Origin of the sequence: Rhodococcus sp. IEGM 1305, assembly GCF_030058635.1 — a bacterium.
Taxonomy (GTDB): domain Bacteria; phylum Actinomycetota; class Actinomycetes; order Mycobacteriales; family Mycobacteriaceae; genus Rhodococcus_F; species Rhodococcus_F opacus_D.
The window spans coordinates 1-57,671 of the sequence record NZ_JASHKX010000024.1 but is presented as its reverse complement, the minus strand read 5'-3'; the positions used below and the strand labels follow the sequence as shown (position 1 = coordinate 57,671).

Annotated in this window: 50 protein-coding genes and 4 tRNA genes (1 of these 54 running past the window's edge); 27 read left to right on the top strand and 27 right to left on the bottom strand. The window is 67.6% G+C overall.

The genetic code is table 11. The annotated features are described in order from the left end of the window. Together rph and rdgB are read left to right on the top strand one after the other, a co-directional pair. Window positions 1–70, top strand: partial view of a ribonuclease PH gene (gene rph, locus QM693_RS26320; protein ID WP_007296580.1) — the 3' portion only. It extends 719 nt beyond the left edge of the window; only the last 70 of its 789 coding nucleotides appear in the window; its start codon lies off the left edge, out of view; its stop codon occupies window positions 68–70. A 4-nt stretch (window positions 71–74) separates the two neighbouring features. Next, window positions 75–692 carry an RdgB/HAM1 family non-canonical purine NTP pyrophosphatase gene (gene rdgB / locus QM693_RS26315; protein ID WP_283353795.1) on the top strand — a complete coding sequence of 206 codons (618 nt, stop codon included), beginning with the start codon at window positions 75–77 and terminating at the stop codon, window positions 690–692. 136 nt (window positions 693–828) lie between these two features. Here rdgB and QM693_RS26310 read toward each other — a convergent pair whose 3' ends face one another. From QM693_RS26310 to QM693_RS26290, 5 genes are all read right to left on the bottom strand, one after another. Further along, window positions 829–1,194, bottom strand: a complete 366-nt coding sequence (locus QM693_RS26310) for a DUF3817 domain-containing protein (protein ID WP_037236425.1) — start codon at window positions 1,192–1,194, stop codon at window positions 829–831. Next, window positions 1,191–1,589 carry a transcriptional regulator gene (locus tag QM693_RS26305; protein ID WP_283353794.1) on the bottom strand — a complete coding sequence of 133 codons (399 nt, stop codon included), beginning with the start codon at window positions 1,587–1,589 and terminating at the stop codon, window positions 1,191–1,193. Before QM693_RS26305 ends, QM693_RS26310 begins: the two co-directional genes overlap by 4 nt. Window positions 1,590–1,729: 140 nt before the next feature. Continuing rightward, window positions 1,730–1,811: transfer RNA gene (locus tag QM693_RS26300), tRNA-Leu, on the bottom strand. A gap of 45 nt (window positions 1,812–1,856) precedes the next feature. After that, window positions 1,857–2,342: an HNH endonuclease signature motif containing protein gene (locus QM693_RS26295; RefSeq protein ID WP_283353793.1), complete on the bottom strand. Its 486-nt coding sequence runs from the start codon at window positions 2,340–2,342 to the stop codon at window positions 1,857–1,859. Beyond that, window positions 2,339–2,998 (bottom strand): DUF8548 family protein, encoded by a 660-nt coding sequence (locus QM693_RS26290; RefSeq protein ID WP_283353792.1) that lies wholly within the window; start codon window positions 2,996–2,998, stop codon window positions 2,339–2,341. The genes QM693_RS26295 and QM693_RS26290 overlap by 4 nt, the downstream gene beginning before the upstream one ends. A gap of 454 nt (window positions 2,999–3,452) precedes the next feature. Here QM693_RS26290 and QM693_RS26285 point away from each other — a divergent pair, with 454 nt between their 5' ends. Together QM693_RS26285 and acpS are read left to right on the top strand one after the other, a co-directional pair. Next, window positions 3,453–12,776, top strand: coding sequence for a type I polyketide synthase (locus QM693_RS26285; RefSeq protein ID WP_283353791.1), 9,324 nt, complete (start codon window positions 3,453–3,455; stop codon window positions 12,774–12,776). A gap of 9 nt (window positions 12,777–12,785) precedes the next feature. After that, window positions 12,786–13,178, top strand: coding sequence for a holo-ACP synthase AcpS (acpS, locus tag QM693_RS26280; protein ID WP_037236411.1), 393 nt, complete (start codon window positions 12,786–12,788; stop codon window positions 13,176–13,178). Between the two features lie 69 nt (window positions 13,179–13,247). Here the strand turns inward: acpS and QM693_RS26275 are convergent, their stop codons facing one another. Together QM693_RS26275 and bcp are read right to left on the bottom strand one after the other, a co-directional pair. Continuing rightward, on the bottom strand, window positions 13,248–13,937 hold the full coding sequence (locus QM693_RS26275; RefSeq protein ID WP_011594442.1) for a TetR family transcriptional regulator: 690 nt from the start codon (window positions 13,935–13,937) through the stop codon (window positions 13,248–13,250). Between the two features lie 200 nt (window positions 13,938–14,137). After that, the gene (bcp, locus tag QM693_RS26270) at window positions 14,138–14,611 is read right to left on the bottom strand and encodes a thioredoxin-dependent thiol peroxidase (RefSeq protein WP_007296587.1); all 474 of its coding nucleotides are present in this window, start codon (window positions 14,609–14,611) and stop codon (window positions 14,138–14,140) included. Window positions 14,612–14,772: 161 nt separating this feature from the next. On the opposite strand from bcp, the gene QM693_RS26265 reads away from it, so the two are divergent. Beyond that, on the top strand, window positions 14,773–14,994 hold the full coding sequence (locus QM693_RS26265) for a DUF3618 domain-containing protein (RefSeq protein WP_005248277.1): 222 nt from the start codon (window positions 14,773–14,775) through the stop codon (window positions 14,992–14,994). Window positions 14,995–15,149: 155 nt separating this feature from the next. On the opposite strand, the gene QM693_RS26260 is transcribed toward QM693_RS26265, so the two are convergent. Continuing rightward, window positions 15,150–15,222, bottom strand: a tRNA-Lys gene (locus QM693_RS26260). A 289-nt stretch (window positions 15,223–15,511) separates the two neighbouring features. On the opposite strand from QM693_RS26260, the gene QM693_RS26255 reads away from it, so the two are divergent. Beyond that, complete coding sequence (locus QM693_RS26255; RefSeq protein WP_283333553.1) at window positions 15,512–16,750, top strand: L,D-transpeptidase; 1,239 nt, start codon at window positions 15,512–15,514, stop codon at window positions 16,748–16,750. Between the two features lie 62 nt (window positions 16,751–16,812). On the opposite strand, the gene QM693_RS26250 is transcribed toward QM693_RS26255, so the two are convergent. Together QM693_RS26250 and orn are read right to left on the bottom strand one after the other, a co-directional pair. Continuing rightward, window positions 16,813–16,888, bottom strand: a tRNA-His gene (locus QM693_RS26250). 85 nt (window positions 16,889–16,973) lie between these two features. Continuing rightward, window positions 16,974–17,573, bottom strand: a complete 600-nt coding sequence (gene orn / locus QM693_RS26245; RefSeq protein ID WP_005570251.1) for an oligoribonuclease — start codon at window positions 17,571–17,573, stop codon at window positions 16,974–16,976. Between the two features lie 85 nt (window positions 17,574–17,658). On the opposite strand from orn, the gene QM693_RS26240 reads away from it, so the two are divergent. Further along, window positions 17,659–19,395: a helicase HerA-like domain-containing protein gene (locus QM693_RS26240; RefSeq protein WP_283333554.1), complete on the top strand. Its 1,737-nt coding sequence runs from the start codon at window positions 17,659–17,661 to the stop codon at window positions 19,393–19,395. 63 nt (window positions 19,396–19,458) lie between these two features. On the opposite strand, the gene cmrA is transcribed toward QM693_RS26240, so the two are convergent. Genes cmrA through QM693_RS26225 form a run of 3 tightly spaced genes read right to left on the bottom strand, consistent with a single transcriptional unit; the run spans window position 19,459 to window position 22,852 of the window. Further along, window positions 19,459–20,262: a mycolate reductase gene (gene cmrA / locus QM693_RS26235; protein WP_283353790.1), complete on the bottom strand. Its 804-nt coding sequence runs from the start codon at window positions 20,260–20,262 to the stop codon at window positions 19,459–19,461. Window positions 20,263–20,280: 18 nt separating this feature from the next. Continuing rightward, entirely contained in the window at window positions 20,281–22,305 is a 2,025-nt protein-coding gene (locus QM693_RS26230; protein WP_283353789.1) for an NADPH-dependent 2,4-dienoyl-CoA reductase, read from the bottom strand. Window positions 22,306–22,318: 13 nt separating this feature from the next. Next, on the bottom strand, window positions 22,319–22,852 hold the full coding sequence (locus tag QM693_RS26225; RefSeq protein WP_280784716.1) for a PadR family transcriptional regulator: 534 nt from the start codon (window positions 22,850–22,852) through the stop codon (window positions 22,319–22,321). Window positions 22,853–22,978: 126 nt separating this feature from the next. Here QM693_RS26225 and QM693_RS26220 point away from each other — a divergent pair, with 126 nt between their 5' ends. Continuing rightward, the gene (locus tag QM693_RS26220; RefSeq protein WP_283353788.1) at window positions 22,979–24,304 is read left to right on the top strand and encodes an MFS transporter; all 1,326 of its coding nucleotides are present in this window, start codon (window positions 22,979–22,981) and stop codon (window positions 24,302–24,304) included. On the opposite strand, the gene QM693_RS26215 is transcribed toward QM693_RS26220, so the two are convergent. The 3 genes from QM693_RS26215 to QM693_RS26205 form a co-directional block, all read right to left on the bottom strand. Continuing rightward, entirely contained in the window at window positions 24,301–24,879 is a 579-nt protein-coding gene (locus tag QM693_RS26215; RefSeq protein WP_280782320.1) for a DUF4203 domain-containing protein, read from the bottom strand. The two genes, QM693_RS26220 and QM693_RS26215, sit on opposite strands and share 4 nt — an antisense overlap. 82 nt (window positions 24,880–24,961) lie before the next feature. Continuing rightward, window positions 24,962–25,813: an alpha/beta fold hydrolase gene (locus tag QM693_RS26210; RefSeq protein WP_280782321.1), complete on the bottom strand. Its 852-nt coding sequence runs from the start codon at window positions 25,811–25,813 to the stop codon at window positions 24,962–24,964. Window positions 25,814–25,839: 26 nt separating this feature from the next. Further along, entirely contained in the window at window positions 25,840–26,547 is a 708-nt protein-coding gene (locus QM693_RS26205; protein ID WP_280782322.1) for a TetR family transcriptional regulator, read from the bottom strand. A 118-nt stretch (window positions 26,548–26,665) separates the two neighbouring features. Between QM693_RS26205 and QM693_RS26200 the strand changes: the two genes are divergently transcribed. From QM693_RS26200 to QM693_RS26185, 4 genes are all read left to right on the top strand, one after another. Then, complete coding sequence (locus QM693_RS26200) at window positions 26,666–27,775, top strand: ferredoxin reductase (RefSeq protein ID WP_283333560.1); 1,110 nt, start codon at window positions 26,666–26,668, stop codon at window positions 27,773–27,775. Between the two features lie 33 nt (window positions 27,776–27,808). Next, on the top strand, window positions 27,809–28,981 hold the full coding sequence (locus QM693_RS26195; protein WP_009474107.1) for a fatty acid desaturase family protein: 1,173 nt from the start codon (window positions 27,809–27,811) through the stop codon (window positions 28,979–28,981). Between the two features lie 12 nt (window positions 28,982–28,993). Beyond that, entirely contained in the window at window positions 28,994–29,203 is a 210-nt protein-coding gene (locus tag QM693_RS26190) for a hypothetical protein (RefSeq protein ID WP_009474106.1), read from the top strand. A 138-nt stretch (window positions 29,204–29,341) separates the two neighbouring features. After that, window positions 29,342–29,554 (top strand): hypothetical protein, encoded by a 213-nt coding sequence (locus QM693_RS26185; RefSeq protein WP_283353787.1) that lies wholly within the window; start codon window positions 29,342–29,344, stop codon window positions 29,552–29,554. 58 nt (window positions 29,555–29,612) lie between these two features. Here QM693_RS26185 and gdhA read toward each other — a convergent pair whose 3' ends face one another. Together gdhA and QM693_RS26175 are read right to left on the bottom strand one after the other, a co-directional pair. Beyond that, window positions 29,613–30,956: an NADP-specific glutamate dehydrogenase gene (gene gdhA, locus QM693_RS26180; protein ID WP_283333562.1), complete on the bottom strand. Its 1,344-nt coding sequence runs from the start codon at window positions 30,954–30,956 to the stop codon at window positions 29,613–29,615. A 100-nt stretch (window positions 30,957–31,056) separates the two neighbouring features. After that, complete coding sequence (locus tag QM693_RS26175) at window positions 31,057–31,560, bottom strand: winged helix-turn-helix transcriptional regulator (protein WP_283353786.1); 504 nt, start codon at window positions 31,558–31,560, stop codon at window positions 31,057–31,059. 87 nt (window positions 31,561–31,647) lie between these two features. Here QM693_RS26175 and QM693_RS26170 point away from each other — a divergent pair, with 87 nt between their 5' ends. From QM693_RS26170 to QM693_RS26160, 3 genes are all read left to right on the top strand, one after another. Next, window positions 31,648–32,364: an SDR family oxidoreductase gene (locus QM693_RS26170; RefSeq protein ID WP_283333564.1), complete on the top strand. Its 717-nt coding sequence runs from the start codon at window positions 31,648–31,650 to the stop codon at window positions 32,362–32,364. Then, window positions 32,364–32,924 (top strand): PaaI family thioesterase, encoded by a 561-nt coding sequence (locus QM693_RS26165; RefSeq protein WP_283333565.1) that lies wholly within the window; start codon window positions 32,364–32,366, stop codon window positions 32,922–32,924. Before QM693_RS26170 ends, QM693_RS26165 begins: the two co-directional genes overlap by 1 nt. A 296-nt stretch (window positions 32,925–33,220) precedes the next feature. Next, on the top strand, window positions 33,221–34,045 hold the full coding sequence (locus QM693_RS26160; RefSeq protein ID WP_283333566.1) for an alpha/beta fold hydrolase: 825 nt from the start codon (window positions 33,221–33,223) through the stop codon (window positions 34,043–34,045). 70 nt (window positions 34,046–34,115) lie between these two features. On the opposite strand, the gene QM693_RS26155 is transcribed toward QM693_RS26160, so the two are convergent. Beyond that, window positions 34,116–34,188, bottom strand: a tRNA-Arg gene (locus tag QM693_RS26155). 57 nt (window positions 34,189–34,245) lie between these two features. Then, the gene (locus QM693_RS26150) at window positions 34,246–34,623 is read right to left on the bottom strand and encodes a DUF4345 family protein (RefSeq protein WP_283333567.1); all 378 of its coding nucleotides are present in this window, start codon (window positions 34,621–34,623) and stop codon (window positions 34,246–34,248) included. A gap of 104 nt (window positions 34,624–34,727) precedes the next feature. On the opposite strand from QM693_RS26150, the gene QM693_RS26145 reads away from it, so the two are divergent. The 7 genes from QM693_RS26145 to QM693_RS26115 all read left to right on the top strand — a co-directional run bounded on the left by QM693_RS26145 (window position 34,728) and on the right by QM693_RS26115 (window position 45,709). Continuing rightward, entirely contained in the window at window positions 34,728–36,758 is a 2,031-nt protein-coding gene (locus QM693_RS26145) for a bifunctional copper resistance protein CopD/cytochrome c oxidase assembly protein (protein ID WP_280782330.1), read from the top strand. A gap of 169 nt (window positions 36,759–36,927) precedes the next feature. Then, on the top strand, window positions 36,928–37,356 hold the full coding sequence (locus tag QM693_RS26140; RefSeq protein WP_280782331.1) for a single-stranded DNA-binding protein: 429 nt from the start codon (window positions 36,928–36,930) through the stop codon (window positions 37,354–37,356). A 133-nt stretch (window positions 37,357–37,489) separates the two neighbouring features. Then, window positions 37,490–39,169 carry an energy-dependent translational throttle protein EttA gene (gene ettA / locus QM693_RS26135; protein WP_005248242.1) on the top strand — a complete coding sequence of 560 codons (1,680 nt, stop codon included), beginning with the start codon at window positions 37,490–37,492 and terminating at the stop codon, window positions 39,167–39,169. Window positions 39,170–39,172: 3 nt separating this feature from the next. Next, window positions 39,173–39,598, top strand: a complete 426-nt coding sequence (locus tag QM693_RS26130; RefSeq protein WP_280782332.1) for an acyl-CoA thioesterase — start codon at window positions 39,173–39,175, stop codon at window positions 39,596–39,598. Between the two features lie 108 nt (window positions 39,599–39,706). Further along, window positions 39,707–44,608, top strand: a complete 4,902-nt coding sequence (locus QM693_RS26125) for an NAD-glutamate dehydrogenase (protein ID WP_283353785.1) — start codon at window positions 39,707–39,709, stop codon at window positions 44,606–44,608. Next, window positions 44,605–45,030 carry an acyl-CoA thioesterase gene (locus QM693_RS26120; RefSeq protein ID WP_283333570.1) on the top strand — a complete coding sequence of 142 codons (426 nt, stop codon included), beginning with the start codon at window positions 44,605–44,607 and terminating at the stop codon, window positions 45,028–45,030. Before QM693_RS26125 ends, QM693_RS26120 begins: the two co-directional genes overlap by 4 nt. Next, window positions 45,023–45,709 (top strand): DUF8010 domain-containing protein, encoded by a 687-nt coding sequence (locus QM693_RS26115; RefSeq protein ID WP_283353784.1) that lies wholly within the window; start codon window positions 45,023–45,025, stop codon window positions 45,707–45,709. Before QM693_RS26120 ends, QM693_RS26115 begins: the two co-directional genes overlap by 8 nt. A 7-nt stretch (window positions 45,710–45,716) precedes the next feature. Here QM693_RS26115 and QM693_RS26110 read toward each other — a convergent pair whose 3' ends face one another. The 3 genes from QM693_RS26110 to QM693_RS26100 form a co-directional block, all read right to left on the bottom strand. After that, window positions 45,717–46,628, bottom strand: coding sequence for a DMT family transporter (locus QM693_RS26110; protein ID WP_283333572.1), 912 nt, complete (start codon window positions 46,626–46,628; stop codon window positions 45,717–45,719). After that, complete coding sequence (locus tag QM693_RS26105; protein ID WP_283333573.1) at window positions 46,616–48,211, bottom strand: glycoside hydrolase family 13 protein; 1,596 nt, start codon at window positions 48,209–48,211, stop codon at window positions 46,616–46,618. The genes QM693_RS26110 and QM693_RS26105 overlap by 13 nt, the downstream gene beginning before the upstream one ends. A gap of 67 nt (window positions 48,212–48,278) precedes the next feature. Then, complete coding sequence (locus QM693_RS26100; protein WP_029537133.1) at window positions 48,279–48,674, bottom strand: globin; 396 nt, start codon at window positions 48,672–48,674, stop codon at window positions 48,279–48,281. Between the two features lie 140 nt (window positions 48,675–48,814). On the opposite strand from QM693_RS26100, the gene QM693_RS26095 reads away from it, so the two are divergent. From QM693_RS26095 to QM693_RS26085, 3 genes are all read left to right on the top strand, one after another. After that, window positions 48,815–49,486, top strand: a complete 672-nt coding sequence (locus QM693_RS26095) for an HNH endonuclease (protein WP_198602110.1) — start codon at window positions 48,815–48,817, stop codon at window positions 49,484–49,486. A 75-nt stretch (window positions 49,487–49,561) separates the two neighbouring features. Further along, entirely contained in the window at window positions 49,562–49,822 is a 261-nt protein-coding gene (gene ctaJ / locus QM693_RS26090) for an aa3-type cytochrome oxidase subunit CtaJ (RefSeq protein ID WP_005248217.1), read from the top strand. Then, entirely contained in the window at window positions 49,809–50,288 is a 480-nt protein-coding gene (locus QM693_RS26085; RefSeq protein WP_005264322.1) for a DUF5130 family protein, read from the top strand. The genes ctaJ and QM693_RS26085 overlap by 14 nt, the downstream gene beginning before the upstream one ends. Before the next feature lie 72 nt (window positions 50,289–50,360). Here QM693_RS26085 and QM693_RS26080 read toward each other — a convergent pair whose 3' ends face one another. Next, window positions 50,361–50,516 (bottom strand): hypothetical protein, encoded by a 156-nt coding sequence (locus QM693_RS26080; RefSeq protein WP_283353783.1) that lies wholly within the window; start codon window positions 50,514–50,516, stop codon window positions 50,361–50,363. Window positions 50,517–50,634: 118 nt separating this feature from the next. On the opposite strand from QM693_RS26080, the gene dinB reads away from it, so the two are divergent. Further along, window positions 50,635–51,861, top strand: coding sequence for a DNA polymerase IV (gene dinB, locus QM693_RS26075; RefSeq protein WP_283353782.1), 1,227 nt, complete (start codon window positions 50,635–50,637; stop codon window positions 51,859–51,861). A gap of 21 nt (window positions 51,862–51,882) precedes the next feature. Here dinB and pepN read toward each other — a convergent pair whose 3' ends face one another. Both pepN and QM693_RS26065 read right to left on the bottom strand, forming a co-directional pair. Next, window positions 51,883–54,486 (bottom strand): aminopeptidase N, encoded by a 2,604-nt coding sequence (gene pepN, locus QM693_RS26070; RefSeq protein ID WP_283353781.1) that lies wholly within the window; start codon window positions 54,484–54,486, stop codon window positions 51,883–51,885. A gap of 72 nt (window positions 54,487–54,558) precedes the next feature. Beyond that, a complete protein-coding gene (locus QM693_RS26065; RefSeq protein WP_283353780.1) occupies window positions 54,559–55,794 on the bottom strand; it encodes an NAD(P)/FAD-dependent oxidoreductase in 1,236 nt (411 codons plus the stop codon). A 127-nt stretch (window positions 55,795–55,921) separates the two neighbouring features. On the opposite strand from QM693_RS26065, the gene QM693_RS26060 reads away from it, so the two are divergent. After that, the gene (locus QM693_RS26060) at window positions 55,922–56,551 is read left to right on the top strand and encodes a DsbA family protein (RefSeq protein WP_283333577.1); all 630 of its coding nucleotides are present in this window, start codon (window positions 55,922–55,924) and stop codon (window positions 56,549–56,551) included. Window positions 56,552–56,575: 24 nt separating this feature from the next. On the opposite strand, the gene QM693_RS26055 is transcribed toward QM693_RS26060, so the two are convergent. Continuing rightward, entirely contained in the window at window positions 56,576–57,550 is a 975-nt protein-coding gene (locus tag QM693_RS26055; RefSeq protein ID WP_105417194.1) for a M48 family metallopeptidase, read from the bottom strand. Between the last annotated feature and the right edge of the window lie 121 nt (window positions 57,551–57,671).

Here is a 57,671-nt window from a genome sequence, read left to right as displayed (position 1 = left end):
ACTGCCCTACCCCGGTGCGCTTCCGGAGCCGAAGGTCCCGGAGACGTCGAAGAAGAAGTTCGGGGGCTAGATCGGTGCGGGAAACCACACGGGTGCTGGTGGCCAGCCGCAACGCGAAGAAACTCCGGGAACTGCATCGGGTGCTCGCGGCGGCCGGTGTCGACGGGATCGAACTGGTCGGGCTCGATGCCGTACCCGAGTACCCCGAGGCCCCCGAAACGGGTGCGACGTTCGAGGAGAACGCCCTGGCGAAAGCGCGCGACGGTGCCGCCGCAACCGGTATGCCCTGTGTGGCAGACGATTCCGGAATCGAGGTGGATGCGCTGAACGGCATGCCCGGAGTCCTGTCCGCCCGGTGGGCGGGCGCGCACGGAAACGATCCCGCGAACACCGCCCTGGTCCTGGCTCAGCTCGGTGACGTGCCCGACGACCGCAGGGGAGCGGCGTTCGTCTCGGCGTGCGCGCTCGTGGTGCCCGGCGGCGAGGAATCGGTGGTCCGCGGCGAATGGCGGGGAAGCATCGCCCGTGAGCCCGTCGGCGACGGCGGATTCGGTTACGACCCGGTCTTCGTGCCGGATGGAGATACCCGCTCGGCCGCCCAGCTGTCACCCGAGGAGAAGGACGCGTCCTCGCACCGAGGGCGGGCGCTCGTTCAGCTCGTCCCCGACCTGGCGGCGCTCACCGGGCACTGACAGTCGCTACGTTTCACGGGAGGAGGTTCACATGTCGCCGATGATGGTGCCTCAGACACCGCTCGGCTGGCTGACCTACGTGATCGCGATGATCACCGGGCAGCCGGTCATCATGTGAGAGAGCCGACCGGTTCGGTCAGAGACCGAAGTCGCGGCGGACCTGCTTGGTCCGCTGGTGCTCCACGTAGAACGACAGGAACGGAATGGTGCCCGCGAGTAGCGTTCCGACCGTCCGGCCCGCGGGCCAGCGCACCTTGACCGCCAGGTCGAGCGTCACCAGCAGGTAGACGAAGTACACCCAGCCGTGGACCACGGCGATCCAGCTGGGCAGGTTGTCGACTTTGAAGATGTACTTGGCCACCATCTCTGCGGTGAGGACCAGCAGCCACACACCGGTGGCGTAGGCGAGGACGCGGTAGCGCAGGAGCGCGGGGGCGATCTTCTTCTGCTTCGCGGTGTCTGCGACCGAACCGGCAGTCGTTTCGTCTTGGCCCGTGCTCACGTGGTGCTCCTATCGGTCTCGCGAGCAGACAGCTCGGCGAGGTACTGGTTGTACTGCGAAATCTGCCGGCTCTCGAGGTCGTCCGGGTCGTCCTCGGCCACCGAGGGGCGAGGGGGCAAGACGTCGGCCGGGATCTCCCGCAGTTCGGTGGGAGCATCCGGGACGTCGGCGGGGTCGGCCGGTTCGGCGTCCTCGAGCTGCACGAATCGCCGATAGGCGTAGACGAGGAACGCCGCAAACAGGGGCCACTGGAATGCGTAGCCGAGATTTTGGCCGGTCCCGCCCACCGCTTCGAAACGTGTCCACTGCCACCAGCCGAGTGCGAGGCATCCGACAGCCCCGACGACCACCAACAGGATCAGCGCGGGGCGGCGTTGCTTACGGTTACCGGACACGTAACGACGGTACCTGAATCGCTGAATGCGCTGCTAGGAGAGGTTGCCGCTATGGTGGCGGTCACAGCCGCCGGAGGCGCCCGACGAGCCGTCGATCTAAGCGAAACAGGGCCGCCGAATCGGCAGGGAAACCCGAGAAGTGCGCGAGGGGGGACTTGAACCCCCACGTCCGTTGGACACCACATCCTAAGTGTGGCGCGTCTGCCATTCCGCCACTCGCGCGCGAGGACAGACTACGCCACACCTCGACAGGAGCCCATCCTCGGATCAGCCTGTGTGCTCACCACCCTGTGTCCAGCGATTTCGGCCGGCCCACGTCGGTGTCTGACTGTGACAATTGGGGCAGAGGAACCGGATCTGATGCAAACGTGAGTCGAGGGGATCACCGTCAATGTGGTCGACGTGCAGAGTCAAGGGGCTTCCGCACCAGTCGTCGCCGAGGCCGCAGAGAACACATTTGTATTCGACCCCGGCCTCGATCAGGGCCCGGCGCAACAGATGTGGTTTCACTCGTGCGCTACCTGGTGGTCGTTCCACGAGAATCTCCTCCCACGACATGCGATTGCGAGCCGGCTTGCCCTTGGTGTGTGCGCTCCCGGTGAAGTGCGTCGTATCGATTCCGAACCTCTTGATCTGTCGACTCAGGTGAGCCTGTGTCCCACCCGCGGGTTTCAGGCCGAGGTAGCGCATGACGCCGGCCACGCTCGTCGATTCCGCGACCGCCTGCTCGAGCGCTTCTCGCGTGTACTTCATCTCGCACTTGCCACCCGCCGCTGCGCGCGCTGGTGCCGCCAGACGGCGTGGGTGAAGGTGGCGGGCGTGATCTCGAGCCGCACTGCTGCGGAGGCGACGAGGTGTTCGGCGTCTGCCGTCGATGGGGGTGCTTCGAGATCGAGCGCCTCGCCGAGGAACTCGCACACCAGGCGGTGAGATTCGGCGGTGCGGATGCCGAGTTGCATGGCGAGGCACTCCCAGGTGGCGGCACCGAACCCGGGTACCCCGACGATCGCGTTCCGCTGGGCCTCGTCGTCGCGGAGATCCGCCGAGGTGGTGCAGCCCAGCTCGGTGAGCGAGCGTGCCGCCGAGGCGACGGCCTCGGCCTTGGTGGTGTAGTTCCCCGGTACTCGCTGCCGGTTGTTCAGGACGGCCAGGAGGCCTTCGGGTTCGTCGGCGTGTGCGGCGAGCGCCGTGAGGTCGTCGAGAGGTGCGGCCCGGTGATCGCGCCAGCGGGTGATGACGGCGCGGACCCCCGTGGTGGGCGTGCCGTACGTGGCGCGGGCGGAGAACGCGGCATCGAGCAGACCGGCTTCGATCTCGTGCGGCCAGCCCTCCGTCCAGTGCGGCCACGACTCTCGTGGCAGCTTCGCGTCGACATGATCGAGTAGGGCGCGGACGTGGGCTGTGCTCATTTCTTCCCCCCGGAGAATGGCTGTCGGCTGTTCCTGGATTCGAACATTAGTGCGAGGGTCCGACAGGTTCGGTTTCGCTGGTCGCGGACCCGGGTTCGGGGGCGCGGACCTGCATGAACCTGGGACTTCGTCAAGGTGGTAACAGATTGATAACGATTAATATGAGGCTTTCCTCAGGTTCTTGGACGTCCTCGCACCGCCCTCGTCCAGCACGGACGCGATCTACTCACCGGTCACTTCACGGGAGGGCTGTGAGAGACATCACGCGATATTTCTCCGATGCACGCCTGTGACACCCCGGCGGCATTTGAACGTGAGGAAATCCTCATGATTCTGTGTCAACCTTGAACAGCCCGGAAGAGCTGATCAGAGCCGATACAGCTGGCACACGATGCCGAGGGCGGCAGACACTATCCCCACCTCCCCCTAGAGGGGACCAGGAGAGGACATACGCGTGACGATTGACGACACGACACCCGCAGGAAACGGAAAAAACTCGAAGGGTTCGCGGCGCATCGGCGTAGACCGGGACGACACTCGGTCGTCGAGCAAGGGCACCCTCGTGGATCGTCTGCTCGGAGGTGAGCCGTACGCGCTCGCCTTCGGTGGTCAGGGCGCGCCCTGGCTGAGCTCGCTGGAGGAACTGAGCCGCGACAACGGACTCGAGCCGGCACTCACCACCATCGTCAACGACGCGGCCGACCACCTGGCCCCCGTGGCGCAGGAACTCCTCGTCGTGCGCCCGGTCGGATTCGACCCCATCGCATGGATCCTCGAGCAGGAACTCGCCGACGAAGAGGACGGCGCCCAGGCGGCCGGACCCTCCGCGGCAGCGCTCACCTCGGCGGCGGTGTCTCTCCCCGGCGTCTTCCTCACCCAGATCGCAGCGCTGCGTGCGCTGGCAGCTCAGGGCCTCGATCCCGCGGTTACGGCTCCCGTGTCGGTGATCGGCCACTCCCAGGGACTCCTCGCCGCGGAGGCCGTTGCCTCCTCGGGTCAGAAGGACGGCGAACTCCTCGCCCTCGCTCAGCTCATCGGTGCGGCTGCCGGCCTCGTCGGCCGTCGTCGCGGAGTGATCGCCGCCGCCGACTCCACCCCGATGCTCGCTGTCTCCAACGTCGACCCGGAACGACTCCGTCAGATCGTCGAGGAGCTCGCCGAAGGCCTCGAGCCCGAGCGCGCAGCCGTCCTCGGCATCCGTAACGCCCGTCGCCGCGTCGTACTGTCCGGCCCGCCCGCCCAGCTGGCACGCGTCCAGCAGCGGTGCGAGCAGATCGAGGCCGACGAAGCCCGTGAGCGCGACGCCAAGAAGCGTGGCGGCTCCATCTTCGCGCCCGTCTTCGAGCCCCTCGCGGTCGAGATCGGCTTCCACCACCCCGCACTCGCGGAGACGATCGACATCGTCGGCCAGTGGGCCGTGCGCTGCGGTCTCGACGAGGAGAAGGCCCGCGCTCTCACGAGCGCCTGCCTCGTCGATCCCGTCGACTGGGTCGCCGCCGTCGACAGCACCCTCGAAGCCGGTGCCGCGTGGATCCTCGACCTCGGACCCGGTGACCTCCTCACCCGCATGACGTCGGCCAGTGTCCGCGGCCAGGGCGTCGGCATCGTTGCCGCCGCGACCCGTGGCGGTCACCGCAACCTCCTCACCCCCGGCGCAACCCCCGAGGTTCCCGCCGCGTGGACCGAGTTCCTCCCGAAGCCGGTGTCGCTGCCGGGCGGCCGCATCGGCGTCGAGACCGCGTTCACGAAGCTGACCGGTCGTTCGCCGATCCTGCTCGCCGGCATGACCCCGACCACGGTCGACCCGAAGATCGTCGCCGCAGCAGCCAACGCAGGCCACTGGGCCGAGCTCGCCGGCGGTGGCCAGGTCACCGAGCAGATCTTCGCCGACAACGTCGAGAAGCTCACCGGGCTGCTCGAGCCGGGCCGCGCCGTGCAGTTCAACTCGATGTTCCTCGACCCCTACCTGTGGAAGCTCCACGTCGGTGGCAAGCGCCTCGTGCCGAAGGCCCGTGCCGCGGGTGCCCCGTTCGACGGTGTCGTCGTCACCGCCGGTATCCCCGAGCTCGAGGACGCCGTCTCGATCATCGGAGACCTCACCGACGCCGGCTTCAGCTACGTCGCGTTCAAGCCGGGCACGGTCGCGCAGATCCGCTCGGTCATCCGCATCGCCAACGAGGTTCCCTCGTTCCCCGTCATCGCCCATATCGAGGGCGGCCGCGCCGGTGGCCACCACTCGTGGGAAGACCTGGACGACCTCCTCCTCGACACCTACGCCGAGCTGCGCACCCGGCCGAACCTGGTCCTGTGCGTCGGTGGCGGCATCGGCACGCCCGAGCGGGCTGCCGACTACCTGACCGGCCGCTGGTCCGTTGCACACGGCTTCCCGGCCATGCCGCTGGACGGCATCCTGGTCGGCACCGCCGCCATGGCCACCCTCGAGGCCACCACCTCTGCCGAGGTGAAGCAGCTCCTCGTCGACACCCCCGGTACTCCGGACTGGGTCGGAGCAGGCACCGCCGAGGGCGGCATGGCCTCCGGCCGCAGCCAGCTCGGCGCCGACATCCACGAGATCGACAACGCAGCGTCCCGCACCGGCCGTCTGCTCGACGAGGTCGCCGGTGACGCCGACGCCGTCGCCGAGCGTCGCGACGAGATCATCGAGGCACTGAACATCACGGCGAAGCCGTACTTCGGCGACGTCGCGACCATGACGTACGAGCAGTGGCTGCGCCGCTACCTCGAGCTGGCCGTCGGCATCGACGCGGCGAAGGCATTCGACTGCAGCACCGACCTCCAGGACGCCATCACCGAGGCCACCGAGAGCCCGTGGCTCGACATCACCTGGCGTGCGCGCTTCGGTGAGATGCTGCAGCGCACCGAGTCGCGTCTGCACCCGGTCGACCGTGGCCCCATCCCCACCCTGTTCGCCGACGACGCGATTCTCGAGCGTCCCGAGGCGGCCGTCTGCGCCCTGCAGGCGCAGTACCCCGACTACGCCACCACGGTTCTGCACCCCGCGGACGTCTCCTTCTTCGTCTCGCTGTGCAAGACCCCCGGCAAGCCGGTCAACTTCGTGCCCGTCGTCGACGGTGACGTCCGCCGCTGGTGGCGTTCCGACTCGCTGTGGCAGGCACACGATCCTCGCTACACGGCCGACCAGGTTTGCGTCATCCCCGGCACCGTCGCCGTCGCCGGCATCACGCGCGTCGACGAGCCTGTCGGCGAGCTGCTGGACCGCTTCGAGAAGGCCACGTACGACGAGCTGGTCACCGCCGGTGTCGCGCCGCTGTCGCTGCCCGCACGCCGTCACGCGGACATTGCCCGCGGCCTCCTCGACACCGTGCTGTCGGCTCCCGACATCCAGTGGGCCTCGCGCCTGACGCTGAACCCGGTTCGCCGGCTCGGTGACCTCGACAAGTGGTCGATCGAGTCCGACACCCTCGCGGTGCACGAGACCACCGGTGCCGAGCTGTCCGTCATCGACGACCAGCAGGTGCTCCTCACCGTCCCGCTGGTGGCAGCCAAGTCCGTCCAGATCACCATCACCGTTCCCGCGTCCGTCGCGGACGGTGGCGCTCCCGTGGTCACCGAGGCCGACGCCGAGAAGTCGATGACCGCGCTCCTCGCGGTCGCGGCCGGTCAGGAACTGCCCGCCGTCAAGAACGGTGTCGCACGCCTCAACCTCGCCTGGACGCCCGACCTGGTCGCCGACCACGCCGGTGTCACCGGCTCGGGTCTGCCCACGACGCTGAGCGTCAGCGGCAAGGCCGTCCCGGACGTGGTCGTCGGCGCTTGCTGGCCGGCCGTGTTCGCCGTGCTCGGTGCTGCCAAGACCGAGGACTCGCTGTCCGTCATCGAAGGCATGCTCGACCTGGTCCACCTGGACCACAGCGTCGATTTCGTCGGCGAACTGCCTTCGGAGACCAGCATTCTCGTCGTCAAGGCCGAGGTCGCCTCGGTTCTCGACACCGACCTGGGCCGCGTCGTCGAGGTCAAGGTCGAGGTCGGCGCCATGCTCGGCGAGGGCCTGGACGCGCCTGCCGTCGTCACCCTGTCGGAGCGCTTCGCGATCCGCGGCCGCACCGGCAAGGGCGAACTGTCCGACCCGGCCCGCGCCGGTGGCTCGCTGAGTGACGAGGCCGTCGACACCCCGCGTCGTCGTCGCCGCGACACCACGATCGTCGCTCCCCGCAACATGGGCTCCTTCGCCCAGGTGTCGGGCGACCACAACCCGATCCACACCTCCGACAACGCGGCACTGCTCGCCGGCCTCGGCAGCCCGATCGTGCACGGCATGTGGCTCTCCGCCGCCGCCCAGCAGGTCGTCACCGCCGTGGATCCGGCCGAGACCAAGACGCCGCCGCGTCGTCTCACCGCCTGGACCGCACGCTTCCTGGGCATGGTTCGCCCGGGCGCCGAGATCGACGTCCGCGTCGACCGCATCGCCGTGGACCGGGGCGCCGAGATCGTCGAGGTCGGCTGCCGCATCGACGGTGAACTGGTGATGGTCGCAACGGGTCGCACCGCCGCCCCGAAGACCGTCTACGCGTTCCCCGGACAGGGCATCCAGCGTCCCGGCATGGGCCTCGACGCCCGCGCCCGCTCCAAGGCCGCCCGTGAGATCTGGGACCGCGCCGACAAGCACACCCGCAAGGCCCTCGGCTTCTCGATCCTCGCCGTGGTCCGCGACAACCCGACGGTCGTCAAGGCCCGTGGTGTCGAGCACAAGCACCCGGACGGTGTCCTGCACCTGACCCAGTTCACCCAGGTCGCGATGGCGACGCTCGGTGTGGCTCAGGTCGCCGAGCTCCGCGAGTCCGGTGCCTTCGTCGAGGGTGCCCTGCTCGCAGGCCACTCGGTCGGTGAGTACAACGCTCTCGCCGCCGTCGCCGGTGTGCTGCCTCTCGAAGCTGTTCTCGAGGTGGTCTTCCAGCGTGGTTCCGCGATGCACGCACTCGTTCCCCGCGACGAGGCCGGCCGTTCCGACTACCGGATGGCTGCCATCCGCCCGTCGCAGATCGGTCTGGCCGACGACGACGTCGAGGCGTTCGTCGCCGGTGTCGCCGAGGCGACCGGTGAGTTCCTGCAGATCGTGAACCTGAACCTGCGTGGCTCGCAGTACGCCATCGCCGGTACGGTCGCCGGACTCAACGCGCTGGAGGTCGAAATCGACATCCGCCGTGAGGCTTTCGGTGGCAAGCGCGCGTACATCATGGTCCCGGGCATCGACGTTCCGTTCCACTCGACGGTGCTGCGTGGCGGCGTCGACGACTTCCGTGGACGTCTCGAGGAACTGCTTCCGCAGGACATCGACCCGGCCATCCTGATCGGGCGCTACATCCCGAACCTGGTCCCCAAGCCGTTCTCCCTGAAGAAGGAGTTCGTGCAGGAGATCGCCGACCTGGTGCCGTCGAAGCCCCTCGACAAGGTGCTGAAGGACTTCGACTCCTGGGCGAAGAAGCCGGTCCAGCTCACCCGCGTGGTCCTCACCGAGCTCCTGGCCTGGCAGTTCGCCAGCCCGGTGCGCTGGATCGAGACGCAGGATCTGCTGTTCGCCGACGAGTCCGAAGGTGGACTGGGTGTCGAGCGGTTCGTGGAGATCGGTCTGGGCTCCGTCCCGACCGTCGCGAACCTCGCATCGCAGACCCTGAAGCTGCCGGGCCGCTTCGGCTACCCGGTCGAGGTCCTCAACATCGAGCGTGAAGCGTCCATCGTGTACTCCACCGACGTCGATCCGGCGCCGGTCGAGGACGACGAGCCCGCAGCACCCGCAGCCGAGGCGCCCGCCGCATCGGCCGCACCCGCCGCGGCTCCGGCCGCGGCCGCTGCACCGTCCGGTGGACCGCGTCCCGACGACATCGCGTTCAAGGCCGCAGACGCCACCAAGGTCCTGATCAGCCTGTGGACCAAGCTCCGTCCCGATCAGGTCGGCCCCGTCGACACGATCGAGGCGCTGTGCGACGGCGTGTCCTCACGGCGTAACCAGCTGCTCGTCGACCTCGGCTCCGAGCTCTCGCTCGGCGCGATCGACGGTGCGGCGGACGCCGACATGGGTTCGCTCGCCGGCACGGTCGACTCCCTGGCCCGTACGTACAAGCCGTTCGGCCCGGTGCTGTCCGACTCGATCAATGATCACCTCCGCAAGGTCTTCGGCCCCTCGGGTCGTCGTCCGGCGGCCATCGCAGACCGCGTGAAGAAGGTCTGGGAACTCGGCGACGGCTGGGCGTACCACGTCACCGCCGAGGTGGCGCTCGGAACCCGCGACGGTTCCAGCATCCGTGGTGGTGACCTCGGTGGCCTGGCCGGCGGCGGTCTCGCCGACGGCGCCGCAGTGGACGCCGTCATCGACAGCGCAGTGGCCGCAGTGGCCTCGCGCCGTGGGATCAGCGTCTCCCTCCCGTCCTCGGGTGGCGGAGCCGGTGGCACCGTCGACGCCGCGGCGCTGGGCGAGTTCACCGAGCACATCACGGGCCGCGACGGCGTGCTGGCCTCGGCCGCCCGCCTCGTGCTCGAGCAGCTCGGCTTCGCAGGCGACACGGCGACGGCAGCGCAGCCGACCGACACCGAACTCGTCGACCTCGTGTCGGCGGAACTCGGTTCCGACTGGCCGCGACTGGTCGCTCCCGCGTTCGACGCCAAGCGGGCGGTGCTGCTCGACGACCGCTGGGCCAGCGCACGTGAGGATCTGGCTCGTCTGTGGATCGACGCGGCAGGCGTGGAGTCTCTCGAGATCGAAGGGTTCGCCGGTGCAGGCAAGTCCGTTGCGGCGCAGGCCGCATGGTGGCAGGCCCGCGCAACCGACGAGGGTCGCACGGCTCTGGCCGAGAAGTACGGGCGTATCGCGGAGGCGGCAGTCGTCGTCACCGACGAGACCCCGGAATGGGCAGACCAGGTCGCCGTCGTCACCGGTGCCAGCAAGGGTTCCATCGCGGCCTCGGTCGCAGGCAAGCTCCTCGCCGGCGGCGCAACGGTCTTCGTGACCACCTCGCGTCTCGACGACAAGCGTCTCGGCTTCTACCGCGACCTCTACCGCCGCAATGCTCGCGCCGGTGCCGCCCTGTGGGTGGTCCCCGCGAACATGGCGTCCTACACGGACATCGACGCGCTCATCGAGTGGATCGGTGAAGCCCAGTACGAGACGGCCGGTGGATCGAAGAAGCTCGTCAAGGAAGCGGTCACCCCGACGCTGCTGTTCCCGTTCGCCGCGCCCCGCGTGGCAGGCGACCTCGCCGACGCCGGCGCCCGCGCCGAAATGGAGATGCGCGTTCTCCTGTGGTCGGTGGAGCGTCTGATCGGCGGACTGTCGAAGATCGGTTACGACCGTGACGTCGACACCCACCTGCACGTCGTCCTGCCCGGTTCCCCGAACCGCGGCCTGTTCGGTGGCGACGGTGCGTACGGCGAGGCCAAGGCCGCGCTGGACGCTGTGGTCGGCCGCTGGAAGGCCGAGCGCAACTGGGCCGAGCGCGTCACCCTGGTGCACGCTCTCATCGGCTGGGTCCGCGGAACCGGCCTCATGGGCGGCAACGACCCGCTGGTCGAGGCCGTCGAAGGTGCCGGAGTCCGTACCTGGTCCACCCAGGAAATGGCCACCGAGCTGCTGCAGTGGTGCGAGCCCGAGGCACGTCGCCTCGCCTCCACCGAGCCGCTCGCGGCCGATCTGACCGGTGGGCTCGCCCAGGCGAACCTGGACCTGCCCGCGCTGGCGAAGCAGGCTCAGGAAGCTGCGACCGCTGCTGCCGAGGCCGACGCGGATGCGGACGAGCTCGACACCATCGCGGCTCTGCCCGCCCCGCCGCGGGTCTCCGAGTCGGTGGCACCGGCTTGGGCCGGCGTCACGGCGGCTCCGGAAGACCTCGTCGTCATCGTCGGCGCCGGTGAGCTCGGACCGTTCGGTTCCTCGCGTACCCGCTTCGAGATGGAGGTCGACGAAGAGCTTTCGGCGGCAGGCGTTCTCGAACTCGCCTGGAACACCGGACTCGTCGTGTGGGAGACCACGCCGTCCGCAGGCTGGTACGACGCCGAGACCGGGGAACTGGTTCCGGAGGCCGAGATCGCGGACAAGTACCACGACGCAGTCGTCGAGCGCTGCGGCATCCGCCGCTACGCGGACGACGGCGCGATGGTCGAGAACACCGCACCGCTCCTCACGTCGGTCTTCCTCGACAAGGACCTGAGCTTCGTGGTCAGCACCGAGGCGGAGGCACTGGCCTTCGTCGAGGCCGACCCGGAGAACACGGTCGCGACGCCGGTTCCGGACAGCGGTGACTGGCAGGTCACCCGCCGTGCGGGCACCGAGATCCGCGTCCCCCGCAAGATGAAGCTCACGCGCAGCGTGGGTGGTCAGATCCCGACCGGATTCGACGTCACCAAGTGGGGCATCCCCGCCGACATGGCCGACTCCGTCGACCGCGTGGGCCTGTGGAACATCGTCGCCACGGTGGACGCGTTCCTCACCGGTGGATTCACGCCCAGCGAACTGCTGCGGTGGGTGCACCCCTCGCTGGTCGCCAACACCCAGGGCACCGGCATGGGCGGCATGACCTCCATGAGGTCGCTGTACATCGACACGCTGCTCGGCGAGAACCGGCCGAACGACATCCTGCAGGAAGCCCTGCCGAATGTGATTGCGGCGCACGTGGTCCAGTCCTACGTCGGCGGTTACGGCGCCATGGTCCACCCGGTTGCGGCGTGCGCCACGGCCGCGGTGTCCGTCGAAGAGGGCGTCGACAAGATCAAGCTCGGCAAGGCCCAGCTCGTGGTCGCCGGCGGGTTCGACGACCTCAGCGCGGAGGGCATCATCGGATTCGGTGACATGTCCGCCACGGCCAAGACCGACGACATGCGGGCCAAGGGCATCGACGACCGTCGATTCTCCCGGGCCAACGACCGTCGTCGCGGCGGGTTCGTCGAGTCGCAGGGTGGTGGCACGATCCTGCTGGCCCGCGGTGACCTGGCACTGGAGATGGGCCTGCCCGTCCTCGGTGTGGTCGCCTACGCCGGCTCGTTCGCGGACGGTGTCCACACGTCGATCCCGGCTCCCGGAATCGGTGCGCTCGGCGCGGGACGTGGGGGAGCGGATTCGCAGCTCGCCCAGTCCCTCGGCAAGCTCGGTGTCAGTGCCGACGACATCTCGGTGATCTCCAAGCACGACACGTCCACCGCGGCCAACGATCCCAACGAGGCGGAGCTGCACGAGCGCCTCGCCGGGGCACTCGGCCGCAGCGAAGGTGCGCCGCTGTTCGTGGTCTCGCAGAAGAGCCTCACCGGACACGCCAAGGGTGGTGCCGCAGCATTCCAGCTGATCGGTCTCTGCCAGGTGCTGGACCAGGGCATCGTGCCGCCGAACCGCAGCCTCGACTGCGTCGACGAGAAGATGGCCGAGTTCGAACACCTCGTGTGGGCTCGGGAGCCGCTCCGCTTCGGCGAGCAGTTCCCGCTGAAGGCCGGTCTGCTGACCAGCCTCGGCTTCGGGCACGTGTCCGGCATGGTCGCGGTCGTGCACTCGCAGGCGTTCGTCGAGGCCATCCCGGCCGACAAGCGTGAGGCGTACCTCGAGCAGGCACGCAAGCGCACCGTCGAGGGTCAGCGTCGTCTGGCGAAGGCCATGGTCGGTGGCGGCAGCCTGTACGAGCGTCCGGCGGATCGTCGCTTCGGCGGCGACAGCGTCCCGGCCGCAGCGTCCCGTCAGCTCGAGGCGGACGTCCTGCTCACCGAGGCCGCGCGCCTCGGAGCGGACGACGTGTACAGCTCGGGTCTGCCCGGCTGCAAGTAGGAACGACGGATGGGAGTTCTGGGGATCGGCTTCGATCTCGTGACGGTGTCGGAGTTCGCCGAGCAGCTGGACCGGCCAGGGACGGCAATGCTCGACAACTTCACACCGGGCGAGCGTCGGGACGCCGTGACCCGGAGCTCCGATCCGGCTAGACATTTCGCCGCCCGGTGGGCTGCGAAGGAGGCAGTGATCAAGGCCTGGTCCACGTCTCTCTTCGCCAGCCCGCCGGTGCTGCCCGAGATGATCCACCACCTGATCGAGGTGGTGACGGATGCGTGGGGACGGCCGAGTATCCGCTTACGCGGGGACGTCGCCAAGCATCTGACCGACGTGAGGATTCACATCTCCCTCACACACGACGGAGACATGGCGGGCGCGTTCGCCGTCATCGAGTCCCTGTAGGCGCCTCCGGCGCCCGTGCGCCTTTCTGGTAGCTTCCGGCCCCCGGAAGGGCGCACAGGCGCGTAGCGGCTAGGTGGAGCGCGATTCCTTCTCGGCGACCAGCAGGTATGCCACCATCAGCCGTTTGAGTTCGGCGACGGCGTCTGCGTGGCTCTGATTGTCCTGCACGGAGAAGTTGAGCATCGAGTACACGACGTGGACGAGCACCTCGGCCATCATCGTCCGCCGCTCCCGCGACGTCCGCGGGGTGAGGGGCGCGAGCATCCGTGACACCTGCTCCGCGAACGCCTTCTCGTGGATGGCGCCGGTGGCGCGGGTCGAGGGCGTCGACTGCATCGCCAGCCACACCTCGCGCCTCGACGGGTCGGATGTCCACAGGCCTGCCATGTGGTCGACGAAGGAATTGAGGAACCGCAGCCAGTCGAGGGACGGGACCTCACCGTTGAACTGGGCGATCTCGTGCTGGACGCCGACGAGATCCTGCCGGTTGAGTTCGCAGACGATCACGTACTTGTTCGCGAAGAACTGGTAGAGGGTGCCGATCGGGACGTCCGCGCGTGCGGCGACCTCCTCGCACGTGAACGATTCGAATCCCACGTCCACCAGCAACTCCCGCGATGCCGTGAGCAGCGCGTCGAACTTCCGGCGACTACGTTCCTGGGTCGGACGTCTGCGGGGCAGGAGTTCCTGCGGGTCCGACTGCAGCTCCAACGCCGGGTCCACTCGGCGCGGCGCTTGCTTGCTGACTGAAGACTCCACCGCCCCAGGCTATCCGTCTTTCGTCCGGATTCCGAAGATCCCTCCCGGTGACGCGTCGGGTTTCACCTGGGCGAGGAGACTGCTCGCGCCGTTTCGGTGTGAACGATGTGATCGCCCACAAGTTGCCGACCGCTGCGTTACCGACCCACCACAACGCCGGTGACGGACGGCCGACAACATGCAGCCGCCCGTCGCGTCGATCAGACGGACAGGTCCCGCCGCAGTTTCGCGACGTGGCCGGTGGCGCGGACGTTGTACTGGGCCACTTCGATCTTCCCGTCCTCGTCGACGAGGAACGTGGAGCGGATGACACCCTGCACGGTCTTGCCGTACATCTTCTTCTCGCCGAACGCGCCCCACGCCTCGAGCGTGGCCTTGTCGGGATCGGACAGCAGAGGGAACGTCAGTTCCTCGTTGTCACGGAACTTGGCCAGCTTCGCCGGCTTGTCGGGTGAGATGCCGATCACGTCGAGGCCTGCGCCGTTCAGGTCGGCGAGGTTGTCGCGGAAGTCGCAGGCCTGTTTGGTGCAGCCCGGCGTGCTCGCCGCCGGGTAGAAGTACACGACGACCTTGCGGCCGCGGTAGTCGGCGAGCGACACGTCGTTGCCGTCGGCGTCGGGCAGCGTGAAGGCGGGTGCGGTGTCTCCGGGGGCGAGTCTGTTGTTGTCGGTCACGAGAAGTCAGGCTACCGGGACGGTCTGACCGTGGGCCGCGGCGCGATCGGGGGAGACAGAGTCGCTGGTCGCGTGTTCTCGTCTACGGTTGACGCAAGTGTGGGATCGTCGCGGTAGCGTCGCTCTCGCTGATCGAACCAGTCGAACAAGTTGGAGGACACGTGCCCAGGGACACCGAGAGCATCGAGCGTGAGATCGAGAACGCGCGTAATCAGCTCGCGAGCACTCTCGACGAATTGACGGTCCGCACCAACCCGAAGCGTCTCATGGAGAACACGAAGCGGACGCTGATCGCGAAGCTGAACGAGCCGGCGGTCAAGTACGGACTGATCGCCGTGGGTGCGGTGGCAGGGCTCCTGGTGCTCCGCAAAGCGTTGCGCTGAACGACCCTCGTCACTGACGGGCCGTCGGATGTGAAGTTCGCAGTGACTTCACGTTCCGGCGGCCTGTTCGTCATCCGACAGCCCACTCGGTGCGGTGAGATCGTGACACGAGAAAGGCCCCCATCCTCGTGAGAGGATGGGGGCCTTCGTGCAAGTGCGCCCACAGGGACTCGAACCCCGGACCCAGTGATTAAGAGTCACTTGCTCTACCAACTGAGCTATAGGCGCTCGCTCTTGCGAGACAGAACATTAGCGGGTCGCTTCTCGGGAATGCAAATCGCCTGGTGGCGACTGCCCGTGGCGACCCGATCCGGACGGTGGCGCGTAACAACAGCGCCGCTGGTCACGATTGATATTCGAACGTTATTGAGCGGCTCGGCGCTTGGTTGGAACCGGTCTCCAGTGGCTGGCATCATTGGAGACCACACGGTCTCGACGTGCTGATTCGTCTTGCGAAGGCGAGGGACGTGCCGGCTTGAACGTGAATTCGGAGCGAGGACGTGAAGTGGGGTTATCCATGGGTGTGGGGCGTGGCGGGCGCGTGCGTGCGCAATCGGTGAGATCCGTCTCGAAGACGGTGACGATTGTGGCGGCATCACTCGTATTCGCAGTGTCGATCGCAGGGTGCACCGTCTCCGGTGCCGACAGCGTCACGTCGGAAGGTGAGGCGCCGATCGATTCCAATCCGGTCACCGAACTCATCAAGCCGAAGCTGACGGCGTCGGCCGTCGATGGTGCGGTGGGATTCTCGCCCGGACAGCCGGTGACGGTGACGGTGGCCGACGGCACGCTGGCGGCGGTCACCATGCTCAACCCGGAGGGCGAGCCGGTCGACGGCGCCATCGCCCCCGACGGGTTGTCCTGGGTCAACACGGAGCCGCTGGGCTACGACAAGGAGTACCGGCTCGAGGTGAAGGCGAACGGACTCGGCGGCGGCACCACCTCGACGTCGGCGTTCACGACCAGCGCGCCCGGCAACGTCACCAAGCCGTACGTGATGCCGTCGGAGGGTGACGTGGTGGGCATCGGTCAGCCGATCGCGGTCCAGTTCGACGAGAACATCCCCGACCGCAAGGCCGCGGAGGCCGGCATCACCGTCACGACGAATCCGCCCGTCGAGGGCGCGTTCTACTGGGTGAACAACCGTGAGGTGCGGTGGCGTCCGCAGAGCTACTGGGCCCCCGGCACCGCCGTGGACGTCAAGGTCGCCGTGTACGGCCGTGATCTCGGTGACGGACTGTTCGGCCAGGAGGACGTCCACACGGCGTTCACCATCGGCGACGCCCTGGTCGCGACGGCGGACGACAACACCAAGCAGGTGACGTTCGAGCGCAACGGCGAAGTGATCATGACGATGCCCACGTCGATGGGTAAGGACGACACACCCACCGACAACGGCGTGTACATCATCGGCGACCGGTTCGCGAACCTCGTCATGGACTCGTCCACCTACGGTGTGCCGGTCAACTCCCCGCAGGGATACAAGACGCCCGTCGATTGGGCGACGCGAATGTCCTACAGCGGCATCTTCTTCCACTCGGCGCCGTGGTCGGTGGGGCAGCAGGGGTACTCGAACGCGAGCCACGGCTGCCTGAACCTGAGCCCGTCCAACGCGAAGTGGGTGTACGACAACACGAAGCGCGGCGACATCGTGATCGTCAAGAATACGCTGGGCGGCACGCTGTCGGGCACGGACGGCCTCGGCGACTGGAACATCCCGTGGGATGTCTGGAAGGCGGGCAACGCCAACGCCTGACGGCGGGCGTCAGACCAATCGCAAAGAGGAAAGCCCCCGGCCGAGGCCGGGGGCTTTCCGTGTGGGGTGAGTGACGGGACTCGAACCCGCGACAGCCAGGATCACAACCTGGTGCTCTACCAACTGAACTACACTCACCATGTGCTTCAGGCACCGCCCGGGGGCAGTAACTTCGGCGAGGAAGATACTAGCGCGTCCGGTGCCCGAGAAGCCAATCGGTATCTCAGGCGGGCCCGAGTTCCTCGACAACTGCGGCGATGTCGCTGGTAGACGGTCCGGGCTCGGGCACGAACGCCGTCTTCCGGTAGTACTTCAGTTCCCGGATCGACTCCTTGATGTCGGCCAGGGCGCGGTGGGCGAGACCCTTTTCGGGCTGACCGAAGTAGATCCGCGGGTACCAGCGCCGGGACAGTTCCTTGATGGAGCTGACGTCGATCATCCGGTAGTGCAGGTAGGTGTCGAGGTCCGGCATGTCGCGGGCGATGAATCCGCGGTCGGTCGCGATCGAGTTGCCTGCGAGCGGCGCCGTCCCGGCGACCGGCACGTGCTCGCGGATGTAGGCGAGCACCTGCTGCTCGGCCTCGGCGAGCGTGACCGTGGACTTCCGGACCTCGTCGGTCAGCCCCGAGTTTTCGTGCATCTTGGTCACCACGTCGGGCATGGCCGCGAGCGCGTCGTCGTCGGCGTGGATGACGATGTCGACACCCTCACCGAGCACGTTCAGCTCGCTGTCCGTGACCAGAGCTGCGATCTCGATCAGCTTGTCGGTGCCGAGCCGGAGCCCGGTCATTTCACAGTCGATCCACACAAGTTTGTCCTGCACCAGGAACACAGTAGTCACGTGAGTGACGGGATAAGGTCTGCGGTAGACACTTTCTCCCGACGTGCGTGATTCGAGGAGGGCTTGGATGACCCAGCAATCGCAGGACGGCGACGCGACCTCGACCCCGGCGGAAAGGGCGGCGGCGGCGAGGGCGGCGGCCGCCGAAGCGGCCAGGATCGCGGCGGAGGCTGCGGCAGCGGCAGAGGCGGCGGAGCAGGAAGCCCGGGACGCGGAGGCCGCGGAGAACCGTGCTCCCGCAGACGTCGCCGCCTCCTCCGGTGCCGCCGCGGACATCGCGGCCGGATACTCCTCGGAGGGTGCGGCTCTGGAGCTGGGAACGGTGGTGCTCGACGGCGCCGTGGATCCGGCGGCCCGGGTGCGTATCCCGCTCGCGACGGTCAACCGGCACGGACTCGTCGCCGGCGCCACCGGGACGGGAAAGACGAAGACGCTGCAGGGTATTGCCGAGCAGTTGTCGGCTGCAGGGGTTCCCGTGGTGATGGCCGACGTGAAGGGCGACCTGTCGGGCCTGTCGCAGCCGGGTGAGGCGGGCGACAAGATCACCGCCCGAGCGTCCGAGACGGGTGACGACGAGTGGCGGCCGGCGGGATCCCCGGTCGAATTCCTCTCGCTGGGAACGGAAGGCTTGGGGATTCCCGTCCGCGCGACCATCACGGCGTTCGGGCCGATCCTGCTCGCCAAGGTTCTCGGGCTCAACGAGACTCAGGAGTCCACGCTGGGGCTGATCTTCCATTGGGCCGACGTTCAGGGGCTTGCGCTGCTCGACCTGTTGGATCTGCGATCGGTCATCGCGCATCTCACCAGCGACGAGGGCAGGGCCGATCTGAAGGGGATCGGCGGCGTGTCCCCGGCCACGGCGGGTGTGATCCTCAGGGCCCTCGTCAATCTCGAAGCCGACGGCGGCGACACGTTCTTCGGGGAGCCCGAGCTCGAGACCGAGGACCTGCTCCGGGTGATCGACGGCAGGGGCGTGATCACGTTGTTCGAGTTGGGCGCCCAGGCCGCGCGCCCGGCATTGTTCTCCACCTTCCTGATGTGGGTGCTGGCCGATCTGTTCCAGACGTTGCCCGAGGAAGGCGATCTCGACAAACCCAAACTCGTCTTCATCTTCGACGAGGCGCACCTGCTCTTCGCGGACGCGTCGAAGGCGTTCCTGCAGCAGGTGGAACAGACCGTGAAGCTCATCCGCTCGAAGGGTGTGGGGGTCTTCTTCTGCACCCAGTTGCCGACGGACGTCCCGAATGCGGTGTTGTCACAGCTCGGCGCGCGGATCCAGCACGCGCTGCGCGCTTTCACTCCCGACGATCAGAAGGCGCTCACGAAAACGGTACGGACGTACCCGACCACCGAGAACTACGACCTCGAGAAGGCTCTCACCTCACTGGGCATCGGTGAGGCGATCGTCACGGTCCTGTCGGAACGGGGTGCACCGACGCCGGTGGCGTGGACGAGGATTCGGCCTCCCCGCTCGCTGATGGACACCATCGGCAACGACGCGATCACCGCCGCGGCGTCGTCGAGTCCGCTGTCGGCGAAGTACCGGCAGACCGTCGACCGCGAATCGGCGTACGAGAAGCTGACGGCCAAGGTCGCCGGGGCACCGGCCACGGAACCGGGCCTCGACCTGCCCCCGCTTCCCGACCTGCCGCCCCCGCCGCCCGCACAGCGGGAGGGTCCGAACATGGCCGAACAGATTCTCGGGAACTCCGCGGTGAAGAGCTTCCTCCGCTCGGCCGCGTCGGCCGCCGGCCGCGAGATCTCCCGCAGCATCTTCGGGACGGGCAAACGTCGCAGGCGCTAGAAACGCTGGGCGAATGTACCTTTCAGCGCCTCGGCAGGGGTGACCGGTACATTCACCCGGGGGTCATCCGCCCAGCTTCTTGTAGAACGTTCCGACGATCGGGGCGACCACCGCGCGCGGGCTGTACTGCCCGGCAACGGACATCGCCTTGCTGATGATGCCGGGCACGACGCGCATCTTGTTGTCGGCCAGACCATCGAGTGACACCTTGGCGGTGTATTCGCTGGAGATCCACAGGAAGTCGGGCACCAACTTGTCTACGATCGACGCGTCCGCCGGATCGGGCTCCTCGGTGCGGACCGGGCCGGGTGCGAGCAGCGTGACGTTCACTCCCGTTCCCTTGAGTTCGCCGCGCAGCGACTCGGAGAAGGTGTTGACGAACGCCTTGCTGGCCGCGTAGGTGGCGTTGTGGGGGATGGGCATGTTGCCTGCCGCGGAGCCGACCATGAGGATGGCGCCGGACTTGCGTTCGAGCATCCCGGGCAACACCGCGAGGGTGAGGTCGTGCACCGCAACGGCGTTGAGTTCCACCTGGGCCCGCTCGTACGCGGGATCGAGTCCGGCGACCGGGCCGAACGTGGCGATGCCCGCGTTGTTGCACAGGACGCTGATCTCACGTCCGGACAGTTCGGTGACGAGGGTGGCCCGCGCGTCTCGATCCGACAGATCGCACGCGCGCACGTCGACCTCGACGCCGTGCTTGTCACGCAGGGCCGCAGCGAGTGAATCCATCACCTCGCCGCGGCGCGCGACGAGGATCAGGGAGTGGCCCCGGGAGGCCAGGTCGGTGGCCAGCGCCTCGCCGATTCCGGACGAGGCGCCGGTCACGACGGCGCGGGCACTGGGGGTGGGGTTCGGCAAGCTCACGGTCAGCAGCGTAGTGCGTCAGATGCGCGCGGCAAGCCGGGTGCCCTGCTCGATCGCGCGTTTGGCGTCGAGTTCGGCTGCGACGTCGGCGCCGCCGATGACGTGGGTGGTGACGCCGGCGACGGTCAGTTCGTCGACGAGGTCACGCACCGATTCCTGACCTGCGCAGATCACGACGTTGTCGACGGCGAGGGTGCGGGGCCTCTCGCGTTTGGCGCCGAACGTGATGTGCAGGCCGTCGTCGTCGATGCGCTCGTAGTTGACCCCGGACAGTTCCTGCACGCCCTTGTTCTTCAGCGCTGCCCGGTGAACCCAGCCCGTGGTCTTCGCGAGTCCGGCGCCGATCCGGCCGCTCTTGCGCTGCAGCAGGTACACCTCGCGCGGCGACGGTTCGGGAATGGGTGTGGTGAGGGCGCCCGCCGCCGCTTCGGGTTCGGTGACACCCCACTCCTGCTTCCACTCCTTCAGGTCGAGCGTCGGCGAGTGCTCGTGGGTGAGGAACTCGCTGACGTCGACGCCGATCCCACCGGCCCCGATCACCGCGACCGACTGCCCGACGGCCTTGCCGCCCCGCACGACCTCCGGATACGTGAGCACCTTCGGGTGGTCGATACCCGGAATGGACGGAACCCGCGGCGTCACCCCGGTCGCGACGATCACCTCGTCGTACTCGCCGACCAGCTCGGTCGCGGTGACACGGCTGTCGAGCCGGACGTCGACACCGGCGAGCGGAAGCTGGCGGTTGTAGTACCGGATCGTCTCCGCGAACTCCTCCTTGCCGGGGATCTTGCGGGCGATGCCGAACTGTCCGCCGATCTCCGAATCCGCCTCGAACAGGGTCACCGAGTGGCCGCGCTGTGCCAGGCCCAGTGCTGCCGACAGGCCCGCGGGTCCGGCGCCGACGACGGCGACACGCTTCGCGGCCCGGGTGGGGGAGAGTGTCAGTTCCGTCTCCCGGCCTGCACGGGGATTCAGCAGGCACGACACGTGCTTGCGGACGAAGGCGTGGTCGAGGCAGGCCTGGTTGCACGCGATGCACGTGTTGATCTCGTCGGGGGTGCCCGCTTCGGCTTTGCGCACCCAGTCGGGATCGGCGAGCATCGGGCGCGCCATCGAGATGAGCTGCGCGTCACCGCGGGTCAGGATTTCCTCGGCGACCTCCGGCATGTTGATCCGGTTCGACGCGGCCACGGGGATGCTCACGTGCTTCTCGAGCTTGCCGGTGATGTCGGCGAACGCGGCCCGCGGCACCGACGTCACGATCGTCGGAACACGGGATTCGTGCCAGCCGATGTCGGTGTTGATGATGGTCGCGCCCGCGGCCTCCACTTCCTGTGCCAGCGCGACGATCTCGTCCCACGTCTGACCGCCCTCGACGAGGTCGGCCATCGACAGGCGGAAGATGATGATGAAGTTGGGGCCCACCGCCTTGCGAGTGCGGCGGACGATCTCGACGGCCATCCGCCTGCGGTTCTCGGGAGTGCCGCCCCACTCGTCGGTGCGCTTGTTGGTGCGCTCGCACAGGAACTGGTTGATGAAGTAGCCCTCGCCGCCCATGATCTCGACGCCGTCGTAGTTCGCCTGCTGCGCGAGCCGGGCGCAGCGGACGAAGTTGCGGATCTGCCAGCGCACGCCGCGGCCCGTGAGTTTGCGGGGCCGGAACGGGTTGATCGGGGCCTTGATCGACGAGGCGGAGACGCTGAAGGGCTGGTAGCTGTACCGGCCGGCGTGCAGGATCTGCAGGGCGATCTTGCCGCCCTCGTCGTGCACCGCCTTCGTGATCGCGCGGTGCCTGCGGGCCTCGACTCGGTGGGTGAGCTTGGCGCCGAACGGCAGCAGCCAGCCCGTCCGGTTGGGCGCGTAGCCGCCGGTGACGATCAGCGCGACACCTCCGCGGGCGCGCTCGGCGAAGTACTCGGCCAGACGGGGAATGTCCTTGGCGCGATCTTCGAGCCCGGTGTGGATGGAACCCATGATCACCCGGTTCTTCAGCGTCGTGAAACCGAGGTCGAGGGGAGCGAGGAGCTGCGGGAACTGGGTCATTGGCGGCGTGTCCTTACTGTGCGAGCGCGTCGAGTACTTCTTGGCACCAGTCGGCGAATCCCTCTTCGACGCGGATTCCGCCGCGCAGGACGAGGTACTGGTGCAGGGCTGCCCCGGAGAGCTGGTCCGGTGCGGGAAAGTCACGTTTTTCGATCATGCGGTAGACCTCGAGCCGGGCGGCGTGGCCGTCGCGGTGGCGAGCGACCTCGGCCGTGAGTGCGGCGATGTCACCGTGCTGAGCGGCGCGGATCTTCACTGCCAGCTCGTTGCGCAGGTGGTTGGGCTCGGTCGGTTCGGCGATCCAGCGCTCGAGTTCCGCGCGCCCGGCCGCGCTGACCCGGTACACCTTCTTGTCGGGTCTGCTGTCCTGCGCCACGACCTCGGCGTCGACCCATCCGGACTCGTCCATGCGTTTGAGGACGCGGTAGATCTGCTGGTGGGTGGCGCTCTGGAAGAAGCCGATGGATTTGTCGAACCGGCGCGCCAATTCGTAGCCCGAGCCGGAGTGCTCGGTGAGGGAGACGAGGAGCGCATGTTCGAGTGCCACGAACCGAAGTATGTATGCAACGAGGTGCGTATGCAACTGAGTGCACACTTAGTAGTTCCGTCCGAGCGGGACACTCGTCGCGTCGGACCGTACGAACTCCCCGTTCGCTCGCATAGGCTCGCGGACATGAGCACCGACGTTCGTCCGCCGGCCGGGATCGGCGAGGCCGCGACGCGCAGACAGGTTGTCGCGTGGGGGTTGTGGGACTGGGGATCGGCCGCGTTCAACGCCGTGATCCTCACGTTCGTCTTCTCCGTGTACCTGACGGACGCCGTGGGGGAGGACCTGCCGGGGTCGATCTCCGCGAGCACGTGGCTCGGGTGGTCGCTCGGCATCGCCGGTTTCCTCATCGCCGTGCTCGCCCCTGTCACCGGTCAGCGATTCGACGCCGCCGGACGACGTAAGTGGGCGCTCGGTGTCCTCACGTTCGCGACGGTCGGGTGCATGGCGGCGATGTTCTTCGTCCGCGACTCGTATCAGTACCTGTGGCTCGGGCTGGTGCTGCTGGCCGCGGGTTCGGTGATCTTCGAACTGGCCGGCGTCCCGTACAACGCGATGCTCAGGCAGGTGTCGACGCCGGCGAACATCGGCCGGGTGTCCGGGTTCGGCTGGGCGATGGGCTATTTCGGCGGGATCGTGCTGCTGCTGCTGTGCTACTTCGGATTCATCTCCGGTGACGGCGACAACCGGGGATTCCTCGGGCTCACCACCGACGGCGGACTGAACATCCGGATGGTGGCGCTGCTCGCCGCCGTCTGGTTCGCGATCTTCGCGATCCCCGTCCTGCTGAAGGTCCCCGAGCTACCCCGCCCCCACGCGGATCCGGGTGCCGACAAGGCCGGTTTCGTCGAGTCGTACCGGGTGCTGTGGCGCGATCTGCGCGACCTCTGGGTCGCCGACCGGCGCACCGTGTACTTCCTGGTGGCGAGTGCGCTGTTCCGCGACGGACTGGCCGGTGTCTTCACGTTCGGCGCCGTCCTCGCCGTCAACGTCTACGGCATCGGCGCGGGTGACGTGCTGCTGTTCGGCGTCGCGGCCAACGTCGTCTCCGCGCTCGGCGCGCTCACCGCCGGCCGGTTCGACGATCGGATCGGACCGAAGACCGTCATCATGACGTCCCTGATCGCGATGATCGTCGTCGGCGTCGTACTGACGGCCGTCTCCGGACCGGCCATGTTCTGGATCTTCGGACTGCTGCTGTGCCTGTTCGTCGGTCCCGCGCAGTCATCCGCGCGGACGTTCCTGGCCCGGATCACACCGCCAGGCCGGGAGGGGCAGATGTTCGGTCTGTACGCGACCACCGGTCGCGCGGTGTCGTTCCTCTCGCCCACCCTCTTCGGGCTGTTCGCCTGGTGGTTCGCGGCGGATCGGGCCGGGATCATCGGACTGGTGATCGTGCTCGCGATCGGGCTCGCCGCGCTGACGGTGGTGAAGGCGCCCGAGCGCGACTAGCGCCGCGCGCGATTGTCATCGATCCGGAGCTTCTCCGGGAACAGCCGCCGCTGTGTCAGCCAGCCCGCCGCCGCCACGACGATCCAGATCAGCGTGGCGAAGAACTGCTGGCTGCCCTCGTTCGGATCCTCCAAGAAACCCAGCGGGGGGATGGCCAGGCCGAGCCCGGTCAGGACCATGCTGGCGCCGCCGAGCGCGGTGAGCCACAACAACGCCCGCGCCCGGTACCGGTCGGCGAGGAAACCACAGGCGACGGCGAGCGCGACGATCACGACTCCGCTGAGGAGCCAATTCGCGTCGTCGGGTTGCAGGACACGACTGAGCTTGGCCCCGATGACGGCGCCGGTGATGATCCCGAGAAAGAATGCGGCGAACTTGAAGATCAGGGTGGTGGCCACCCACGCCACGACTGCCCCGATCGCCGCGACCAGAAACGTCGTCTCGAGCGACAGCGACAGCAGATCGGCCAGGAGCCAGCCGAGGCCGAAACCCGAGGCGAGAACGGCGACGTGGAGTGAACCGACACCGGCGAAGCACAGAACGGCGCCGACCAGAAGGATTGCGATGCCACTCATGGTGCCCTCCCACGGTGCACGAGACGAGTAGTGCCATCAAACCAGAACGCACGCCCCGTCGAGGGGAAGAGCGGATTTCGGTTCAGTTCGGTGCGGTTCCGGTACGCGTGAGGATCGCGTCCGCGAGGGCGTCGGGCCGCTGCTCCGGGATCCAGTGCGTGGCACCGTCCAGGACGACGAACTCGTAGGGCGCATCGACGAACTCGCCGCACCTTTCCGCTCCCGCACGCCCCAGCGCCTGGTCACCGGTGCTCCAGACGTAGGTCGTCGGAACGGTGACGGCAGGCGTCTGCTCGAAGTCGCTCGTCATCGCGCGGTACCAGTTCAGCGCGCCGGTGAGCGCTCCCGGTTCGCCGAGCAGCGCGACGTGCCGGTCGACGAGCGCCGGCGCGACGACGTCACCGAACATCGCGCGCAGCGCCCGCGCGTTCTCCTCGAGGAGGACCCGCTCGGCCTTGCCTTCCGTCCTGAGGAGACGAATGTAGGAGGAGCGTTCCTTCTGATCGGCGTCCTCGCGCAAGGCCCAGCCGAACGCGCCCGGATGTGGCACCGACACGGTGGTGAGCGAGGTGATCCGGTCGGGGTGCCGCGCCGCGACGACCCACGCCACGGCGGCTCCCCAGTCGTGCCCGACGAGATGTGCCGAGTCGAGACCGAGTGCGTCGAGCAATCCGATTACGTCCGCGACGAGGTGGTCGATCCGGTAGGAGTCGACTCCGTCGGGTCGCGCACCGGGCGAGTATCCGCGCTGGTTCGGGGCGAACGTCCGCAGACCGGACTCGTTCAGCAGGGCGCTGACCGGTTCCCAGGACGCGGCGCTCTCCGGAAACCCGTGCAGGAGAACGACGGGGACGCCGTCGGCCGGACCGCTGGTGGTGACGTCGAACGTCAGGTCGCCGAGGGTGATGTGCGCGTGTTCCGAGGTTGACAACATGCCCCCACCGTACGGCGAGAGCGCCACTACTTCGCGGGATTCCACCCGCTCATGCCGAGCATGATCAGGCGCAGTTGCCGTTCGGCACGCGCGACCACTTCGGCCTCACTTCGGCTTCCGGGACGATCGGCCTCGAGCAGATCGACGACGACGGCGAACATGGTGGACACGATCAGGTCGGCCGCCATCTCCAGGTCGTCGTGGTCCCAGGACTGCAGACCGTCGATGCGGGACAGGTCAACCGTGAGTTCGCTGACGAACAGCTTCATCTCGGTCGCGATCGCCCGGCGAATTTCCGGGACGCCGCCGTAGCGTTCGCGGCTGAGGAACCGGAACTGCGCCTCGTGGGTGCGGACCTGCCGCACGAGGATGTCGAGGGATGCGCCTGCGCTCTTGGTGCTCGGGGTGCGGCGGGCGTCGCGGAGCATCTGCCGCAGAATTCGCATGCCCTCCTCGACGAGCACCACGCCGAGCTCCTCGATGGACGCGAAGTGGCGGTAGAACGCGGTGGGCACGATTCCCGCGGTGCGGGCGATCTCGCGCAGGCTCACGCCGGCGAAACTACGGTCCGCCATGAGTTCGAGTGTGCCGTCGAGAAGGGCCTTCCTCGTGCGCTCCTTGCGGGCTGCCCTGCTCTCCGGTTCGGCGCCGGTCGACTGACTCACGGCAGTGAGTGTATTCGTGGCGGTGCCGACACCCGTCATCTCCGGGTACTCGTACTCGTCATCCGGCATGCGTATCCGATCGCTGTCTGGGGTGTGCGTGCGGTCACATTTCGATTGACAAGTTCCTGTCTCTCTCTGTCACACTATTGTCAGTGTACAACCGTGCACTCAAATGGAGGAGGCTGACGTGTCAGTTGCCCACACCAGTCGTCCGGCGGAGGGACGCAGGTTCTCGCTGCTGTCGTTGTTCGAGGCGATGGCCACTCCGCACCAGCTCGACCGCTACCTCGAACTTGTCACTCCCATGGTCACCGTGCGCGACCTGCGAGCCGAAGTGGTCGAGGTCCGGCGGTCCACCGCCGACACCGTCACCCTCACGCTGCGTCCCACCCGTCAGTGGCGGGGATTCCGTGCGGGGCAGTTCGTGCAGGTGGGCGTCGTGATCGACGGGGTTCGGCACACCCGGTGCTACTCACCGGCCAATGCACAGGCGTCCACCGACGGGCTCGTCGAGCTGACGATCAAGGCGCACCCCGAGGGTCTGGTCTCGCAGTACCTGCACGCGCACGCGCACCCCGGTCTGGTGCTCGACCTGTCTCAGGCGGCGGGCGAATTCACCCTCCCGTCTCCGCGCCCTCGCCGGCTCCTGCTGGTGAGCGGAGGCAGCGGAATCACCCCGGTTCTGTCGATGCTGCGCACCCTCGTCGACGAGCAGCACTTCGGAAGCATCACTTTTCTGCACTACGCGTACACCGAAAACGACGTCGCGTACCTCGACGAGTTGCGCGCACTCGCGGACGCGAACGCCAACGTCTCCCTCGTGTTGGCGTACACCGATCAGGAGACCGGCGGCCATCTCCACGGGTTCTTCGGTCAGGAGCACCTCGACGCGGTTGCGCCCTGGTACGCGGACGCCGAAACCTTCCTGTGCGGCCCGCCCGGACTGATGCGTGGCGTTCGGGAGGTGTATCGCGAACTCGGCATCGAGGACCGTCTGCACACCGAGGAATTCGCTCCCGCCGCAGCCCCGGCGGAGGGTGAGGCCGGTGGCGAGGTGTCCTTCACCGCCAGCGGTGTCACCGCGGACAATTCCGGCGCCACGCTGCTCGAACAGGCGGAGGCCGCCGGGCTCCATCCCGAGTACGGGTGCCGGATGGGCATCTGCTTCTCCTGCACGACGGTGAAGAAGTCGGGGTGCACCAAGAACGTCCGCACCGGCGACACCGACACCGACCCGGACAAGGCGATCCAGCTGTGCGTCTCGGTTCCGGTGGGCGACGTCGCCCTCGACATCTGACTTTCACAAGACATTCAACGCTTGGAGACCGACATGTTTGGACTCTCACTCTCGTTCCTCCCGTTCGTCGACGGCTCCGACGGTTCCCGCAACGACGCCCCGGTGGTGCTCAGTCACGACCAGGTCGAAGAGATCGGCCGGGAACTGGACGCCCTCCGCGACCGGACAGTTGCGGACCTCGGCGCCGAGGACCGCGAATACATCTACAAGATCATCAAGGCGCAGAGGGGATTCGAGGTCGCCGGTCGCGGGCTGATGTATCTCGGTTTCTTCCCGCCGGCCTGGATCGCCGGGGTCGGTGCTCTCGGTGTGTCGAAGATCCTCGACAACATGGAGATCGGCCACAACGTCATGCACGGCCAGTACGACTGGATGCGTGAACCGGGCCTGAACTCCCGCGTGTTCGAGTGGGACACCGTCTGCCCGGCCGATCAGTGGAAACATTCCCACAACTACATGCACCACACGTACACCAACATCCTCGGCCGGGACCGGGACATCGGCTACGGCATCCTCCGGATCGACGAGGCGCAGAAGTGGAACCCCTACTATCTGGGGAACCCGGTCTACGCCTTCTTCCTGATGATGCTGTTCGAGTGGGGCGTCATGATGCACGACCTGGAAGCGGAGAACGTGATCCAGGGCAAGCGGAAGTGGCACGACGTCAAGCCGCTGCTGAAGGGCTGGTGGCGCAAGGCCGGTCGGCAGGTACTCAAGGACTACGTGATCTTCCCGGCGCTCACCGGGCCACTGTTCGTCCCCACACTGCTCGGCAACGTGACCGCCAACCTGATCCGCAACGTGTGGGCGTACTCCATCATCTTCTGCGGCCATTTCCCCACCGGCGTGCAGAGTTTCACCGAGGACGAGACCGCGGAGGAAACTCGCGGCGAGTGGTACGTCCGGCAGATGCTCGGAAGCGCCAACATCGAGGGGAGCCCGCTGTTCCACATCATGTCGGGCAACCTGTCGCACCAGATCGAGCACCACCTGTTCCCGGACCTGCCCGCCCACCGGTACCCGGAGATGGCGCCCGTCGTGAAGGCGCTGTGCGAGAAGCACGGGCTGCCCTACAACACCGGTGGCTTCTTCAAGCAGATCGGCTCCGTGTGGGGGAAGATCTTCAAGTTCGCGCTGCCGCCCGGTCTCGTCTCGTCCGACACCCCTCCCGGTGTTATCGTCGAGCGGCAGAAGACTGCAGCCTGAGAGGCGAAAAACATGGTGGGGAAGTTCGAGCGGCGCAAGGACACCGTGCAGGAACTGACGGAGTCCGCGGCAACGCACGTGGGCCAGATCGCGACGATCATCGCGGGCGCCGTCCGGGACGTCACCCGGGAGATCGGTGACTGGGTGTCCGACGGCATCGAGATGCGCGAGGCCGCGAAGAAGGCCCGTGACGACGAGGGCGAGGCCGAACCGGTCGACTGAGTAAGCCGACCGGGCGTTTCGCCCAGGGTAGAGATCCGGCCGCCGAGGGTGTGTTCATTGCACCCTCGGCGGCCTTTCTGCGGACAGGGCTCCGGTCAATGCTGGGTGCAGCACGAAACCGCCCGCCGAAAGGAACCCATGTCCCCCATCACAATCTCCACCACAGTGCGTATCGCGCTCGCCGGCTTTGCAGCCCTTGCCATTTCGCTGAGCGGTGCCGCCGGCATGGCGTCGGCCAAGCCGATCTGCGAGACCGGCTGTTCGCAGCCGCTGCCCACCAAGAACCCCCGGCCCGACGTCAAGCAGATGTGCTGGGTCGAATGGGGGCAGACACAGTGTCAGGTGAGCTGACACGTTCGCGCCGTCGAACGGGGCGCGGCCGGCGACGTTCGCGCCCCTGTTCGTTCTGCTAGATGACGCCGAGCGAGATCATGGCGTCGGCCACCTTCACGAAACCGGCGATGTTCGCGCCGTGCACGTAGTCGCCCGGCATGCCGTACTCGGCGGCCGTGGCCACGGTGCGTTCGTGGATACCGCGCATGATTCCGGCCAACCGCTCGTCCGTGTATTCGAAGCCCCACGAGTCGCGGGACGCGTTCTGCTGCATCTCGAGTGCCGACGTGGCGACGCCGCCCGCGTTGGCCGCCTTGCCCGGGGCGAACGCCACCGCGGCATCGCGGAACACCTGGACGCCCTGCGGGGTCGTGGGCATGTTCGCGCCCTCGGCCACCGCCTGCACGCCGTTCGCCACCAGCGTCTTGGCGGCCGCTTCGTCGAGTTCGTTCTGGGTGGCGCAGGGGAGCGCGACGTCGCACGGCACGTCCCAGATGGATCCGTTCGGCACGAACCGGGCATGCGGCACCGTGTCCGCGTACTCACCGATCCGTCCGCGCCGTACCTCCTTGATCTCCTTCAGGAGCTCGAGGTCGATGCCCTTCTCGTCGACGACGTATCCGGAAGAATCGGAGCTCGCAATCGCGATTCCGCCGAGTTGGTGCACCTTCTCGATCGCATAGATCGCGACGTTTCCGGAACCGGAGACGACGACGGTCTTGCCGCCCAGTGAGCTGTTCGCGGCTTTCAGCATCTCGGCGACGAAGTAGGCGACGCCGTACCCGGTCGCCTCGCGACGCACCTGCGAGCCGCCCCAGGTGAGGCCCTTACCGGTGAGGACCCCCGACTCGTAGGAGTTGGTGAGGCGCTTGTACTGGCCGAACAGGTAGCCGATCTCGCGGCCGCCGACGCCGATGTCACCTGCCGGGACGTCGGTGTACTCGCCGATGTGGCGATGCAGTTCGGTCATGAACGACTGGCAGAACCGCATGATCTCGGCCTCCGAGCGACCCTTGGGGTCGAAGTCGGAACCACCCTTGCCGCCGCCGATCGGAAGTCCGGTGAGGGCGTTCTTGAAGATCTGCTCGAAGCCGAGGAATTTCACGATTCCCAGGTTCACGCTGGGGTGAAACCGCAGGCCACCTTTGTAGGGGCCGAGCACACTGTTGTACTGCACGCGGAAACCGCGGTTGACGTGCACGTTGCCGGAGTCGTCGACCCACGGCACCCGGAAGATGATCTGCCGCTCGGGCTCGCACAGCCGCTCGATCAATCCGGAGTCCGCGTAGTGGGGGTGGTGGTCGAGCACGACCTGCAGCGACTCGAAGACCTCGGCGGCTGCCTGGTGGAACTCGGGTTCGCCGGCGTTCCGCAGGCGGACCTGCTCGTAGATCTCTGCTACCTGGTCGCGCGTTGACACAGACCCACCTGCCTGACGTGTGAGGAATTCGTTACCTGACGTTTACTTTGGAAACTATAGACCTGATGTCGGGTGTCCTGTATTGGGCCGGGCGGAAAGGTTAGGGCTTCCGCAGTGGTGTGCGGGAATGCATTGCGACAGAGGTGTTCTCGACTGCCTCGCCGCAGTGCGCGCAGCGGTGTTCCAGCTCCAGTGAGTGCCCGCATTCGTGCACGAGCACCGACGGGGCCTCGTCGACGGCCCACTTGCTGCCCCATTGGAACAACGAGAGCAGCAGCGGTCGCAGGTCCTCGCCCGCCGCGGTGAGGTGGTACTCGAAGCGGGGAGGGTGCTCGGAGTACTGCCTGCGTTCGATGACGCCGACCTCCTCGAGCTTGCGCAGTCGCGCGGTGAGGATGTCGCGCGAGACGCCGATGTACCCGGCAATCCGGTCGAAGCGGTGCACCCCGTAGCTCAGTTCGCGGATCACCAACATGGACCAGCGGTCGCCGATCAGTTCCATGGTGGCGGCGATCGCGCAGGGTCTCGGCGCCAGTGGCATGCGGTCCATGATGATCTCGGGTGTCGCTCGCTCGGTGTCGCCGTTGGTCATGCCCTCCATCATAGAGGGTTGTGATTTCCAACTAATAGGGATTACTGTCGTGAACGTAGTTAGTTGGAAAAGCAGACTTACTCACTCGAAGGGGTCGTCATGACCACGATTCAAGATCGAACGGTGCTGGTCACCGGAGCCGGCCGCGGACTCGGGCGTGCCTTCGTCGCCGAGGCGCTCGCGCGAGGAGCGCGCACGGTCTATGCGTCGGCGCGTGACACGTCGACGATCGAGGAGCATCCGCGGGTCGTGCCCGTCGAGCTGGACGTCACGAACCCCGAATCGGTCTACGCCGCCGCGGAGCACGTGGGGGACCTCGGCGTCCTGATCAACAACGCCGGCATCCTCATCGGCGAGTCGCCGCTCACGGGTGATCTCGACGGAATGCGCCGCGAACTCGAAACCAACCTCTACGGGCCGCTCAACGTCACTCGCGTGCTCGCACCGATCATCGCCGCCAATGGGGGCGGCGCGATCCTCAACGTGCACTCCGTCCTGTCCTGGCTGGCCGTCGGCGGCTCGTACAGCGTCTCGAAAGCCGCCCTGTGGAGTGCTACCAACGCGATGCGTGCCGAACTCGCGGCGCAGAACATCCAGGTGGTCGGGCTGCACCTCGGGTACATGGACACCGATATGACGAGCGGACTGGACGTGCCGAAGATCTCCGCGGCCGAGGTCGCGCGACTGGCCTTCGACGGCATCGAGTCCGGCGCCAACGAAGTCCTCGCGGACGACACCTCCCGCACCGTCAAGGCGGCACTGTCGGGCGACCTCGACGTCCTCTATCCGCAGCCGGCGCAGCAGGGGGCGGCATAGTGAGCGAGTCCGGAAACGGCGCGGTGTCGACCGTCGAGGGCGTGGCGGACGCGGAGTGGGGAGAGGTGCGATCGAGGACCGTCGAATGGCGCGACCCGGCGGGTCCGGCGCGGAAAGCGCGAGAACTCGACGGCCTCGGCTACCTGCGGGCGATCCTCGGCGGCGACATTCCCGCGCCCCCGATCGCGAGCCTGATGAACCTGCGGTTCCTCGAGGCAGAACCCGGAAGGGTCGTCTTCGCGCTGGACCCCGACGAGTCGCAGTACAACCCGATCGGCGCCATCCACGGTGGCGCCGTGTGCACCCTGCTCGATTCGGTTGCAGGCTGCGCCGTGCACACCACGTTGCCCGCGGGGTGGGGCTACACGTCGGTCGAGATCAAGGTCAACTACATCCGCGGGGCGACCCGGGACTCGGGGGCCCTCACGGCCACCGGCGTCGTGAAGAAGTCGGGTCGCCGCATCGCGTTCGCGGAAGGGGAGGTCACCGACTCGCAGGGCCGCCTCGTCGCCACCGCCACCAGCACCCTGCTGGTGTTCGAGGTTCCACCGGAGAGCTGACACCGGATGCGCGAGTAACGGCAGCTGAACGCGGGAAACCCGCCACTCGCGGAGGATGGTGGCGGGTCCCGGTGCACCCTTGCCCCGTCGGATTGGGGCGATGCGCGAACAAGACTAATTGGTCGGTTTGTTACGCGCGAGTACGGAACTCCGGGTACGGACGAGCGGCGCAATACCTATCGGACGGTCGTACAGGATGCTGCGGTCGAAGCCGGCCTGCGACGTACCGAAGTTTGATGTACTGAAATTGCGTCCACATCGGCGTCATCCCCAGAGCGGTCAAGGAAGGCAACCACATGGGCACGATCACTACCCAGGATGGCACGGAGATCTTCTACAAGGACTGGGGAACCGGTCAACCCATCGTGTTCAGCCACGGCTGGCCGTTGTCGGCCGACGACTGGGACACACAGATGCTGTTCTTCCTCCAGCACGGCTATCGCGTCATCGCCCACGATCGGCGCGGTCACGGGCGCTCGACACAGACCGGCGACGGCCACGACATGGACCACTACGCCGACGACCTCGCGGAGCTGACCGCGCATCTCGACCTGCAGGACGCCATCCACGTCGGCCATTCGACGGGCGGCGGCGAGGTGGTGCACTATCTCGCGCGGCACGGCGAGAGCCGGGTGTCGAAGGCCGCACTGATCAGTGCGGTACCGCCGCTGATGGTGAAGACGGAGGCGAACCCGGGCGGCCTTCCCAAGGATGTGTTCGACGACCTGCAGGCACAGCTCGCCGCCAATCGTTCGAAGTTCTATCGCGACCTGCCGTCGGGCCCGTTCTACGGATTCAACCGACCGGGCGTGGAATCCTCGGAGGCGACCATCGAGAACTGGTGGCGCCAGGGGATGATGGGCGGGGCCAAAGCTCACTACGACGGTATCGTCGCCTTCTCGCAGACCGATTTCACCGAGGACCTGAAGAAGATCACGGTGCCGGTGCTGGTGATGCACAGCGAAGACGACCAGATCGTCCCCTACGCCGACGCGGGACCACTGTCCGCGAAGCTTCTCGCGAACGGCACGCTGAAGACGTACAAGGACTTCCCGCACGGCATGCCCACCACGCAGGCGGAGACGATCAACGCCGACCTGCTGGCGTTCCTGAAGGACTGACACGAAACCCCCGATCCCTGTTCGTCCAGGTGGTCGGGGGTTTTCGTCTGTCGGTGCTCCGTCGGATGAGTGCCCCCGGCAGGATTCGAACCTGCGACCAAGAGATTAGAAGGCTCTTGCTCTATCCCCTGAGCTACGGAGGCGCGCAGCAAATATTACCTGCCGTCCCGAGCGCTCCGACCGGGGCTGGGGTGTCCGGGTCACGAGCCCACGGCGGCCGCGGAGAGCAGAAGTCCCGACAGAACGAGCTCGACCACGAAGTAGAACCACACGGGGTAGAAGCGGGTCGGCCGGTCGGCGACGGCCGACACTATCCGGCCGAAGGCCATCCCCAGCAGGGCGACGGCCACGGTCACCGAGGCGACGGATCGGATGCCGTACGCGTCGAAAGCCGCGAAGAACAGCAGGGCCGCCACCGCGACACCGAAGCCGCCGTAGACCGCGCGCACCTCGGCGCGGGAGGTCGCCGAATCCGCGGACAGGGCGAACGGGGCGACCAGCCGGGCAGGCGCGGCGAGCCCGTACACACCCATGCCCGCGAAGAACAGCGCCACCGCGATGATCAGAAACTCAGCCATCTCATACTCTCGCTCCCTCGGGACACGTCCCTGTCGACGGTAACCGGAGCGGCGACGGAACCCTCGCGTCTCCGACGGCCTGTCGTAGGTCCTACCCTTGATGTATGGCTACACCCCAGCTCGCGGCGTCCGACCCGGCATCGAAACCCCCGAATCGCGCCGATTCGACCGCCCTGTTCGTCGTCGGCGGACTCATCGCCGGTCTGGTAGCGGCAATCGTCGTCGGACTTTCCGCTGCTCAGGCGCTCGTGCTGCTGGGAATTCCGGATCCCGGCCCGATCACCACCTACGGACTGCCCGCGATGCGGGCTGTGTCGGAGATCGCTGCCGTCATCGCCATCGGATCGCTGCTGCTCGCGGCGTTCTTCGTGCCGCCGCAGAAATCCGGTGTCCTGGACGTGGACGGCTACCGTGCGGTCCGGACGGCGTCGTACGCCGCGATCGTGTGGGCCGCGACCGCCCTCGTCCTGGTCCCGCTGACGTTGTCGGACACCTCCGGGCAACCCTTCGCCGAGGCGGTCGAACCGGCCAACATCTTCAATTCGATCGATCAGGTCGAACTCGCCGGCGCCTGGCGCTGGACCGCGATCATCGCGATCGTCCTCGCGATCGCATCCCGGCTCGTGCTGCGCTGGTGGTGGACGCCGATCCTTCTGGTCGTCGGCATCCTCGGGCTGATGCCGCTCGCGTTGACGGGGCACTCGTCGTCGGGCGGTTCGCACGACATGGCGACGAACAGTCTGATCCTGCACCTCGTCGCGGCCTCGCTGTGGGCGGGTGGCCTGTTCGCTCTCCTCGCCCATGCCCGCAGGCGCGGCGCCTACACCGACGTGGCGGCGCGCCGGTTCTCTGCGGTCGCGACGGTCTGCTTCGTCGTCATGGCGGTCAGTGGTGTGGTGAACGCGCTCGTACGCGTCCAGATCGGTGACCTCGTCGACACGACATACGGACGCCTGGTGGTCGCGAAGATCGTGGCGCTCGTCATCCTGGGGGTCTTCGGCTGGGCGCAGCGTCGACGGGCCCTGCCCGCGTTGCAGAAGGATCCGGCCAGCCGCGGCAATCTGATCCGGTTCGCCGGCGCGGAGGTCATGGTGTTCGCCGCCACGATCGGCCTCGCCGTCGGGCTCGGCCGCACGCCCCCGCCCCCTCCGACCGCGGCGCCCACCCTCACGGAGGTGGAACTCGGTTACAACCTGGCGGGGCCGCCGACGTTCGCCAGGCTGATGCTGGACTGGCGATTCGACCTCCTCTACGGCACCGCCGCGATCGTGCTGGCCGTCGTCTACGCGCTCGGATTGCGCAAACTCCGGCGTCGCGGCGACAGCTGGCCCGTCGGCCGGACCGTCGCGTGGATGTGCGGATGCGTGGTGCTCCTCGTGGCGACGTCGTCGGGTGTCGGGCGTTATTCACCGGCCGTGTTCAGCGTGCACATGGGCGCGCACATGGCGTTGTCGATGCTGACCCCGGTCCTGCTGGTGCTCGGTGCGCCGATCACCCTCGCCCTGCGTGCCCTCGATCCGGCGGGCAAGAACGGTGTGCCGGGCCTGCGCGAGTGGATCCTGACGGCGCTGCACAGCCCGTTCTCCCGGTTCATCACCCATCCCGTCGTCGCGGCGGTGCTGTTCGTGGGCGGGTTCTACGCCCTGTACCTCGGCGGGATCTTCGAGGCCGCCGTCGACTCGCACTCCGCGCACGTCCTGATGAACCTGCACTTCCTGCTGAGCGGCTACCTCTTCTACTGGGTCGCCATCGGCGTCGACCCGTCGCCGCGCAAACTGCAGCCGGTGACGAAGCTCGCGATGGTGTTCGGCTCGCTGCCGTTCCACGCGTTCTTCGGTGTGGCGCTGATGAGCATGGGTGCGGTGATGGGCGAGTGGTACTACCGGTCGCTCGGACTGGGCTGGAACGCTGACCTGGTGGGTGACCAGCAACTGGGTGGCAGCATCGCGTGGGCGACCGGCGAGATCCCGCTGGTGCTGGTGATGATGGCGCTGCTCATCCAGTGGTCCCGCAGCGACGGCCGCACCGCACGGCGGGTCGACCGGGCTGCCGACCGCGACGACGACGCCGACCTGGCAGCGCACAATGCGATGTTCGCGGAACTGGCGCGACGGGACCGAGAAGCCGGGCACTGACCGCTAGCACGGGGTGCCGACACGTTCGGAGGCTCGGCGACCGTGCCGGCCGTTCTCTCCACAAGCGCTCTATTTCTCCACAGATTTCGGATGCCGTCCGGCAATCTCCCATCCGGACGGCACGCTGTGAGTGACGGCACCTTGCCGCACTCACAGGGGGTAGAGCGAAATGTACGAAACACACGGCACCGTGGTCGGAACGGTCATCACCAGCCCGGTCACCCGGTCGAACGCGGCCGGTGACGAGTTCCTCAATTTCCGGATGGCGAGCACGGTCCGGCGCCGCGATCACACGACGGGCGAGTGGCGCGACGGGAGCACGCTCTACCTCACGGTGACCTGCAGGCGGCGACTGATGGCCGGCGTCGTCCAATCGATCGCGAAGGGGGATCCGGTCATCGTGACCGGCGAGTTGCGCACCACGGAGTACACGACGCGGGACGGCATCGCCCGCTCCGACCTGGAGCTGAGCGCGACCGCGATCGGACCGGATCTCGCCCGCTGCACGGTCGTCCTCGAGCGCGCGCCCAGAACCGCGGACGGGGGTGCGGCGACCCCGGCGACGGAACAGGTCGCCACTCGGTCCCTCGTCGCGTAGCGCACCAGCGGGTATCGGCGCCGACCCCGTGCCCGCGGCGCCGGTGCCCGCGGCTTCTTCCTGCGAAGCCCCCGATCACGTCCCCGACCCTCCGCGATGTGGGTTCATCGCACTTCACCATTAGGCTGGCCCCATGGCTGAGTTCATTTACACGATGAAGAAGGTGCGCAAGGCGCACGGTGACAAGGTCATCCTCGATGACGTCACGATGAGCTTCTACCCCGGAGCCAAGATCGGTGTGGTCGGCCCGAACGGCGCGGGTAAGTCCAGCATCCTCAAGATCATGGCGGGGCTGGATCAGCCGGGCAACGGTGAAGCGTTCATCGCTCCGGGTGCCACCGTCGGGATCCTCATGCAGGAACCGCACTTGGACGAGACCAAGACCGTTCGCGAGAACGTCGAAGAGGGCCTCGGTGAAACCATGGTCCAGCTCAAGCGGTACAACGAGATCGCCGAGCTGATGGCCACCGACTACTCCGACGAGCTGATGGAGGAGATGGGCGAGCTCCAGGAGAAGCTCGACCATGCCGACGCGTGGGAGATCGATTCCCAGCTCGAGCAGGCGATGGACGCTCTACGCTGTCCGCCGCCGGAGGAGATGGTCACTCACCTCTCCGGTGGTGAGAAGCGCCGCGTCGCCCTCTGCAAGCTCCTGCTCAGCAAGCCCGATCTGCTGCTGCTCGACGAGCCGACCAACCACCTCGACGCGGAGAGCGTCCTGTGGCTGGAGCAGCACCTGGCCGCCTACCCGGGCGCGATCCTGGCCGTCACCCACGACCGGTACTTCCTCGACCACGTCGCCCAGTGGATCTGTGAGGTCGACCGCGGCCGCCTGTACCCCTACGAGGGCAACTACTCCACCTACCTGGAGCAGAAGGCCGCCAGGCTCGAGGTCGCGGGCAAGAAGGACCAGAAGCTGCAGAAGCGCCTCAAGGAGGAGCTGGCCTGGGTCCGCTCGGGAGCGAAGGCCCGTCAGGCCAAGAACAAGGCCCGCCTCGACCGCTACGAGGAGATGGCCAACGAAGCCGAGAAGACCCGCAAGCTGGACTTCGACGAGATCCAGATCCCGGCGCCGCCGCGTCTCGGCGACGTCGTGGTCGAGGTTTCGAGCCTCGACAAGGGCTTCGACGGCCGGGTTCTGATCAAGGACCTGTCGTTCACCCTGCCGCGTAACGGCATCGTCGGCGTGATCGGCCCCAACGGTGTCGGTAAGACGACGCTGTTCAAGACCATCGTCGGGCTCGAGGAGCCGGACGCCGGTGAGGTGAAGATCGGTCAGACCGTCAAGCTCAGCTACGTCGACCAGAACCGTACGGGCATCAACCCCGACAAGACGGTGTGGGAGGTCGTGTCCGACGGTCTCGATCACATCGTGGTCGGCCAGACGGAGATGCCGTCGCGCGCGTACATCAGCTCGTTCGGGTTCAAGGGCCACGATCAGCAGAAGCCGGCGGGCGTTCTCTCCGGTGGTGAGCGCAACCGCCTGAACCTCGCGATGACTCTAAAGCAGGGCGGAAACCTGATCCTGCTCGACGAACCGACCAACGACCTCGACGTCGAGACCCTCGGTTCGCTGGAGAACGCCCTCGAGCAGTTCCCCGGCTGCGCCGTCGTGATCTCCCACGACCGCTGGTTCCTCGACCGCACCTGCACGCACATCCTCGCGTGGGAGGGCGGCTTCGGCGACAACGAAGCCGCCTGGTACTGGTACGAGGGCAACTTCGAGGGTTACGAGGCCAACAAGGTCGAGCGGCTCGGACCGGACGCGGCGCGTCCGCACCGGGTGACGCACCGCAAGCTCACGAGGGACTGACCCTTGGTGGAGTCGAAGGTCTTCACGTACGAGATCCAGGTCCGGTGGGGTGACTCCGACCGGCTGGGTCACGTCAACAACACCCGCTTCGTCGAGTACATGCAGGAAGCACGTGTGCATTTCCTGTCGTCGGAGCTGGAGTCGGTGGGTGCCCGGGCGGGCGCCACGGTGGTGCGCAAGATGGACGTGGAGTTCCTGCGTCCCGTCACCGATGCCTCCGGTCCGCTGACGATCGACGTGTCGGTGCTCCATGTCGGCACTTCGTCGTACACGATCCGGCACGTCGTCACGAACCGCGACGGGGTTCGCTGCGCGACGGGCGACGCCCTGATGGTGGCGTTCGACGCGAAGGCCGAACGTTCGCGTCCGCTCTCCGAGGCGGAACGGGACGCGCTCGAGCGGTACCTCGCGCCGGTGACCACCGGCTGACGGATCCGGCGCGCGCGGTGCCCGAAGTTCACCCTCTGTTCCCATCGCCGCGGGCTAGTCTCGAGAGAGTTGCCCGCGGCGATCGGAACGAAGAGGAAGTGAGCCCCGATGACGGAATCGGCAGCACTGAAAGATGCGGAGTGGGCGCGGAATCTGCCCGAAGGTCTCCGGTCTCAGGTGCCGACTCTCGCAGCCGTGTATTTCCGTCACGTCGATCGCGGTGACAGCGAGAGCGCCGTCAACGGCGCCTCCGGGGCCGTGCTCGGCGCACATCTGACACTTGCCCTGCATCGTCCGCCGGAGCGCGCGGTCACCCGGGTCTACCGCCCGGGTGACGGGCGCGAACTCGGTGCGTCCCTGCAGATCGTGACGGACGACATGCCGCTGCTCGTCGAATCGATCACCGCGCTGCTGAACCGCCTGGGCATCGGGATCAGCGAATTCGTGCATCCCATCGTCTCGGTCCGGCGCGATCCGATCGGTGCGCTGCGCGGAATCCTCATGGGAGACAAGGCCAAGGATGCCGACGAGGGCAGCCTCGCCGAGTCGTGGATTCACGTCCAACTCGATCCACGTGCCGACTCCGCGGTTCTCGACACACTCGAGAAGGAAGTGGGCACCGTCCTCGCCGACGTGCGCCAGGTGGTCCGGGACACCGACATCATGCGCAAGCTCGAGCGGACACTCGCCGACGAACTCGAGACGTCCACACCGTGTCCCGGCGTGTCGAAGGACGACCTGGAGGACTGTGCCGATCTGCTGCGGTGGATGTCGCAGGGCAACTATGCGGCCCTCGGCTACCGCCGCTTCGAACTGGGGGAGCCGGACAGTTCCGGCGCCCGCAGCCTGCAGGTGGTGCCGGGCAGCGGTCTCGGACTGCTGCGCTCCGACACGGTCACCGAAGGCCCGCTGAGTCTGCCGCCGGCCGCCGAGATCCCCGACCGTCCCCTGCTCGTGCTCACGCAGGGCTCGTTCCCCGCGACCGTGCACCGCTCGGTCTACCCGTTCTTCGTCGGCGTGAGCATTCTCGATGAGAACGGCAACATCACCGGTGAGCACCGGTTCCTCGGGGTCTTCACGGTCACGGCGCTGCACGAGAACGTCCTCGACATTCCCGTGATCGCTCGCCGGGTGCGCAAGGTGATCGACCGTGCGGGGTTCCAGTTGAACTCGTATTCGGGGCAGGCGATGCTGGAGGTCATCCAGTCGTTCCCGCGTACCGAGCTGTTCTCGAGCGACGCCGACACACTGTTCGACACGGTGACCGCCGTGCACAGCATCGGGCTCCGGCGTCAGGTGCGTCTGTTCGTGCGCGAGGATTTCCTCGGGCGATTCGTCTCCTGCCTGATCTATCTGCCCCGCGACCGGTACACCACCCGGGTCCGGCTCGCGATGCAGGACATCCTGCTGCGGGAATTCGGCGGCGGCACTTTGGAATACACCGCGCGCGTCACCGAGTCCGACCTGGCGTTGCTGCACGTGACGATCCGCAAGAGCGCCGAACAGATGGGGTCGCGGCTCGACCTCTCGGACGCCGACCGCGAACGGGTCCAGGCCATGCTGGCCGAGGCGAGCCGCAGCTGGGACGACCATCTCGGCGACCTCCTCCCGGTGACCACAGGTGTGGATCCCGTTCTGGCGCAGCGTTATGCCGCCGTCCTGCCCGAGGGGTACAAGGAGGATTTCGACGCCACACGCGCGTTGTCGGATCTCGCGAGGCTGGAGGCGCTCGAAGACGGTTCCATCGATCTGCTGCTCTACCGCGATCCCGGGGCGGAGGTCGGGCACTGGCGATTCACCCTGTACGTGGGCGGGGACGGTATTTCGCTGAGCCAGGTGCTTCCGGTGCTACAGAGCCTGGGTGTGGAGGTGCTCGACGAACGGCCCTATCTGATTCCGCGGCCGGACGGGTTGACGTGCTGGATCTACGATTTCGGGTTGTCGGTGCCCGCGGAGTTGCTCCGCTCCTCGGTGGAGGACGACCTGGATGCCGAACTCGCGGCCGAGGAGGCGTCCGCTGCCGCACCGAAGCTTCAGGAACGGTTCACGGATGCCTTCACCGCGGTCTGGTTCGGGCGGGCGGAGGCCGACCGGTTCAACGAGCTGATCCTGCGGGCGGGAGTGTCGTGGCGGCAGGCCGTGATCCTGCGGACGTATGCAAAGTACCTGCGTCAGGCGGGTTTTCCGTACAGTCAGTTCCACATCGAGGGGGTTGCGCTGGCGAATCCCCGTTCGGCGTACACACTCGTCGAGTTGTTCGAGGCGATGTTCGATCCGGAGACGCCCTCACCCGATCTGGTGTCCGAACTCGACACCCGTCTGCGGGAGTACATCGACGCCGTGGTCAGCCTCGACGCGGACCGCATCCTGCGCGGTTTGTTCGGGCTGATCAAGTCGACGCTGCGCACCAACTATTTCGTCGTCGGCGAGACCGGGGAGCCGCCCACGTACCTGTCGATCAAGCTCGATCCGACGTCGATCCAGGAACTGCCGAAGCCCCGCCCGAAGTACGAGATCTTCGTGTACTCACCCGACGTCGAGGGTGTGCACCTGCGGTTCGGGTCCGTCGCCCGCGGCGGGCTGCGCTGGTCGGACCGGCGTGAGGATTTCCGCACCGAGATCCTGGGGTTGGCGAAGGCCCAGGCCGTGAAGAACGCGGTGATCGTCCCGGTCGGTGCAAAGGGCGGCTTCGTCGTCAAGAATCCGCCGACACCCTCGGGGGACGCGGCGACCGACCGCGCCGCCGCTCTCGAGGCGGGCCAGGACTGCTACCGCACCTTCATCTGCGGGCTCCTGGACCTCACCGACAACGTCGATCAGGTGTCGGGGGAGATCGTGCCCCCGGCCCGGGTGGTGCGGCGCGACGGCGACGACCGGTATCTCGTCGTGGCCGCGGACAAGGGCACCGCGAAATTCTCCGACCTCGCCAATTCTGTTGCGGAGCAGTACAAATTCTGGCTCGGCGACGCGTTCGCGTCGGGCGGGTCGGCCGGGTACGACCACAAGGGGATGGGCATCACCGCGCGCGGTGCCTGGGAGAGCGTGAAACGGCACTTCCGGGAAATGGGGGTCGACACCCAGACCCAGGACTTCGCCGCGGTCGGTGTCGGCGACATGAGCGGCGACGTGTTCGGAAACGGCATGCTCCTGAGCCGGCACATCCGGCTGGTGGCGGCGTTCGACCACCGGCACATCTTCCTCGACCCCGATCCGGACCCCGCCAGGTCCTTCGCGGAGCGGTCCCGGATGTTCGCGCTGCCCCGGTCGTCGTGGGCCGACTACGACACCAGCATCATCAGCGAGGGCGGGGGAGTGTGGGACCGGACCCGCAAATCGGTCCCGATCAGTGCCGCCGCGCGTGCCGCGCTCGGACTCGACGACGCCGTTACCGAACTCTCCCCGCCGGAACTGGTCCGGGCGATCCTGCGTGCCCCGGTGGATCTGCTGTGGAACGGCGGCATCGGCACGTACGTCAAGGCGTCCACCGAGACCAATGCGATGGTGGGCGACAAGAGCAACGACTCCGTGCGCGTCGACGGCAACGAGGTGCGGGCGAAGGTGGTCGGCGAGGGCGGCAACCTCGGGGTGACGGCGCTCGGCCGGATCGAGTACAGCCAGAACGGCGGCCGGATCAACACCGACGCCATCGACAACTCCGCGGGCGTCGACTGCTCCGATCACGAGGTGAACATCAAGATCCTGCTGGACTCGCTGGTGAGCAGCGGCGGACTGCCGCGGGAGGAACGCAATCCGCTGCTGGCGTCGATGACCGACGAGGTCGCCCAACTCGTGCTCGCGAACAACATCGCGCAGAACAATCTCCTCGGTGTCTCCCGGACCAGCGCGGCACCGATGCTGAGCGTGCATCGCCGGCAGATCGAGCACCTGGCGTCGCGTCGCGGACTCGACCGGAAGCTCGAGGCCCTGCCCACCGACGAGGAGATCGCCCGACGCAGGCAGGCCGGACAGGGACTGACGTCTCCGGAACTCGCGACCCTCACCGCGCACGTGAAGCTCACGCTCAAGGACGACCTCCTCGCGACGGACCTGCCCGACAGCGAGACGTTCGCGCCGCGGCTGCCGCGGTACTTCCCGACGGTGTTGCGCAAGCGGTTCCGCACGGCGATCAAGGCGCATCCTCTGCGCAGGCAGATCGTGGCGACGATGCTCGCGAACGAGACCATCGACAACGGCGGCATCACGTTCGCGTACCGGTTGGCGGACGAGGCGGGTGCGAGCAGCACCGACGCCATCCGCGCCTACGCGGCGGTCACCGAGATCTTTGCCCTGCCCGAGCTGTGGTCGAGGATCCGGTCGGCGGACATCGCGGCGGACATCGAGGACGACCTGATTCTCGAGTCCGGCCGGGTTCTCGACCGCGCGTCCCGCTGGTTCCTGACCAATCGGCCTCAGCCCCTTGCCGTGGGCGCCGAGATCGCCCGGTACTCGGCCGACTTCCGTGCACTCTCGCCGAGGGTGCCGCAGCTCGTGCGGGGGCATCAGCTCGCCGACGTGGAGGCGCGGGCGCGGCCGCTCGTCGTCCGCGGCGCGCCCGAGGACCTCGCGTTCGAGGTGTTCCGGCTTCTGGACAAGTTCTGTCTGCTCGACATCAGCGACATCGCCGACATCGCCGAACGCGACATCGACGAGGTCGCCGAGCTGTACTACGAGCTTGACGCGCACCTCGGCATCGACTGGCTGCTGAGCGCCGTGTCCACTCTCGCGCGGGGTGACCGCTGGCATTCGCTGGCCCGCCTCGCGTTGCGCGACGACCTCTACAGTTCGCTGCGTCAGCTCACGATGGAGGTGCTCCTGGGTGGTGAACCTCACGAGACGCCGCAGGAGAAGATCGACGACTGGGAGTCGACGAACGCGTCCCGGCTGGCCAGGGCGAGGTCCGCTCTCACCGAAATATTCGAGTCTGGGACCCTTGATCTCGCGACGCTCTCGGTGGCGGCGCGTCAGGTACGCAGCATGGTGCGAGGTATGGGCACCCGATCGGAGGTATGACGTTGAGAGAGGGTTTTCACGCGGAGGTCGAAGTTCGATGGTCGGACATGGACGTCTTCCAGCACATCAACCACGCACGGATGGTGACGTTGCTGGAGGAGGCGCGGATTCCCTGGCTGTTCGAGGACGACCGTCCGACCGTCACGTTGCGTGACGGCGCGGTCATCGCGGACCTCCATGTGCGCTACCGCGGGCAACTCCGGCACAGCGATTCACCGCTCGACGTCCTGATGTGGGTGGAAAAGGTGCGCGCCGTCGATTTCACGATCAACTACGAGGTACGCCCGAAGGGCGTCGACGTTTCGGTCGCGCCGTCCATCATCGCGTCGACGCAGATCGCGGCGTTCGACATCGACACCCAGCGCCTGCGCAGAATCACCGACGTCGAGCGGGCGTACCTGGAGAGCTGGCAGCGTGTATGAGCGCGTCCTGTCGATCCCGGACGCCACGGAGCGCGGTGATCTCGCCACGTTCCTCACCCGGGTGGTCCGGTTGGACGAGTCGACGGTGGTGCGTCTGCGTCAACGCGGACCCGGCCGGCTGACGATCTGGGCGGCGACCGGTTTCGACGCGCTGGCGGTGCGCACGGTCGCGGGGACCATCACCCCCGACGACACGTCGGCTGCCGGCGACCAACTGCTCGCCGCTCTCGAAGCCGCGACCGCAGCCGACATCGATCCGGGGTTCTCGATGGATTCGGCGTGGCGGGGCGCGCTGCCTCCGACGGAGGGCTTCGTTCACGTCGACGACGTCCCGGCGCGTGTCCTCGTCGACCTCGCGCAGCGCGGTGCGGCCCTGGCGCAGGAGCACGGCAGCGGCCACGGCCCGCCCGCATCGCTCCTCGACCAGGAAGTCCTGCAGGTGGCGGGCGCGGAGCACACGGTCGGCATCCCGATGCGGGTGGTGTTCGCTCTCACCGCGATGGGGTTCGTTCCGCACGCGGGCTCGGATCGGCTGACCGCCGACATCGACCTCGAGCGCATCGACGCCTCCGAACTGGTCCGGGTTCGTGCCACCGCGTCGTGGCTGCGGGTGGACGCCCGGTTCGGGTCGATCTACCGGCACCGCGGTGGGGGGATTCCGTTGACGGTCGCGCGGTAGCGCGCCGTCAGCCGGACCGCAGCGTGCTGGTGGCCAGCACGGCGAGCGACGCGACGACGGCCGCCATGCCGAGCCCCGCGACCAGGGTCAGCTGCTCGCCGAGCACCGCGGTCCCGAGCAGTGCCGCGACCACCGGTTCGGTGAGGGTCAGCGTCGCGACCGTCGCGGGTGGCAGCCGCCGCAGACCGGCGGCGAACAGGAGATACGCCAGCACGGTCGGGACGATCGCCAGATACACGGCGGCCGCAGCGCCCGCTCCGGTGTCGAGGCCGCCGGGCCAGGTCGCGACGAGCACGGGGATCAGGAACAGTCCACCGAGACCGAACATCTGTCCCATCGCCGCCTCGGGGCTCGCACCCGCTGCGAGCAGAGACGACCCGGCAACCGTGTAGGCGGCGTATCCGAGACCGGCGATCAGCGCAGGCAATGCACCCGCGAGGATCCCGGACGAGTCGGAGCCGCCGGTCGTGCCCGCCACGATCAACGCCATGCCGGCGACGGCGATGACGGTGGACACGGCCCACACCGGGCCGGGGCGGTGCCGGTGCACCGCCCATTGCAGCGCGCCGGTGAACGCGGGTCCCGATCCCAGCGCGATCATGGTTCCTGCGGCCACCCCGGCGCTCTGCACGCCAGTGAAGAATCCGAGTTGGTACGCCGCGACCCCGATCCCGCCCCACACGGCGGACGCATAGCGGCGAATCCCGGAGCCGTCACCGAACCCGAGTCCGCCGCGCAGCGCCGCGAACGCCGCGAGGAGCGCGCCCGCGGCCACGACCCGGGCCGAGCCGACGGCCAGCGGGTCGAGGTCGTATCCGAGGGAGCGGGATGCGAGGGCCTGCGCGGTTCCCGTGGTGGCGAACAGGATCGATGCGGCGACGACCGCCGCAACTGCGGGAGTGCGGGTCAGATGAGCCACGCAGCCGCGTTCGGTGGGAGCTGCCCCTCGACGAGCGGCGCGCTGCTGAGCAGCACCTCACCGGGTGGCAGCGAGATCGGCGCGTCGGTGGCGTTGAGGGCGCAGATCAGCCCGCCGCGCCTGCGGAAGGCGAAGCAGCCCGCGGGGCTCCCGTACCAGTCGACCCCGGGACCGGAGAACTCCGGACGCAGCGAGCGCAGTTCGAGTGCGGCCCGGTACAGCGACAGCGTCGACGTGACGTCCTCGAGTTGCGCCTCGACGGTGAGGTCCGCCCACTCGGGGGGCATCGGCAGCCAGGGCTCGCCGGTGCTGAACCCGAACGGTGGTTCGGTGCCCTCCCACGGCACGGGCACCCGGCAGCCGTCGCGGCCGCGTTCGGTGTGACCGGACCGTTCCCACACCGGATCCTGCAACGCCGAATCGGGGAGGTCGACGTTGGGCAGGCCGAGTTCGGCACCGTTGTACAGGAACGCCGCACCCGGCAACGCCAGTTCGACGAGGATCATGGCCCGGGCGCGTGCCGTGCCGATCTCGCCGCCGCCGTACCGGGTGACTTCCCGTTCGACGTCGTGGTTCGACAGGGTCCAGGTGGGTGTCCCGCCCACCTGGTCGACGGCGGTCAGGGAGTTCTCGATCGCCTCCCGCACCGTCTCCGCCGAGAATTCGGCCTCGGCCAGCCGGAAGTTGAACCCGAGGTGCAGTTCGTCGGGCCGGATGTACTCGCCGAAGCGTTCGTTGTCGCGAACCCAGATCTCCCCGACGGCCATCGTGCCCGGGTACTCGTCGAGCACCTTGCGGATGCCGCGGTGGATGTCGTGGACCGCGGGGTTGTCGAACCGCGGATCGTCATCCGAGTTCTGCAGCAGTTCGTTGGCGGACCAGTCATGGTCCGGCAGACCTTCCGGCTTGGCCATGCCGTGCGCGACGTCGATGCGGAATCCGTCGACGCCGCGGTCCAGCCAGAACCGGAGCGTCTTCGTGAGGTCGTCGACGACCTCCGGGTTGTCCCAGTTCAGGTCGGGCTGCTCCGCCGCGAAGATGTGCAGGTACCACTGGCCGGGCTTGCCGTCGGCCTCGGTGATCCGCGTCCACGCCGGCCCGCCGAAGATGCTCGGCCAGTTGTTGGGCGGCTCCGCGCCGTCCTCACCGCGACCGTCGCGGAAGATGTACCGGTCCCGTTCGGGACTGCCGGGCGGCGACGCCAGGGCGGCGCGGAACCATTCGTGTTCGACGCTGGTGTGATTGGGCACCAGATCCATCGTCACCTTGATCTGCCGCGCGTGCGCGGCCTCGATCAGCTCGTCCATGGTCGCGAGGTCACCGAACAGCGGGTCGATGTCACGGGGATCGGACACGTCGTAACCGTGATCGGCCATGGGGGAGCGCATGACCGGGCTCAGCCAGAGGGCGTCGACACCGAGCAGTTCGAGGTATCCCAGCTTGTCCCGCACTCCGTGGAGGTCGCCGACACCGTCACCGTTCGCGTCGGCGAACGAGCGGGGATAGATCTGGTAGAAGACGGCGTCGGACCACCAGGGTGCCGGCTGCGTGTCGTCGGCGGACGTTTCGGCGGGAGTGCTCACAAACGCCCATCGTGCCAAACGATCGCCCGCACCACGACTCGACCGGCGTAATCGGCGCGGGGCGGTTTCAGAAGGCGGAGTTCACCATCGACGCGGCGGCCATGTCCATGTACTCGGTGAGAGCCTTGCGGTGGGCGTCGTCGAGGGTGCCGGAGTCGATCGACGCGATGGCCGTGTGCATGCACCGCAGCCAGGCGTCCCGCTCGATCGGGCCGATCTTGAACGGCTGGTGACGCAGCCGCAGTCGTGGGTGGCCGCGCTCGTCCGAATAGGTGTGCGGTCCGCCCCAGTACTGCTCGAGGAACATCCGCATCCGGCGCTCGGCCGGACCCAGATCTTCCTCGGGGTAGAGGGGCCGCACGATGTCGTCCTTGGCGACTTCCTCGTAGAAGCGCGCGGTGAGTTTGCGGAACGTCTCCGCTCCGCCCACCGCCTCGTAGAAGGTCTGCTGCACGTCAGTCATGGCGCCTTCCATTGTGCACGTGCGGGCGCGAACGGTCTTCGTCACCGTCTGTTCACCGAATGTCCTGCATTTTTGTCGGAAATGGACGTGCACGAGCTGGCAATTCATGGTGCACTTGGTGGCAATCTCCCGGAGGTCGCATGAAGAATCGACACAGCGCCCGCGCGCACCGACAACTCGTGCCCACTGATGCCCGGAGTGCCGGGGTTTCAGGGGCGTTTGCTTTACAAGTGATCACCGAAGGCTCCGCGCACAGCGCAGAGCCTTCTTTCCCGGGCGAGAATGCGGTTCCGCTCTGGATCAAGCGCCGGGTGCTTCTTCTGAATGTCACCTACGAGCCGCTCACCGCCCTTCCTGCCCGCCGCGCCGTGGTGTTGATGACCTGCGGTAAGGCCGATACCGTCCACGAGGATCCCCAGGCCCCGGTCGTCCACTCCGAGCAGTGGGCCGTGCAGGTGCCGTCCGTGATCCGCCTCCGGAACTATGTGCGCGTGCCGTATCGCGCCCGCGTTCCGATGACCCGCGCAGCCCTCATGCACCGGGACCGGTTCCGATGCGCCTATTGCGGCGCCAAGGCCGAGACCGTCGATCACGTGGTTCCCCGCAGTCGCGGCGGCGAGCATTCGTGGGAGAACTGCGTGGCCTGCTGTGCGCCCTGCAACCACCGCAAAGCGGACAAGTTGCTGAGCGAACTCGGCTGGACGCTCCGGGCGTCTCTGGTGCCTCCGTCGGGGCCGCACTGGCGACTGCTGGCGTCCACCAAGGACCTCCACCCGTCGTGGATGCCCTACCTCGGTGAAGGTGCCGCCTGAGCGTTCCGCGCGTCCCCTTCGCGAAGTTCGGCCCTGACGCGTCCCCTCGCACGGTTCTGGGCTACCGTTTGCGTTGTGAGCATTCTCGAGACAGTGCTGATATTCGTAGGAATTCCGGCGTTGATCACCGCCTTCTTCGCGGGGATGTCGTTCGTCGGCAAGAAGACGCCGGGCCCCGTGCCGCCCGCGTTCCACCTCGGTGAGGAATGGACGCACGCGCCGGTGCTGTGGAGCGCCGTCGACGAGGTGACCACGCACGGTCATCACGGCGGACACCACGGCGCGCACGCCGGTTCGGCAGACCTGATTGGAGGCTCGGCAAGTGGCAAGTGGTGACCTGATTCCCGCGTCCGCGGTATCCGCGGACAATCTGCCTGTCGGCAGCGTCGTGACCTCCAGTGGTCGCATCTCGGGCGTGCACCGTGTCGGTGAGCCGTTCACCGACGACCTGCCGTTCACGACGGACGAACTCGTCCGCCTCGACGATGCCCTCACCGAAGGCACCCGCAAGACGAAGGTGCGCTTCAACGCGTACATCGGTGACCTCGGCGCCGACACCGCAGCCGGCGCCGACGCGCTGTTCCCGACGACGCCCGAGGCGGAACGGTCCGTGCTCATCGCGGTCTCGCCCAACCAGCGGACGGTCGAGATCCGCAGCGGCCGGGCCGTGGCCAACCGGGTCACCGACCGGGTCGCCCAGCTCGGTGCCACCGCCGCCGTGTCCTCGTTCGGCGACGGCGACCTCATCGACGGTCTCGTGAGTGCCATCCGCGTGATGAGCGCGGCAATCGCCTCGCCGTAAACCTGCACAGATCAGCGTCCGCGCGGCCCGATCCGGCTCAGTCCTCCTGAACCGGATCGGGCCGTCGGTGTCTCACCGGGTGCCGACGACGCGGTCGGCGCTCTCGAGTGTCCGCCGGACGGCGTCGATGCCGAGTTCCATCATCCGCGCGGTCCGGTCCGCGAGACTCGCGGGCAGGATGTCCGCGATCCAGATGAACACGGTCGCGCCGTTGCCGTCGTCGCTCACCTGGGCGGACGCATGGTGATGCCGGTAGGGGCCGTCGACGATCGACCAGGCCGGTCGGCGCGCGTCCTCGTCGCACGAGACGAGACGCTCCCGGACTGTCGGTGGTCGATGCGAACATATGTTCGTGTCCGATTCGCCGCGCCCGCGCATCTCGAGTGGCGCCGAGGCGACCATCCTGCACGCCGACCTCGATGCGTTCTACGCCTCGGTGGAGCAGCGGGACGACCCCGGTTTGCGGGGTCGTCCGGTGATCGTCGGCGGCGGCGTCGTGCTGGCAGCGAGCTACGAGGCGAAGGCGTACGGGGTGCGCACGGCCAGCAGCGGTGCGCAGGCGCTGCGCCTGTGCCCGCACGCCGTTGTGGTGCGGCCACGGATGTCGGCGTACGCGGCCGCGAGCAAGGCGGTGTTCGAGGTCTTCGGCCGGACGACGCCCCTGGTCGAGGGACTGTCGATCGACGAGGCCTTCCTCGACGTCGCCGGTCTCCGCAAGATCGCGGGCGCACCGGTCGACATCGCGGCACGCCTGCGCCGCGACGTGCGGGAGCAGGTGGGGCTGCCGATCACCGTCGGGGTCGCGCGAACGAAGTTCCTCGCCAAGGTCGCCAGCGCCGTGGGCAAACCCGACGGCCTGTTGCACGTGCCGCCGGACCGCGAGATCGAGTTCCTCCATCCGCTGCCGGTCGAACGGCTGTGGGGTGTCGGGGCGGTGACGTCGGTCAAGCTCCGCGACGCCGGGATCGGCACCGTCGGCCAGCTCGCCCACTATCCCGAAGAGCTGCTCGTGTCCATCGTCGGACCCGCGGCGGGCCACCACCTCCACGCGCTCGCCTGGGCACGCGACCCGCGGCCCGTGCAGGTGGGGCGCAGGCGGAGATCCGTCGGCGCGCAGCACGCCCTGGGGCGCAGACCGAAGTCGAGGGAGGACGTGGACGCCGCTCTGGTGACGTTGGTCGACCGGGTAGCGGGCAGGCTGCGCCGCGGCAAGCGGGTGGGGCGCACGGTGGTGCTCCGGCTGCGGTTCGACGACTACACCCGGGTCACGCGTTCGCACACTCTCGCGCAGCCGTCGGCTCAGACGCAGACGATCCTCACCACGGCCCGGGGCCTGCTGAGCACCGCGTGGCCGATGATCGAATCCGAGGGCATCACCCTGGTGGGGATCGCGGTCGCCAACCTCGAGGACGACTGCCCGCAACAGCTCGCCCTGCCCTTCGACCCGTACACGAGCAGTTCCCTCGACAGCACACTCGACAGCCTCCGCGACCGCTTCGGCTCCTCGGCGGTCACCCGCGCGGTGCTGCTGGGCCGGGATCAGGGTGTGAGTGTGCCGATCCTGCCGGACTAGGCCGGCAGGATCGGCCACCGATCAGCTCGCGTCGAACTTCCGGGCCGCGAGCGACCGGACGATGCCGGCGCGGCCCTCGACCACCAGGCGACGCAGGGCGGGCGGGTGGTCGCCGGCCAGGAACTCGTCGGCTGCCGCCACGGACTCCTCGCTGATCGACCACGACGGGTACAGGCCCACGACGACGGTCTGCGCGACCTCGCTCGAACGCCGCTCCCACACCGCGGGGATGTCCGCGAAGTAGCGGGTCACGTACGGTGCGAGGATCTCGGACTGCCCGTGACCGGCGAAAGCGCCGATGATCGAGCGGGCGGTGATGTTCGGCACGGAGTCGTCGCCGACCACCCGGTTCCAGGCCTGTTCCTTCACCGCGGCCTGCGGGCGGACGGTGGCCGCCGCGGCGGCGTTGCGAGCGCCTGCCGCGGTGGGATCGCGTTCGGCTTCGGCGTCGATGAACGGCGTCTCGATGCCCTCGGCGTCGATCTCACCGGCCCCGGCGAGCGCGGTGACGAGACGCCAGCGCAGGTCCGTGTCGACGACGAGGCCCGGCAGCCCGACCGTTTCGGGTGCGGCGTCGAGCAGTTCCTGCAGGACCTCGGTGTGCCATGCCGACAGCTGCGCGCCCGCCAGCGCGTTGACGAACGCCAGCTGGTGATCCGAACCCGACTCGGCTTCCCGTGCCAGTTCGAGGAGCCGGTTCGCGAAGTCCGGCCAGCCGTGTTCCTTGGCCCACTCGGGTTCGGCGTAGCTGTGCAGCGCGGTCTGGGCCTGCATCAGCAGTCGCTGGACGACGCCGACCTCGGTTTCGGCACCGATGCCGCGCTGCACGAGGGCGACGAAGTCTCGCGCCTTGAGTTCGGCCTGACGCGTCATCTCCCAGGCCGCCGACCACACCAGGGTGCGGGGGAGCGGCTCGTCGATGTCGCCGATCCGGTCGATGGCGGTGGCAAGCGAGTCGGGATCGAGCCGCAGCGAGCAGTACGTGAGGTCGTCGTCGTTGACGAGGATCAGCTGCCCGCGTTCGACACCGACGAGGTCGGTGACGTCGGTGCGTTCGGTGGCGTCGAGGTCGAGTTCCACCCGCTTCGTGCGCACGAGCTTGCCGGCCCGGTCGTCGTACACGCCGACGGCGATGCGGTGCACCCGTCGCTCACCGGCACCGGGTGCGGCGCCGGACTGCAGAACGGCGAACCGGGTGAACTTGCCGTCCGCGTCGACGTCGAATTCGGGACGCAGGATGTTGAGCCCGGTGGTCTTGAGCCACTGGGCTCCCCAGTCGGACAGGTCGCGGCCCGAGGACTTCTCGAGTGCACCGAGGAGGTCGTCGAACGTGGCGTTGTCGAAGGCGTGGTCGCGGAAGTAGTCCCGCAGGCCGGACAGGAAGGGGTCGAGCCCGACGTACGCGACGAGCTGCTTGAGGACGGAGGCGCCCTTCGCGTACGTGATGCCGTCGAAGTTCACCTCGACCGCGGCGAGGTCCGGGATGTCGGCGGCGATGGGGTGGGTGGACGGCAGCTGATCCTGCCGGTACGCCCAGGACTTCTCGACGTTGGCGAACGTGGTCCAGGCGTTGGTGTATTCGGTGGCCTCGCTCTGGCAGAGCACGGAGGCGAACGTCGCGAAGGACTCGTTGAGCCACAGGTCGTCCCACCAGCGCATGGTGACGAGGTCGCCGAACCACATGTGCGCCATCTCGTGCAGCACGGTCTCGGCGCGCCGCTCGTACGACGCCCGGGTCACCTTGGACCGGAAGACGTAGTCCTCGAGGAACGTCACGGCGCCGGCGTTCTCCATTGCGCCCGCATTGAATTCGGGAACGAACAGCTGGTCGTACTTCCCGAACGCGTAGGGGGTGCCGAAATTGCGGTGGTAGAACGCGAAGCCCTGCTTGGTTTCCGTGAACAGGCGCTCGGAATCCATGTGTTTCCCGAGCGAGGCGCGGCAGTAGATCGCGAGGGGAATGTCGCCGTGCTCGTCGGAGTAGTTGCCGGTCCACTCCGCGTACGGGCCGGCGATGAGCGCGACGAGGTAGGTGCTCATCTTCGGTGTGGTGCGGAAGATGTGACGGCCGGGTTCCGGCGCCACCGTCTCGACGGTCGCGGAGTTGGAGATCACCTTCCAGTCGGCGGGGGACGTGACGTGCACGTCGAACGTCGCCTTCAGGTCGGGCTGGTCGAAGCAGGCGAACATGCGCTTGGCGTCGGCGGTCTCGAACTGCGAGTACAGGTACACCGCGTCGTCGGTCGGGTCCACGAAGCGGTGTAGCCCTTCACCGGTGTGCGAGTACGCGCAGTCCGCCTCGACCACCAGTTCGTTGCGTTCCGCGAGATCGGTGAGTGTGATGCCGGTGGACTCGTCGTAGTTCGACACGTCGACGGGGGAGCCGTTCAGCGTGGCCGAATGCACACGGGCCGCGACGATGTCGACGAACGTGGACGCGCCGGGGGTGGCCCCGAACGTGACGGTGGTGCGAGAGGAGAACGTCTCGACTCCGGGCTGAATTGTCGTCTCGACTCCGGGCTGACCTGTCCCGTCGGTGAGGTCGAGTTCGATCAGGTAGTTGTCGACGGTCAGCAGTCCGGCTCGTTCGGCTGCCTGTTCGCGGGTCAGGTTCGGTGGGGCCACAGAGGTCTCCTCGTGATCGGCGGCGGTGCTCGTACTCGATGCTGCCATCCCATCACGAGTGGGAGCGGGGTGTTAACCGGACAGGTCGGTCAACGGCACCCCGGGGTCGGCCAAGCGGTCGGGATCGACCGGGGCGGACGAGGACACCAGTTGCTTGATCTGATCGGTGACATCCCAGATGTTGACGTTCATGCCGGCGAGGACGTGGTTGTCCGCGTCGAGCCAGAAGGCCAGGAACTCGCGTGCGGCGAAATCGCCACGCACGACCACCCGGTCGTACGAATCGTGCGGGGCGTACCCCACGTACTCCATGCCCAGATCGAACTGGTCGGTGAAGAAGTAGGGCAGGTTCCCGTATTCGGCCGCGTGCCCGAGCATGGTGGCGGCGGCCACGGACGGCTGGTTGAGCGCATTAGCCCAGTGCTCGACCCGGATTCGGGTGCCGAGCTGCGGATGCCACTGCGCGGCGATATCGCCCACCGCGACGACGTCGGGGTCGCTGGTCTGCAACCCGGCGTCGACGAGAACGCCGCCGTCGACGTCGAGTCCGGCCCGCTCCGCGATCTCGATATTGGGTGCCGCGCCGACGGCGACGAGGACCGCGTCGGCGGGCAGGACGGTGCCGTCGCCCAGCCGAACCCCGGTGGCCTTGCCGTCGTCGACGACGATCTCCTCGACCGTGGCGCCGAGGTGCAGTTGAACGCCGTGCTCGCGGTGGAGTTCGGCGAAGACCGAGCCGATCTCGGGGCCGAGGGAGCCGAGCAGCGGAACTTCGGCGGCTTCCACCACCGTCACGTCGGCGCCCTTCTCCCGTGCGGAGGCCCCCACCTCGAGGCCGATCCAGCCGGCGCCGATCACCACGAGTCGTCGGCCACCGGCGACCGCCTCGATGAGCTTGTCCGATTCGTCGATGGTGCGGAGGTAGTGGACGCCCTCGGCGTCGGACCCGGAGATCGGTGGGCGGCGCGAGCGCGAACCGGTGGCGAGGGCGAGCTTGTCGTAGCCCAGGGTGGAACCGTCCGGCAGCGTCACGGTGTGGGCGGCGAGGTCGAGGGCGGTGGCGGTGGTGCCGAGCCGCAGATCCACGTGATGGTCGCGGTACCAGTCGCCGTGATGGACGGTGAAGTCGCCGAGAGTTTTCTTGCCTGCGAAGTGTTCCTTCGACAGCGGAGGTCGCTCGTAGGGAAGATGTTCCTCCTCCGACAGGAGGATGATCGAACCGTCGAAATCCTTGTCACGCAATGCTTCTGCCGTTTTTGCTCCGGCGAGGCCGCCGCCGACGACGACGAACGTGCGAGTGGAGGACATGTGAGGATGCTCCCTTCCGGTCGACCACTCTCGACCCTACTGCCGCGAGCCGGGTCTCCGGGAAGGATTCCCGGCAGGGAGGTGTTGACTGGACGGGAATGTGTACATCACCGAGAAGGAGCATCACGTGAGTGCTGGGACGAACGCCGGGACCGCCAAGGACGTCGCTGATTTCTGGTTCGACCCACTGTGCCCGTGGTGCTGGATCACGTCGCGATGGATCCTCGAGGCCACGCAGGTGCGCGACCTGCAGGCGAACTTCCATGTGATGAGCCTGGCCGTTCTCAACGAGGGCCGGGATCTGCCGGAGGAATACCGCGAGCTCATGACCAAGGCGTGGGGGCCGGTGCGGGTGCTGATCGCGGCCGCGCAGAAGCACGGTGACGAGATCCTGCTGCCGTTGTACACGGCGATGGGCACGCTCATCCACAACGAGGGCAACAAGGACTTCGGCGACGTGATCGTCAAGTCGCTCGCCGAGGTCGGGCTGCCGGCCGAACTGGCCGAGGCCGCCGAATCGGAGGAGTACGACGCCGCACTGCGCGAGAGTCACGCCGCAGGCATGGATGCCGTCGGACCGGACGTCGGAACCCCGACGATCCACGTCAACGGTGTCGCGTTCTTCGGCCCGGTCCTGTCGCGCATTCCCCGCGGCGAGGACGCGGGGAAGGTGTGGGACGGTGCGGTCGCACTGGCCGGCTACCCGCATTTCTTCGAGCTCAAGCGCACCCGGACCGAGGACCCCCAGTTCGACTGAGCCCCGCCCCGATCCTGGGCACGGTCACCGAGTGACGGGCCCGGCCGGGTCGGCCGCGTACTGCAGTTGCTGCGGATCGCGGTAGATCTGGCCGGGTTTCACGAACAGGTGACCGTGCCGGGTCCTGTTCCGCAGGGCGGCGGCGCGCCAGGTCAGCACCGGATGTCCCGACAGCAGATTCACGAACCACGGAAAGAACCCGCGTTCGGTGGTGGCCCGGTCGGCGAGTTCGTCGAAGCCGACGATGCTCACGAGATATTTGCCGGCGCCGAGAACGCCCATCGCGCCGCGGGCGCCCTGGGGCCGGACGCAGTAGCCGTGGTTGTCCGCGGTGTATTCCATCGAACGGAACAGCGCCGACCCGACGACGGGAATGTAGTTGGCGGCGAACTGTCCCAGTTGCCGCCAGTAGGAGGCGTGACCGGCCGCGATGTGACCGACCTCGTGGCCGATGATGAAGGCGAGGGCATCGGGCTCGCGGGCCTCGCCGCCGATCTCGAACAGGTCGCTGTACACCACGACGAAGCGGCGGAAGCCGTGTCCGGACGCGAACGCGTTGATCCGGCCGTTCCCGAGCACGACGTACGCGTCGGGTGGTTCGGTCATCCCGAACCGTGCGGCCGCCTCGGCCACCATCCGGTACCCGTCGGGGAACTGGGTGGGTGTCATCTTGATCCCGTTCACCTGCTGCGAGCCGTAGAGCTGGCCGCGGCCGACGGCGATGAGGATCGGCGCGACCAGCACGATGAGCACCCACGTGGACACCACGCCGAGGAAGAGCGCCGCGATCGCCGCCACGTAGGCGACGACGGTGAGAACGATGGCCACCACGAGCAGCGGGATCTCCCACGAGTGCCGGGCGGGCCGGTCGTTCGGCATGAGGCCCGGCAACGGGACCGGAGGATTCCATCCCGTCCCGACGCCCCACTGGTGCTGCGCGGAGACCGGCCGATGTCCCGGATACGACTGTCCCCAGTTCTGTCCGTTGTCGGGATACATGCTGATCACGATAAGCGTCCCGGGCCCCTGACACGATTCGCGACGACGCCTGACAGAATCACCAGTCATGCGCGTATACCTGGGTGCCGACCATGCCGGATTCGAACGTAAGAACGAGATC

What these genes read in the sequence shown, in the direction of transcription:
- QM693_RS26295 (WP_283353793.1), bottom strand. Translation starts at nt 2,342, where the DNA reads ATGAAGTACACGCGAGAAGCGCTCGAGCAGGCGGTCGCGGAATCGACG.
- QM693_RS26290 (WP_283353792.1), bottom strand. Translation starts at nt 2,998, where the DNA reads ATGAGCACAGCCCACGTCCGCGCCCTACTCGATCATGTCGACGCGAAG.
- acpS (WP_037236411.1), top strand. Translation starts at nt 12,786, where the DNA reads ATGGGAGTTCTGGGGATCGGCTTCGATCTCGTGACGGTGTCGGAGTTC.
- QM693_RS26255 (WP_283333553.1), top strand. Translation starts at nt 15,512, where the DNA reads ATGGGTGTGGGGCGTGGCGGGCGCGTGCGTGCGCAATCGGTGAGATCC.
- QM693_RS26240 (WP_283333554.1), top strand. Translation starts at nt 17,659, where the DNA reads ATGACCCAGCAATCGCAGGACGGCGACGCGACCTCGACCCCGGCGGAA.
- QM693_RS26230 (WP_283353789.1), bottom strand. Translation starts at nt 22,305, where the DNA reads ATGACCCAGTTCCCGCAGCTCCTCGCTCCCCTCGACCTCGGTTTCACG.
- QM693_RS26220 (WP_283353788.1), top strand. Translation starts at nt 22,979, where the DNA reads ATGAGCACCGACGTTCGTCCGCCGGCCGGGATCGGCGAGGCCGCGACG.
- QM693_RS26215 (WP_280782320.1), bottom strand. Translation starts at nt 24,879, where the DNA reads ATGAGTGGCATCGCAATCCTTCTGGTCGGCGCCGTTCTGTGCTTCGCC.
- QM693_RS26210 (WP_280782321.1), bottom strand. Translation starts at nt 25,813, where the DNA reads ATGTTGTCAACCTCGGAACACGCGCACATCACCCTCGGCGACCTGACG.
- QM693_RS26205 (WP_280782322.1), bottom strand. Translation starts at nt 26,547, where the DNA reads ATGCCGGATGACGAGTACGAGTACCCGGAGATGACGGGTGTCGGCACC.
- QM693_RS26195 (WP_009474107.1), top strand. Translation starts at nt 27,809, where the DNA reads ATGTTTGGACTCTCACTCTCGTTCCTCCCGTTCGTCGACGGCTCCGAC.
- QM693_RS26190 (WP_009474106.1), top strand. Translation starts at nt 28,994, where the DNA reads ATGGTGGGGAAGTTCGAGCGGCGCAAGGACACCGTGCAGGAACTGACG.
- QM693_RS26185 (WP_283353787.1), top strand. Translation starts at nt 29,342, where the DNA reads ATGTCCCCCATCACAATCTCCACCACAGTGCGTATCGCGCTCGCCGGC.
- QM693_RS26175 (WP_283353786.1), bottom strand. Translation starts at nt 31,560, where the DNA reads ATGATGGAGGGCATGACCAACGGCGACACCGAGCGAGCGACACCCGAG.
- QM693_RS26170 (WP_283333564.1), top strand. Translation starts at nt 31,648, where the DNA reads ATGACCACGATTCAAGATCGAACGGTGCTGGTCACCGGAGCCGGCCGC.
- QM693_RS26160 (WP_283333566.1), top strand. Translation starts at nt 33,221, where the DNA reads ATGGGCACGATCACTACCCAGGATGGCACGGAGATCTTCTACAAGGAC.
- QM693_RS26150 (WP_283333567.1), bottom strand. Translation starts at nt 34,623, where the DNA reads ATGGCTGAGTTTCTGATCATCGCGGTGGCGCTGTTCTTCGCGGGCATG.
- QM693_RS26145 (WP_280782330.1), top strand. Translation starts at nt 34,728, where the DNA reads ATGGCTACACCCCAGCTCGCGGCGTCCGACCCGGCATCGAAACCCCCG.
- QM693_RS26140 (WP_280782331.1), top strand. Translation starts at nt 36,928, where the DNA reads ATGTACGAAACACACGGCACCGTGGTCGGAACGGTCATCACCAGCCCG.
- ettA (WP_005248242.1), top strand. Translation starts at nt 37,490, where the DNA reads ATGGCTGAGTTCATTTACACGATGAAGAAGGTGCGCAAGGCGCACGGT.
- QM693_RS26125 (WP_283353785.1), top strand. Translation starts at nt 39,707, where the DNA reads ATGACGGAATCGGCAGCACTGAAAGATGCGGAGTGGGCGCGGAATCTG.
- QM693_RS26120 (WP_283333570.1), top strand. Translation starts at nt 44,605, where the DNA reads ATGACGTTGAGAGAGGGTTTTCACGCGGAGGTCGAAGTTCGATGGTCG.
- QM693_RS26100 (WP_029537133.1), bottom strand. Translation starts at nt 48,674, where the DNA reads ATGACTGACGTGCAGCAGACCTTCTACGAGGCGGTGGGCGGAGCGGAG.
- QM693_RS26095 (WP_198602110.1), top strand. Translation starts at nt 48,815, where the DNA reads ATGAAGAATCGACACAGCGCCCGCGCGCACCGACAACTCGTGCCCACT.
- dinB (WP_283353782.1), top strand. Translation starts at nt 50,635, where the DNA reads ATGTTCGTGTCCGATTCGCCGCGCCCGCGCATCTCGAGTGGCGCCGAG.
- QM693_RS26065 (WP_283353780.1), bottom strand. Translation starts at nt 55,794, where the DNA reads ATGTCCTCCACTCGCACGTTCGTCGTCGTCGGCGGCGGCCTCGCCGGA.
- QM693_RS26055 (WP_105417194.1), bottom strand. Translation starts at nt 57,550, where the DNA reads ATGTATCCCGACAACGGACAGAACTGGGGACAGTCGTATCCGGGACAT.